57 protein-coding genes, 1 tRNA gene and 1 pseudogene (1 of these 59 cut by a window edge) are annotated in these 57,205 nt (G+C 49.1%); 28 read left to right on the plus strand and 31 right to left on the minus strand.

From position 1 onward, the window contains the following. Positions 1 to 149 precede the first annotated feature (149 nt). The 3 genes from rfaD to rfaC are packed head-to-tail and all read left to right on the plus strand — an operon-like array spanning position 150 to position 3,094. Entirely contained in the window at positions 150 to 1,082 is a 933-nt protein-coding gene (gene rfaD, locus WC7_RS02820; protein ID WP_003827312.1) for an ADP-glyceromanno-heptose 6-epimerase, read from the plus strand. A 2-nt stretch (positions 1,083 to 1,084) separates the two neighbouring features. Further along, positions 1,085 to 2,131, plus strand: a complete 1,047-nt coding sequence (gene rfaF / locus WC7_RS02815) for an ADP-heptose--LPS heptosyltransferase RfaF (protein ID WP_016154975.1) — start codon at positions 1,085 to 1,087, stop codon at positions 2,129 to 2,131. Between the two features lie 3 nt (positions 2,132 to 2,134). Further along, a complete protein-coding gene (rfaC, locus tag WC7_RS02810; protein ID WP_016154976.1) occupies positions 2,135 to 3,094 on the plus strand; it encodes a lipopolysaccharide heptosyltransferase RfaC in 960 nt (319 codons plus the stop codon). Positions 3,095 to 3,222: 128 nt separating this feature from the next. Here the strand turns inward: rfaC and WC7_RS02805 are convergent, their stop codons facing one another. From WC7_RS02805 to WC7_RS02785, 5 genes are all read right to left on the minus strand, one after another. Then, positions 3,223 to 3,993 carry a glycosyltransferase family 25 protein gene (locus WC7_RS02805; RefSeq protein ID WP_016154977.1) on the minus strand — a complete coding sequence of 257 codons (771 nt, stop codon included), beginning with the start codon at positions 3,991 to 3,993 and terminating at the stop codon, positions 3,223 to 3,225. Positions 3,994 to 4,120: 127 nt separating this feature from the next. Continuing rightward, a complete protein-coding gene (gene rfaP, locus WC7_RS02800; RefSeq protein WP_016154978.1) occupies positions 4,121 to 4,918 on the minus strand; it encodes a lipopolysaccharide core heptose(I) kinase RfaP in 798 nt (265 codons plus the stop codon). After that, positions 4,911 to 6,035 carry a glycosyltransferase family 4 protein gene (locus WC7_RS02795; RefSeq protein WP_016154979.1) on the minus strand — a complete coding sequence of 375 codons (1,125 nt, stop codon included), beginning with the start codon at positions 6,033 to 6,035 and terminating at the stop codon, positions 4,911 to 4,913. The genes rfaP and WC7_RS02795 overlap by 8 nt, the downstream gene beginning before the upstream one ends. Positions 6,036 to 6,056: 21 nt before the next feature. After that, positions 6,057 to 7,061, minus strand: coding sequence for a lipopolysaccharide core heptosyltransferase RfaQ (gene rfaQ, locus WC7_RS02790; RefSeq protein WP_032947252.1), 1,005 nt, complete (start codon positions 7,059 to 7,061; stop codon positions 6,057 to 6,059). A 281-nt stretch (positions 7,062 to 7,342) separates the two neighbouring features. After that, on the minus strand, positions 7,343 to 8,593 hold the full coding sequence (locus WC7_RS02785) for an O-antigen ligase family protein (RefSeq protein WP_016154981.1): 1,251 nt from the start codon (positions 8,591 to 8,593) through the stop codon (positions 7,343 to 7,345). 310 nt (positions 8,594 to 8,903) lie between these two features. On the opposite strand from WC7_RS02785, the gene WC7_RS02780 reads away from it, so the two are divergent. From WC7_RS02780 to coaD, 3 genes are all read left to right on the plus strand, one after another. Beyond that, positions 8,904 to 9,893 (plus strand): glycosyltransferase, encoded by a 990-nt coding sequence (locus WC7_RS02780; protein WP_032947254.1) that lies wholly within the window; start codon positions 8,904 to 8,906, stop codon positions 9,891 to 9,893. 246 nt (positions 9,894 to 10,139) lie between these two features. Continuing rightward, the gene (waaA, locus tag WC7_RS02775) at positions 10,140 to 11,417 is read left to right on the plus strand and encodes a lipid IV(A) 3-deoxy-D-manno-octulosonic acid transferase (RefSeq protein ID WP_016154983.1); all 1,278 of its coding nucleotides are present in this window, start codon (positions 10,140 to 10,142) and stop codon (positions 11,415 to 11,417) included. 8 nt (positions 11,418 to 11,425) lie between these two features. Next, the gene (gene coaD, locus WC7_RS02770) at positions 11,426 to 11,905 is read left to right on the plus strand and encodes a pantetheine-phosphate adenylyltransferase (RefSeq protein WP_016154984.1); all 480 of its coding nucleotides are present in this window, start codon (positions 11,426 to 11,428) and stop codon (positions 11,903 to 11,905) included. Between the two features lie 47 nt (positions 11,906 to 11,952). Here the strand turns inward: coaD and mutM are convergent, their stop codons facing one another. The 4 genes from mutM to radC all read right to left on the minus strand — a co-directional run bounded on the left by mutM (position 11,953) and on the right by radC (position 14,227). Next, complete coding sequence (mutM, locus tag WC7_RS02765) at positions 11,953 to 12,762, minus strand: bifunctional DNA-formamidopyrimidine glycosylase/DNA-(apurinic or apyrimidinic site) lyase (protein WP_016154985.1); 810 nt, start codon at positions 12,760 to 12,762, stop codon at positions 11,953 to 11,955. A 98-nt stretch (positions 12,763 to 12,860) separates the two neighbouring features. Continuing rightward, positions 12,861 to 13,028 carry a 50S ribosomal protein L33 gene (rpmG, locus tag WC7_RS02760; RefSeq protein WP_003024094.1) on the minus strand — a complete coding sequence of 56 codons (168 nt, stop codon included), beginning with the start codon at positions 13,026 to 13,028 and terminating at the stop codon, positions 12,861 to 12,863. Positions 13,029 to 13,048: 20 nt separating this feature from the next. Further along, a complete protein-coding gene (rpmB, locus tag WC7_RS02755; RefSeq protein ID WP_003024071.1) occupies positions 13,049 to 13,285 on the minus strand; it encodes a 50S ribosomal protein L28 in 237 nt (78 codons plus the stop codon). A 276-nt stretch (positions 13,286 to 13,561) separates the two neighbouring features. Beyond that, a complete protein-coding gene (radC, locus tag WC7_RS02750; protein WP_016154986.1) occupies positions 13,562 to 14,227 on the minus strand; it encodes a RadC family protein in 666 nt (221 codons plus the stop codon). 172 nt (positions 14,228 to 14,399) lie between these two features. Between radC and coaBC the strand changes: the two genes are divergently transcribed. From coaBC to slmA, 3 genes are all read left to right on the plus strand, one after another. Next, complete coding sequence (coaBC, locus tag WC7_RS02745) at positions 14,400 to 15,620, plus strand: bifunctional phosphopantothenoylcysteine decarboxylase/phosphopantothenate--cysteine ligase CoaBC (RefSeq protein ID WP_161623141.1); 1,221 nt, start codon at positions 14,400 to 14,402, stop codon at positions 15,618 to 15,620. Beyond that, complete coding sequence (gene dut, locus WC7_RS02740) at positions 15,598 to 16,056, plus strand: dUTP diphosphatase (RefSeq protein WP_016154988.1); 459 nt, start codon at positions 15,598 to 15,600, stop codon at positions 16,054 to 16,056. Before coaBC ends, dut begins: the two co-directional genes overlap by 23 nt. 116 nt (positions 16,057 to 16,172) lie before the next feature. Then, the gene (gene slmA / locus WC7_RS02735) at positions 16,173 to 16,769 is read left to right on the plus strand and encodes a nucleoid occlusion factor SlmA (protein ID WP_016154989.1); all 597 of its coding nucleotides are present in this window, start codon (positions 16,173 to 16,175) and stop codon (positions 16,767 to 16,769) included. Positions 16,770 to 16,856: 87 nt separating this feature from the next. On the opposite strand, the gene pyrE is transcribed toward slmA, so the two are convergent. After that, the gene (gene pyrE, locus WC7_RS02730) at positions 16,857 to 17,498 is read right to left on the minus strand and encodes an orotate phosphoribosyltransferase (RefSeq protein ID WP_016154990.1); all 642 of its coding nucleotides are present in this window, start codon (positions 17,496 to 17,498) and stop codon (positions 16,857 to 16,859) included. Between the two features lie 65 nt (positions 17,499 to 17,563). Next, a complete protein-coding gene (rph, locus tag WC7_RS02725) occupies positions 17,564 to 18,280 on the minus strand; it encodes a ribonuclease PH (RefSeq protein WP_016154991.1) in 717 nt (238 codons plus the stop codon). A 125-nt stretch (positions 18,281 to 18,405) separates the two neighbouring features. Here rph and WC7_RS02720 point away from each other — a divergent pair, with 125 nt between their 5' ends. The 4 genes from WC7_RS02720 (at position 18,406) to WC7_RS02705 (ending at position 22,517) form a co-directional block, all read left to right on the plus strand. Further along, positions 18,406 to 19,269, plus strand: a complete 864-nt coding sequence (locus tag WC7_RS02720; RefSeq protein WP_016154992.1) for a YicC/YloC family endoribonuclease — start codon at positions 18,406 to 18,408, stop codon at positions 19,267 to 19,269. Positions 19,270 to 19,462: 193 nt separating this feature from the next. Further along, positions 19,463 to 20,725, plus strand: a complete 1,263-nt coding sequence (locus WC7_RS02715; protein ID WP_016154993.1) for a tyrosine-type recombinase/integrase — start codon at positions 19,463 to 19,465, stop codon at positions 20,723 to 20,725. Positions 20,726 to 20,955: 230 nt separating this feature from the next. Next, positions 20,956 to 21,999, plus strand: coding sequence for a hypothetical protein (locus WC7_RS02710; protein WP_016154994.1), 1,044 nt, complete (start codon positions 20,956 to 20,958; stop codon positions 21,997 to 21,999). Then, on the plus strand, positions 21,996 to 22,517 hold the full coding sequence (locus WC7_RS02705; protein ID WP_016154995.1) for a hypothetical protein: 522 nt from the start codon (positions 21,996 to 21,998) through the stop codon (positions 22,515 to 22,517). The genes WC7_RS02710 and WC7_RS02705 overlap by 4 nt, the downstream gene beginning before the upstream one ends. Positions 22,518 to 22,557: 40 nt before the next feature. On the opposite strand, the gene WC7_RS02700 is transcribed toward WC7_RS02705, so the two are convergent. From WC7_RS02700 to WC7_RS02695, 3 genes are all read right to left on the minus strand, one after another. Then, a complete protein-coding gene (locus WC7_RS02700; protein WP_016154996.1) occupies positions 22,558 to 22,917 on the minus strand; it encodes a hypothetical protein in 360 nt (119 codons plus the stop codon). A 52-nt stretch (positions 22,918 to 22,969) separates the two neighbouring features. Then, positions 22,970 to 23,458, minus strand: a complete 489-nt coding sequence (locus WC7_RS26875; protein WP_016154997.1) for a hypothetical protein — start codon at positions 23,456 to 23,458, stop codon at positions 22,970 to 22,972. Between the two features lie 70 nt (positions 23,459 to 23,528). Beyond that, positions 23,529 to 24,092 carry a hypothetical protein gene (locus WC7_RS02695; RefSeq protein ID WP_016154998.1) on the minus strand — a complete coding sequence of 188 codons (564 nt, stop codon included), beginning with the start codon at positions 24,090 to 24,092 and terminating at the stop codon, positions 23,529 to 23,531. Positions 24,093 to 24,348: 256 nt separating this feature from the next. Here WC7_RS02695 and WC7_RS02690 point away from each other — a divergent pair, with 256 nt between their 5' ends. Next, positions 24,349 to 24,729, plus strand: coding sequence for a helix-turn-helix domain-containing protein (locus WC7_RS02690; RefSeq protein WP_016154999.1), 381 nt, complete (start codon positions 24,349 to 24,351; stop codon positions 24,727 to 24,729). Positions 24,730 to 24,774: 45 nt separating this feature from the next. Here the strand turns inward: WC7_RS02690 and WC7_RS02685 are convergent, their stop codons facing one another. Beyond that, positions 24,775 to 25,293, minus strand: coding sequence for a hypothetical protein (locus WC7_RS02685; protein ID WP_016155000.1), 519 nt, complete (start codon positions 25,291 to 25,293; stop codon positions 24,775 to 24,777). Positions 25,294 to 25,556: 263 nt separating this feature from the next. On the opposite strand from WC7_RS02685, the gene WC7_RS26140 reads away from it, so the two are divergent. Then, positions 25,557 to 25,787: a helix-turn-helix transcriptional regulator gene (locus WC7_RS26140; RefSeq protein WP_016155001.1), complete on the plus strand. Its 231-nt coding sequence runs from the start codon at positions 25,557 to 25,559 to the stop codon at positions 25,785 to 25,787. 150 nt (positions 25,788 to 25,937) lie between these two features. Continuing rightward, on the plus strand, positions 25,938 to 27,005 hold the full coding sequence (locus WC7_RS02680) for a hypothetical protein (RefSeq protein ID WP_016155002.1): 1,068 nt from the start codon (positions 25,938 to 25,940) through the stop codon (positions 27,003 to 27,005). A gap of 165 nt (positions 27,006 to 27,170) precedes the next feature. On the opposite strand, the gene WC7_RS02675 is transcribed toward WC7_RS02680, so the two are convergent. Further along, positions 27,171 to 27,611: a hypothetical protein gene (locus tag WC7_RS02675; protein ID WP_016155003.1), complete on the minus strand. Its 441-nt coding sequence runs from the start codon at positions 27,609 to 27,611 to the stop codon at positions 27,171 to 27,173. A 13-nt stretch (positions 27,612 to 27,624) separates the two neighbouring features. Continuing rightward, a complete protein-coding gene (locus WC7_RS02670) occupies positions 27,625 to 28,296 on the minus strand; it encodes a hypothetical protein (protein ID WP_016155004.1) in 672 nt (223 codons plus the stop codon). Positions 28,297 to 28,846: 550 nt separating this feature from the next. Here WC7_RS02670 and WC7_RS02665 point away from each other — a divergent pair. After that, positions 28,847 to 29,464 carry a trimeric intracellular cation channel family protein gene (locus tag WC7_RS02665; protein ID WP_003024049.1) on the plus strand — a complete coding sequence of 206 codons (618 nt, stop codon included), beginning with the start codon at positions 28,847 to 28,849 and terminating at the stop codon, positions 29,462 to 29,464. On the opposite strand, the gene ligB is transcribed toward WC7_RS02665, so the two are convergent. After that, on the minus strand, positions 29,461 to 31,140 hold the full coding sequence (ligB, locus tag WC7_RS02660; RefSeq protein WP_016155005.1) for an NAD-dependent DNA ligase LigB: 1,680 nt from the start codon (positions 31,138 to 31,140) through the stop codon (positions 29,461 to 29,463). The two genes, WC7_RS02665 and ligB, sit on opposite strands and share 4 nt — an antisense overlap. Before the next feature lie 261 nt (positions 31,141 to 31,401). Here ligB and gmk point away from each other — a divergent pair, with 261 nt between their 5' ends. From gmk to recG, 5 genes are read left to right on the plus strand one after another with little or no spacing between them, the layout of a single operon-like run. Next, positions 31,402 to 32,025: a guanylate kinase gene (gene gmk / locus WC7_RS02655; protein ID WP_016155006.1), complete on the plus strand. Its 624-nt coding sequence runs from the start codon at positions 31,402 to 31,404 to the stop codon at positions 32,023 to 32,025. A 54-nt stretch (positions 32,026 to 32,079) separates the two neighbouring features. Continuing rightward, on the plus strand, positions 32,080 to 32,355 hold the full coding sequence (rpoZ, locus tag WC7_RS02650; RefSeq protein WP_000135058.1) for a DNA-directed RNA polymerase subunit omega: 276 nt from the start codon (positions 32,080 to 32,082) through the stop codon (positions 32,353 to 32,355). 18 nt (positions 32,356 to 32,373) lie between these two features. Continuing rightward, a complete protein-coding gene (gene spoT, locus WC7_RS02645) occupies positions 32,374 to 34,488 on the plus strand; it encodes a bifunctional GTP diphosphokinase/guanosine-3',5'-bis pyrophosphate 3'-pyrophosphohydrolase (RefSeq protein ID WP_003024038.1) in 2,115 nt (704 codons plus the stop codon). Between the two features lie 10 nt (positions 34,489 to 34,498). Next, complete coding sequence (trmH, locus tag WC7_RS02640) at positions 34,499 to 35,188, plus strand: tRNA (guanosine(18)-2'-O)-methyltransferase TrmH (RefSeq protein ID WP_016155007.1); 690 nt, start codon at positions 34,499 to 34,501, stop codon at positions 35,186 to 35,188. A gap of 5 nt (positions 35,189 to 35,193) precedes the next feature. Next, complete coding sequence (recG, locus tag WC7_RS02635) at positions 35,194 to 37,275, plus strand: ATP-dependent DNA helicase RecG (RefSeq protein ID WP_016155008.1); 2,082 nt, start codon at positions 35,194 to 35,196, stop codon at positions 37,273 to 37,275. A 42-nt stretch (positions 37,276 to 37,317) separates the two neighbouring features. Here the strand turns inward: recG and gltS are convergent, their stop codons facing one another. Beyond that, on the minus strand, positions 37,318 to 38,523 hold the full coding sequence (gltS, locus tag WC7_RS02630; protein ID WP_016155009.1) for a sodium/glutamate symporter: 1,206 nt from the start codon (positions 38,521 to 38,523) through the stop codon (positions 37,318 to 37,320). Positions 38,524 to 38,748: 225 nt separating this feature from the next. Here gltS and xanP point away from each other — a divergent pair, with 225 nt between their 5' ends. Together xanP and WC7_RS02620 are read left to right on the plus strand one after the other, a co-directional pair. Further along, the gene (gene xanP, locus WC7_RS02625) at positions 38,749 to 40,140 is read left to right on the plus strand and encodes a xanthine/proton symporter XanP (RefSeq protein WP_003024026.1); all 1,392 of its coding nucleotides are present in this window, start codon (positions 38,749 to 38,751) and stop codon (positions 40,138 to 40,140) included. Between the two features lie 121 nt (positions 40,141 to 40,261). Next, a complete protein-coding gene (locus tag WC7_RS02620; RefSeq protein WP_016155010.1) occupies positions 40,262 to 41,971 on the plus strand; it encodes an AsmA family protein in 1,710 nt (569 codons plus the stop codon). Positions 41,972 to 42,012: 41 nt separating this feature from the next. On the opposite strand, the gene WC7_RS02615 is transcribed toward WC7_RS02620, so the two are convergent. The 9 genes from WC7_RS02615 to WC7_RS02575 all read right to left on the minus strand — a co-directional run bounded on the left by WC7_RS02615 (position 42,013) and on the right by WC7_RS02575 (position 52,216). Beyond that, on the minus strand, positions 42,013 to 42,696 hold the full coding sequence (locus WC7_RS02615) for a D-lyxose/D-mannose family sugar isomerase (RefSeq protein ID WP_016155011.1): 684 nt from the start codon (positions 42,694 to 42,696) through the stop codon (positions 42,013 to 42,015). 49 nt (positions 42,697 to 42,745) lie between these two features. Next, positions 42,746 to 43,606, minus strand: coding sequence for a ketose-bisphosphate aldolase (locus WC7_RS02610; RefSeq protein ID WP_016155012.1), 861 nt, complete (start codon positions 43,604 to 43,606; stop codon positions 42,746 to 42,748). A gap of 80 nt (positions 43,607 to 43,686) precedes the next feature. Then, positions 43,687 to 44,538, minus strand: coding sequence for a class II fructose-bisphosphate aldolase (locus tag WC7_RS02605; RefSeq protein WP_016155013.1), 852 nt, complete (start codon positions 44,536 to 44,538; stop codon positions 43,687 to 43,689). Between the two features lie 11 nt (positions 44,539 to 44,549). Further along, positions 44,550 to 45,641, minus strand: coding sequence for a PTS fructose transporter subunit IIC (locus tag WC7_RS02600; RefSeq protein WP_003837581.1), 1,092 nt, complete (start codon positions 45,639 to 45,641; stop codon positions 44,550 to 44,552). A 26-nt stretch (positions 45,642 to 45,667) separates the two neighbouring features. After that, positions 45,668 to 45,988 (minus strand): PTS fructose transporter subunit IIB, encoded by a 321-nt coding sequence (locus tag WC7_RS02595; RefSeq protein WP_016155014.1) that lies wholly within the window; start codon positions 45,986 to 45,988, stop codon positions 45,668 to 45,670. Positions 45,989 to 46,007: 19 nt separating this feature from the next. Next, positions 46,008 to 46,478, minus strand: a complete 471-nt coding sequence (locus WC7_RS02590; RefSeq protein ID WP_003842172.1) for a PTS sugar transporter subunit IIA — start codon at positions 46,476 to 46,478, stop codon at positions 46,008 to 46,010. A gap of 26 nt (positions 46,479 to 46,504) precedes the next feature. Further along, positions 46,505 to 48,058 carry a BglG family transcription antiterminator gene (locus WC7_RS02585; protein ID WP_016155015.1) on the minus strand — a complete coding sequence of 518 codons (1,554 nt, stop codon included), beginning with the start codon at positions 48,056 to 48,058 and terminating at the stop codon, positions 46,505 to 46,507. Positions 48,059 to 48,504: 446 nt separating this feature from the next. Continuing rightward, positions 48,505 to 50,823 (minus strand): alpha-xylosidase, encoded by a 2,319-nt coding sequence (yicI, locus tag WC7_RS02580; protein WP_016155016.1) that lies wholly within the window; start codon positions 50,821 to 50,823, stop codon positions 48,505 to 48,507. Positions 50,824 to 50,833: 10 nt separating this feature from the next. Further along, positions 50,834 to 52,216 (minus strand): glycoside-pentoside-hexuronide family transporter, encoded by a 1,383-nt coding sequence (locus tag WC7_RS02575; RefSeq protein WP_016155017.1) that lies wholly within the window; start codon positions 52,214 to 52,216, stop codon positions 50,834 to 50,836. A gap of 290 nt (positions 52,217 to 52,506) precedes the next feature. On the opposite strand from WC7_RS02575, the gene WC7_RS02570 reads away from it, so the two are divergent. Next, positions 52,507 to 52,601, plus strand: a tRNA-Sec gene (locus WC7_RS02570). A 186-nt stretch (positions 52,602 to 52,787) separates the two neighbouring features. After that, a pseudogene (locus WC7_RS02565) lies at positions 52,788 to 53,057 on the plus strand (DUF6680 family protein); the annotation flags it as partial. A 1-nt stretch (position 53,058) separates the two neighbouring features. Here the strand turns inward: WC7_RS02565 and WC7_RS02560 are convergent. Continuing rightward, on the minus strand, positions 53,059 to 53,250 hold the full coding sequence (locus WC7_RS02560) for a toxin-antitoxin system HicB family antitoxin (RefSeq protein WP_003844491.1): 192 nt from the start codon (positions 53,248 to 53,250) through the stop codon (positions 53,059 to 53,061). Positions 53,251 to 53,352: 102 nt separating this feature from the next. On the opposite strand from WC7_RS02560, the gene WC7_RS02555 reads away from it, so the two are divergent. Both WC7_RS02555 and WC7_RS02550 read left to right on the plus strand, forming a co-directional pair. Then, positions 53,353 to 53,643 (plus strand): SymE family type I addiction module toxin, encoded by a 291-nt coding sequence (locus tag WC7_RS02555; protein WP_016155019.1) that lies wholly within the window; start codon positions 53,353 to 53,355, stop codon positions 53,641 to 53,643. Positions 53,644 to 53,939: 296 nt separating this feature from the next. Continuing rightward, positions 53,940 to 54,272: a DUF1493 family protein gene (locus tag WC7_RS02550; protein WP_016155020.1), complete on the plus strand. Its 333-nt coding sequence runs from the start codon at positions 53,940 to 53,942 to the stop codon at positions 54,270 to 54,272. 98 nt (positions 54,273 to 54,370) lie between these two features. Here WC7_RS02550 and WC7_RS02545 read toward each other — a convergent pair whose 3' ends face one another. Beyond that, positions 54,371 to 57,127, minus strand: a complete 2,757-nt coding sequence (locus tag WC7_RS02545) for an autotransporter outer membrane beta-barrel domain-containing protein (RefSeq protein WP_016155021.1) — start codon at positions 57,125 to 57,127, stop codon at positions 54,371 to 54,373. Between the two features lie 75 nt (positions 57,128 to 57,202). Beyond that, positions 57,203 to 57,205, minus strand: partial view of a helix-turn-helix transcriptional regulator gene (locus WC7_RS02540; RefSeq protein ID WP_016155022.1) — the final stretch only. The gene runs 615 nt beyond the window's last position; 3 of the gene's 618 nt are visible here — the last part of the coding sequence; its start codon lies beyond the right edge, outside the window; it ends in the stop codon at positions 57,203 to 57,205.

Below are 57,205 nucleotides of genomic sequence, written 5' to 3' on the forward strand. Positions count from 1 at the left end.
TCAATTAAGAATGACTGAAGCAATAATCAATACACATGTCACACGCCACATCGCGCGACGTACTGCTGAAGCCGAAGCCATGTAGTGATATGATTACAGACATTAGTGTCTGAGATTGTCTCTGACTCCAAAATTCGAAGGTTACATTTATGATCATCGTTACCGGCGGCGCGGGCTTTATCGGCAGCAACATCGTCAAGTCATTGAATGATAAAGGCATCACCGACATCCTGGTGGTGGACAACCTTAAAGATGGCACCAAGTTTGTTAACCTGGTGGATCTGAATATTGCTGACTACATGGACAAGGAAGACTTCCTGATCCAGATTATGGCCGGAGAAGATTTCGGCGATATCGAAGCGATTTTCCACGAAGGCGCATGCTCCTCCACTACCGAGTGGGACGGCAAGTATATGATGGATAACAACTATCAATACTCCAAAGAGCTGCTGCACTATTGCCTGGAGCGTGAAATTCCGTTCCTGTATGCGTCCTCTGCCGCCACCTACGGCGGTCGCACTTCTGATTTCATCGAATCCCGTGAATATGAGAAACCGCTGAACGTTTACGGCTACTCAAAATTCCTGTTCGACGAGTACGTTCGTCAGATCCTGCCAGAAGCCAATTCTCAGATTGTTGGCTTCCGCTATTTCAACGTCTACGGACCGCGTGAAGGCCATAAAGGCAGCATGGCGAGCGTCGCTTTCCACCTCAACACCCAGCTCAACAATGGCGAAACACCAAAACTGTTCGAAGGCAGTGAAAACTTCAAGCGTGATTTCGTTTACGTAGGCGATGTGGCTGCGGTGAACCTGTGGTTCCTGGAAAACGGGGTTTCCGGCATCTTTAACCTTGGTACCGGTCGTGCGGAATCTTTCCAGGCCGTTGCCGATGCAACGCTTGCGTACCACAAAAAAGGCAGCATTGAGTACATCCCATTCCCGGAAAAACTGAAAGGTCGCTATCAGGCGTTTACCCAGGCCGATCTGACTAATCTGCGCGCTGCGGGCTATGACAAGCCGTTTAAAACCGTTGCTGAAGGTGTAACGGAATATATGGCCTGGCTGAACCGCGACGCGTAAGTATGAAAATTTTGGTGGTAGGCCCGTCCTGGGTGGGCGACATGATGATGTCGCAAAGTCTCTATCGCACGCTTAAGGCGCGCTATCCCCAGGCGATAATCGACGTGATGGCACCTGCATGGTGCCGTCCGTTATTGTCGCGCATGCCTGAAGTTAACGAAGCTATCGCCATGCCGCTGGGACACGGCGCGCTGGAGATCGGCGAGCGGCGTAAACTCGGTCATAGCCTGCGTGAAAAACGCTATGACCGCGCCTATGTGCTGCCTAACTCGTTTAAATCCGCGCTGGTACCGTTCTTTGCTGGCATTCCCCATCGTACCGGTTGGCGTGGTGAAATGCGCTACGGCCTGCTAAACGATGCGCGCGTGCTGGATAAAGATGCCTGGCCGCTGATGGTCGAACGCTATGTAGCCCTGGCCTATGATAAAGGCGTAATGCTGTCAGCTAAAGATTTGCCGCAGCCTCTGCTATGGCCGCAGTTGCAGGTAAGCGAAGGTGAAAAGTCCCTGACCTGTCGCCAGTTTTCCCTTTCTGCCGAACGCCCCATCATCGGCTTTTGCCCTGGTGCGGAATTTGGTCCAGCGAAACGCTGGCCACATTACCACTACGCAGACCTGGCGAAGCAACTGATCGATGAAGGCCATCAGATTGTGCTTTTTGGCTCTGCAAAAGACCATGACGCCGGAAATGAGATCCTGGCGACGCTGAGCGTTGATCAGCAGGCCTGGTGCCGTAATCTGGCGGGCGAAACACAGCTGGAGCAGGCCGTCATTCTGCTCGCCGCCTGCAAAGCGGTGGTCACCAACGACTCTGGATTAATGCACGTTGCCGCAGCGTTGAATCGACCTCTGGTAGCGTTATATGGCCCCAGCAGCCCGGATTTTACTCCGCCGCTTTCACACAAGGCGCGCGTGATTCGCTTGATTACGGGCTATCACAAAGTACGCAAGGGAGATGCAGCAGAAGGCTATCATCAGAGCCTGATTGACATCACACCCCAGCGCGTGCTGGAAGAACTTAACGACCTGTTGTTACAAGAGGAAGCCTGACGGATGCGGGTATTGATCGTTAAAACATCGTCTATGGGCGATGTACTGCATACGTTACCGGCATTAACCGATGCGCAGCAGGTCATGCCGGATATTCAATTTGATTGGGTAGTGGAAGAAGGCTTCGCGCAGATCCCATCCTGGCATGCAGCCGTTGACCGGGTTATTCCAGTGGCGATCCGCCGCTGGCGTAAAGACTGGTTTTCAGCGCCGATTAAAGCCGAGCGTAAAGCCTTTCGCGATGCGGTGCGTTTACAGCAGTATGACGCGATAATTGATGCGCAGGGTCTGGTAAAAAGCGCGGCGTTGGTTACGCGTCTGGCACGTGGCATCAAGCATGGTATGGACTGGAGCACGGCGCGCGAACCATTGGCGAGCCTGTTTTATAATCGCAAACATCACATTGCCAAACAGCAGCACGCGGTAGAACGTACGCGTGAATTGTTCGCCAAAAGTCTGGGATATTCCAGGCCCCAGTCGCAGGGTGATTACGCTATCGCTCAGCATTTTCTGAAAGAACGTAATGCTGATGCGGGCCAGTATGCCGTATTTCTGCATGCCACAACGCGTGATGATAAGCACTGGCCAGAAGCCAACTGGCGGGAGCTAATTGGCTTGTTAAATAACGCTGGCATACGTATTAAACTGCCATGGGGTGCTCCTCATGAAGAAGCACGAGCCAGACGACTGGCAGAAGGATTTGATTACATAGACGTTTTACCGCGTATGAGTCTTGGGGATGTAGCCCGGATATTAGCCGGCGCTAAGTTTGTGGTATCCGTTGATACCGGATTAAGCCACTTAACCGCTGCACTGGATCGGCCGAATGTTACACTATATGGCCCTACGGACCCGGGGTTGATTGGGGGATACGGGAAGAACCAGGTCACATGTCGTGCCCCGGAAGGAAAGCTTGCTATGCTTGAACCCACTCAGGTTTATTCTCATATAGCGCTGCTGTAATTATTCAGGTATCGCAGATATGTTAATTTCGTTCTTATACAATCGCTTTGCTATTTAACATATCTGCAGCTGGCTAAAACTATGCACCATATCGTATTTCATCCACGATTAAGCATTGTTGCATTCATCTACTTCCACCAACATAATCCAAGAATAATTCGTCGGGTATGCCAGTATGAGGATGAAATCTTACGTCTGAAAATTGATTTCTGCTTTTTCTTGTGACTCTTTATCTCTTTACGATCTTTCTCTAACCAGCTCTCGGCTAACTCTTCAGGGTGACGGACAAAGTTTGCCAAGTATATATCAGAAAAATAGCCCTGGCGCATCAGATATGCCCATTCATCGATGATGAAAAAGTTATTTTCAAAACGGGAAACAAGTTTTTGAGCTGTTACAGAATTCATTAAATAACCGCAAGCTCGCAAAACATATCCATGACCAAATATGACTTTGCCGAAGGTCTGTCCACCAATTTTCTTGAGTTTAACCAAATTTAAGACAACTTTATTCTTATACCTTAAACCATCCTGTCCACCAAGTAGGTATAAGGCGTCTTTATTGAGAACACTTTCATCGACAGTCGATATAAATTCCTTAAAATTCTGATCGATAATTGCGTCATCCTCAAGAATACAAACCCAATCTTGTCCACTCTGCCCAAACTGTTTAAATGCCTTCATATGACTTAGCGAGCAACCCAGTTCACCATCAGTAGGCGTATGGTTTTCCCTGTGCTGAAAGTCAGTTAAAGGTATATTGAGTTTTTCTTCGGCAGACAAATTTTTCCCATAGATAGCATCAACGAACGAATACTCGATATTTAATTTATTCATTATATCTGATACGCGTTTTCGTCGGGTATCGTCAAAAGGAAGCGAAATGACCAGCACATGCATGAGTTCAAACCCTCTAATACAATTAAGCCAACACTGTCATCGTGAAATAAAAATCAACAATTACTGGCCAGCTGAATAAACTTAATTAACTATTCTATGTAGCTATGCAAAGTCTATTGCTTCATATTTATAGTTTATTTTTTGATGTATGATTAATAATTTTATCAGTTTTTCTTGCATAGGTTGAAAAGAAATCTGACTCATCACGAATAATCTTATTAATATCTTTTTTAAAGTATATCTTCAAAAATCTGAAGTAGTCTCTTTGCGTTAGCCCGATGTTTAACGAGGAGAAGTACAAACCAATCAGATCTTTATTACGCCAACGAATAGGAACCGCATTTCTTATCTGAGCTCGGTGCAGATCAATAACCGACAGTTTGAATGTTTTATCCTCAAAATTGGCCGGTTGATGCAATAAGAAGTGACAGAGATAGCAATCACGGTGATTAACACCTCCCTGATGCATCCTTCTGACCATAATGGCAAGACGCTCAATTAATGCCATTTTAATTTTTCGCGAAGGTGGATTCACCAACCAATCTGCGCAATAGTCTTCCAGGCTAACCGCCGGACTCAGATCTTCAGTTATAATAAATGAGATACGGTTGAGCGGATTTATACCTTGTTGCCCGAAACCAACACCGTGCATTGTATCAACATCCAGTTCCTGCAAACGGTGTATAGCATTCCATTCTCTATCAGCTCCGAGTACCGGCAAACGTAAAGAGAATAAGTTTTTTATAACTTCCTTCAAGTTAGTTCCCTGGTGCCATTTCAGGAAATAGCTTTTACCTGCAATCTCAAACCTTATCGTTCTACGCGTTTCGAGCTGTCTAAATGTTTCTCCCTGCAGCTTCTGCACTTCAGAAAAAGCATCTTTCCCTTTCCACAAGGATAAAAATGGTTCTTTTAACTCAACCATGGGCACCACCTATAATAATATCAGCTGCTTTCTCAGGTAGACTATAAAGGTCTTGAGTATCAGCAAAGTGTTGTGCATTATCTTTCCATGCTTTTCTCTGCCCTGAGTCAGTTAAAGAAAAATAAACAGCTTCATTTAATAATTTTTGTTCAAACGGTTCATCAATAACAATGCCACACTCAGCATCTTTAACATAATGAGCATATCCGCAAACTGCAGTTGTTATGACAGGTAAACCTGCTGCAATTGCTTCAACCAGCACGATCCCTGCGGCTTCCTGGTATGCCGGATGAATCAATAGATCGGCCGTTGCCATTAACTCTGAGACATCATTACGGCCAGGGAAGAACTTGATATTGTCAGCAACACCATACTCTGTTGCCAGCTTTATATAGCGATCAGGCTTATCCTGACCCACAACAAACAGAATCGTTTGTTTGCGGACAGCTTCCGGTAAGGAAGCGATCGCCTTGATAGTTCTGTCAACCCCCTTACGGGTAAAATCAGAACCAATTTGTATAATTAAATACTGGGAATCACTGATATCATTTTCTTTCCTGAAGTAAGCTCTACAATTTGTTGGCTGAGAACTGTATTTTCTGTCAGGATAAATCCCCGGCGGAAGGATATGGAAACGCGCTGGCTCAGTATGATAGTGCTTCTGAAAATCCGCAATTTGCTTATCTGTTAGCATCAACAGCTGTGTTGATTTTCCCTCAGCAAATGTTGCTTTCTCAAAGGCGGCATAATGCCGGTATCGTGGTGTCAGACGATAGAGCAAACCTTTTTCTTGCGCGACTTTTTCTGCGTAGCAAACATCAGCAGCATAATAAACATCTAATCCAGGCATTTTATTGAACCCAACGATCCGGTCTGCTGGATTACTCTCAAGGTGTTTACTTACCCACCGATGATACTCAGCATTTTTCCCGTTATTGGAGCATGACCTAACAGGAACAATGATGATCTCCAGGCCGTCTGGAATATTTCCCTGCCATGATTGTGTGTAAACCCGAACATGATGTCCATGTGATGCGACCGTCGACGCTATACGCAAAAAATCACGCTGTAACCCACCAAAAGGGAAATATTTATACAAACAGAAAGCAATAACCATTTTATATATCCGGATGCTTTATTAATCGAGTTTAGATAACCGTAACGCTATGGCTGCTATCACGTCTTCCGCAGGTATAGCAGATAAATATTTCTTACTTCGATCAAGTTTTTCACGCATAGGCATTGGTTGGTAATCACCAGCCCAAAATTGAACCACATCATCAGACCATGGTCGCCAGGCGATATGATCGGTGGCACCGAAAAGACAAATGATGGGGGTTTTAACAGCTGCAGCAATATGAATAGGGGCAGAGTCGACACCAATAAAAAGTACAGCATGATCAATTAATGCAGCAAGCTCAGGGAATGTTGTCTTCCCGGCAATTTCAGTTAAAGGTTTAGTTTCACATGCCCTGGCAATCTCATCGACGCAGGCAATATCGCTGGCACCAGGTCCAGAAGTCAGTACAACCTGATACCCCAAATGATGTATCGCATCAATCACCAGGGAGAATCTATCATTCTCCCACGACTTGAATTCTTGTCTCGCCGTAGGCTGTATAACAACATATTTCTGGGAATCAACCTGAGGAAGTTTTTTCCGAACAGATTGCCAGACTTGCTCACCATAAACCATTTTCAGTACCGGGACTGATTCTTTTAGATTTAATGGCGTCAGCACAGACAAATTACGTTCAACCCAATGATCGCCACTTAGAGGAACGTGATGAGTAAAACTGCCGCGCCAGAATTTCTTATTTCTGTGCGAGAAATCATGTGTCAACTTTATTGGGCAATCCAAACAACGACACAGTAAAGCAACTATCCACTGATCGGTAAGATTAACCACTAAATCATAATGATTACCACGTAATACCTTGATCAGCGCTAAGAAATTTTTTGTTTTCTCAAAAGCAGAGCTCTTTTTATTTTTTATCCCATACAAAACATGGATATCGGGGTTTTCAGATAAAATAGGAATGGTATCTTCGTAGAGTAAAACATCAATATCAGCATCAGGATAATTTTTTTTAAGCGTGCTGATGACCGGTGTGGTTAGCAACATATCGCCGTGAAAGCGCATTTTTATTACCAGGATCTTTTTCACACTACACCCTTTCAGGTTATTGTTAATTTTCAAATCACGCTACCGCCCCAGGCTCAACAGCTACCTGTGTACTGCAGATCACACCATCTTATTTTATCGCTTATATTATACCACTATTCACTTGACAATTCGATATCTATGGAAATTTTCTATGTGAATTACAGAAAAAATGAATATTTACAATATATGAGACTATCTATCATATTATGAAAATTTAGCCTATATTCTCAACTACGTCACATAGGCTCATTTCAATGTTAATTCGTTATTCTTCCAGGCTCATTTTTGTCATACAACATCAGGATGGCTATGCTGTATAATAAAAAGATATTTATGAACATCTTTTCAAATAAACAATATACCAGAATATAGCCAACAAGAGAGCACAGTAATGAAATGCTAAAAATATCTTTTTGTCTTCTGGCTCGGATATATATATCTTTAAATGTAATGAAAAAAGCCGTAGTAAACAAGAAGAGACCAATTACCCCAACATTATAAAGAATTATCATAAAGAACGGTTCATCTATATTATAGCCGTTATTCCGCTCAGAATATACGCCGCCATTTTTCGGTGCATTATGGTCCTCTAAATACTGATTGTATGTAGAATTTCCATATCCAATACCAAAGACGGCATTGTTGATATTTTCCATTACTAAAGGGAAACGGTCTAAGATGATCTTATCACGACTGGATGTGACGTTATTCATTTGCAGAGTTTGATCGACTTTCATTTTTACCTGACCCACTGTGTTGTAGGCCCCGATAAGCAAAGCAACCATTATAAATAGCAAGCCACAGGTTGTAACCATAAATCTCTTGATGGTTTTACTCACCAGAAATGAAATCATGACAATCTCTACAATACCAGCTAAGATCCCTGCTCGACTCCCGGTGTATGATAAAAAGAAAAATGCAAGCGCAGAAATGATATATAATACTGTTTTCAGGAAGTGATTCTTGAATAAGATCGCCCCAGTTAATACAAAAGGAAATAGCAAAACAACATAGAATGCGAAACCATAGCGAAGCTGTAGATACAGTTCCTGCGGGTTATTTTTTATAATTCTTAAAATCGGCACCACTAAGATAATATAGGATAGAGTAAGTATCGCCCCAATGACAAAGACCTGTCTCAGTGAGGTTGTATGCTTACTGAATGCCCCAAAAAATAACATCATCACTAACGGGTAACGCCAGTCTTTTATCAATATGATAAAGGCATCAAGAGATTTATCTTCATAGGTGAAAAATACAATACAAAAAACACACCACAACGTGAAGAGTAACAATATTTTTCTCTTCTGCATGAGATCGAGCACAATGTTTTTAATGTCTATATTATTGGCTCTAATATAGTAAATAGATAAAACTACAGCGAGCAAAGAGGTCATATTTAGCACCCCTTGATTATCAATCGTAAATAACCCAAAAATCATCAAAACCAATACAACTTTGCTTAAAATCAAGATATTACCATTTTGACTGTATCTTACTTGATTCATAAAATTCAAATCTCACTAATTCAAATTGCCTTGTTAATCAACAACAAACACTCGCTCGTACGATTTATGAGGCATATCTTATTATATAACATCGTAAAAATCCCCCATTAATTTTAGTCTCTTTCTCTCACTGTGCACCTTCATTCTAATTACAAAAAAATTCTCACTTAACATAATGATTAATAAGAAAAATTTAGCCATAAAGTATCTCTTTCCTTCCTTTACAGTTTGTTCTATCCTATGCCGACAGGAGATCCATTTGTCTTACATATACGCGCGTGCACTCCTAAAGAATCAAAAGGAAAAAAATGTGAAAGAAAATATAATAAAATATATTAAGAATGCACATATTGAAAATGACGATAAAAAAAGTACATGTGTCAATATTACTTATGGTGCTGACAGACCCTTTCTTTACGGCACGGGCGTTTCAATTACATCGGTACTTTTAAACAATCGGAATCTGAACTTCCATTTCCATATTTTCACTAATTATCTTGATGAACATCAATTTTATCTTTTTTCTGTCCTGGCAAGCCAATACAATACCCGCATTACGTTTTATGTACTGGATGATAATGAATTAAAAAACCTTCCTACTGCGTCTAAGGCATGGAATTATTCAATCTATTTCAGACTTATTGCGATCGATTATTTTGCCGACAAACTCAGCCACATTATATATCTTGACTCTGATATTATATGTAAAGGAAATCTTGCCTCGTTACTCACGGAAGAATTTAATGGCAATGTATTAATGGCTGTCCATGATAGCTTTGTCGATACGTCTGCTGTTGCCGGTATAAATCCAAGCCTATACTTCAACTCAGGCTTTATGTATTTTAATCTTCCAGAATTAAAATATACTAATTTGACTCTGCAGGTTATTTCAAAGGTCAATGAAAACCGTTTCTCGCATCCCGATCAGGATGCGTTGAACGTCCTGTTCAATGATCGCATAAAAATTCTTGACCATAAATTCAATTCATTCTTTAACATCGATACGTTAGCCAAGAAAGGGGGGGATGCCTTTAAAATCACATCACAAACGGTATTCATTCACTATGTCGGTGTCACTAAACCCTGGCATGACTGGGCGCAATATTATGCTGAAGTCGAATACTTCAAAATAGCCAGAGAGAATTCGCCGTGGAAAGATATTCCTTTATTGGCACCCACTACGTATAAACAGCTATCACGAAAAAGCACACATTTAAAACACAATGGTCAACTACTCGGTGCTTTTATTTTCTATTTAAAGTATTTAGTTAACAAGTACCAAACGCAGAAAAAACGCTAATACATTGATATTATTGTCTTTTCATGAATGGTTATGTTTCAGACATATTCTATAAAGTGATCGGTTTTTATGACCATAACCATTCCGTTTTTAGCCTTCCACTTCGGAGATTACCAAGCGGGGCAACACAACTCAGGCCCCCTTTCTCATGATCCGTACAGTTTCCTCAAAAAATCAGCAAAAATGATGGTAAAGCCATAGTTAAATACATAGAATCCCCAGCACATTCATAAGTCAGCTACCATTATGCTCGAATTGCTTTACACCGCCCTTTTCTACCTTATTCAGCCTTTGATCTGGGTACGGCTTTGGGTGCGCGGACGTAAGGCTCCGGCCTACCGTAAACGCTGGGGTGAACGTTACGGCTTTTACCGCCGTCCGCTAAAACCAGGCGGTATCATGCTTCATTCGGTTTCCGTGGGCGAAACGCTGGCAGCTATCCCATTAGTCCGCGCTCTGCGACATCGTTACCCCGACTTGCCGATCACGGTTACCACCATGACACCAACCGGTTCCGAGCGCGTACAATCCGCTTTTGGCCCTGACGTTCAGCATATTTATCTGCCATACGATTTACCGGATGCCCTAAACCGTTTCCTGAATAAAGTTGACCCCAAGCTGGTGTTAATTATGGAAACCGAGCTGTGGCCGAATCTGATCGCGGCACTGCATAAGCGCCATATTCCGCTGGTCATTGCCAATGCACGTCTTTCCGCTCGCTCAGCTGCTGGCTACGCTAAATTAGGTAAATTTGTTGGCAGGCTACTGCGCCGAATTACGTTGATTGCCGCCCAGAACGAAGAAGATGGCGCTCGTTTTATCACGCTTGGTGCCAGAAGCAATCAGGTCACCGTTACCGGTAGCCTGAAGTTTGATATTTCCGTCACGCCGCAGCTGGCCGCAAAAGCGATTACATTGCGCCGTCAATGGGCACCTCACCGCCCGGTATGGATTGCAACCAGCACGCACGACGGCGAAGAAAGCATTATCATTGCCGCCCATCAGGCGTTATTAAACCAGTTCCCTAATCTTTTACTGATTCTGGTACCCAGACATCCTGAACGGTTCCCGGATGCCATTAACCTCGTACGCCAGGCTGGGCTAAGCTATACGACACGTTCTTCGGGCGAAGTTCCGTCATCAGGAACCCAGGTCGTAATCGGCGACACCATGGGCGAGTTGATGTTGCTGTACGGCATTGCTGACCTTGCTTTTGTTGGCGGTTCGCTGGTTGAACGCGGTGGACACAACCCACTGGAAGCCGCGGCGCACGCCATTCCGGTACTGATGGGGCCACATACTTTTAATTTTAAAGATATTTGCGCCCGCCTCGAACAGGCAAGCGGATTGATCACCGTCACCGACGCAACTACGCTGGTGAAAGAGGTCTCTTCTTTACTGACCGATGCAGATTATCGTAATTTTTATGGCCGTCACGCAGTTGAAGTTCTGTATCAAAATCAGGGCGCGCTTCAGCGTCTGCTGCAGCTGCTGGAACCTTATCTGCCACCCAAAACGCATTGAGGCAAGTCATGCAAAAACGGGCGATTTATCCAGGAACCTTTGATCCCATTACTAACGGCCACCTCGATATCGTGACACGAGCGACAAGCATGTTCGATCACGTAATCCTGGCAATTGCCGCAAGTCCCAGTAAAAAACCGATGTTTACTCTGGAAGAGCGCGTTGAGCTGGCACAACAGGCAACGGCGCATCTCGGTAATGTGGAGGTTCTGGGATTCAGCGATCTGATGGCAAACTTTGCCCGCGATAATCAGGCTAACATTCTGATCCGTGGCCTGCGTGCGGTAGCCGATTTTGAGTATGAAATGCAGCTGGCCCATATGAACCGTCATCTGATGCCACAACTGGAAAGCGTCTTTCTGATGCCGTCTAAAGAGTGGTCATTTATCTCATCTTCACTGGTGAAAGAAGTTGCCCGCCACCAGGGTGACGTAGCGCACTTTCTGCCGGAAAACGTTCATCAGGCATTATTGAGTAAACTGAAGTAATGCGTCTGGCCGGATGAGGCATACGCTACGTCCGGCCGATAATAGTATTATTTCTGACAGCGACGGCAATAAAACGTTGTGCGCTGAGCGTGTTTTGTCGCAATGATTGGCGCGCCGCATACGCGACAGGGTTCACCTTCTCTCCCATAGACCTGCAGCTCCTGGGCAAAATAACCCGGCTTACCGTCACTTTGCAGAAAGTCCTTCAGCGTGGTCCCGCCCTGCTCGATAGAACGCAGCAAAACCGCCTTGATAACGCGCACCAGCAGTTCGCACTCATCCTGCGACAAAGATGACGCCAGACGGTCAGGATGAATACCAGCCGCAAACAGCGACTCGCTGGCATAGATGTTTCCCACCCCCACGACCAGCTTGTTATCCATCAGCCAGGGTTTAATCGCAGTTTTCTTCTTCGCACATTTCTGCTGCAGATAACCAGCATTGAAATCGTCGCTCAGCGGCTCAGGGCCAAGATGGGCGAGGACATTATGCCCATCCAGCTCTTTAGTCCACAGCCAGGCGCCAAAACGACGCGGATCGGTATAGCGCAGGACTTTGCCGTTACTCATCACTAAGTCGACGTGGTCATGTTTTTCTGCCGGAAGCTCTTCAGGAAGGATACGCAAACTACCCGACATCCCCAGGTGAATGATTACCCAGCCATCTGATAGCTCCAGCAGCAGGTATTTCGCGCGCCGCTGTACGCTCAGGACAGGTTTATCACTCAGACGATAGATTTCCTCTGATACAGGCCAACGCAAACGACCGTTACGCACAGTCGCGTGCATAATCGTTGCCCCCACCAGATGCGGCTCAATACCGCGGCGGCTGGTTTCGACTTCAGGTAATTCAGGCATAGTATCTCCGGCGGTGTATCAGGTCTCATTAATATGGGGACGGCCAGAAAACAAAAAACCCCGCCGAGGCAGGGTTTTTCTTTACATCAAAGCGGAAATTATTTGATTTTCGCTTCTTTGTATAAAACGTGCTGACGAACAACTGGATCGAACTTTTTCAGCTCCAGTTTTTCCGGCTTAGTACGTTTGTTCTTCGTGGTGGTATAGAAGTGACCAGTACCAGCAGAAGAAACCAGCTTGATTTTCTCACGAATACCTTTAGCCATGATTTATTTCCTCTTAGTACTTAGTACTTTTCGCCACGGGCACGCAGTTCAGACAGAACTGTTTCGATGCCTTTCTTATCAATAACACGCATACCTTTAGCAGATACACGCAGGGTGACAAAACGCTTCTCGCTCTCAACCCAAAAACGGTGAGAGTGCAGGTTAGGCAGGAAACGGCGTTTAGTCGCGTTCAGTGCGTGGGAACGGTTGTTACCGGTCACCGGACGCTTGCCAGTAACTTGGCAGACTCGGGACATGTCTATTCTCCAAAAATCAAATTAGCTCGAGCTTCGTATGGGGTATTGGCGCCTCGTCAGGCTTCTCAGCCCGGTTATCGCAGTTCAATACACTAAATCTTTCATTGTTGCCTCGTCATTGGACGCAACAAGAATTATTTTGCGTATTTGCGAACTCTCGATTGCCAGGCCCAAATGCCAAACCCGAGATTCTCAAAGGTGGCGTAGTATACGCTGAGTCAGCGATGTGCTCAAGTCCCGAACAGACAAAGATCCCGATGGATCGCGTAAAGTGCGTTAAATCCAACCGCGTTCCGCAAAAGAAACGTACTCTCCGCGCCCAATGACCAGATGATCAAGCACCCGGATATCCATGAACTGACAGCATTTCACAACACGCTCGGTGATGAGTTTATCTGCTTTGCTCGGCTCTGCACACCCCGAAGGGTGATTATGTGCAAGGATCACCGCAGAAGCATTCATTTTTATCGCTTCGCGGACAATTTCTCGCGGATGCACTTCAACGTGGCTTAGCGTTCCGGAAAAAAGTTTACGGTGTTTAATCACGCGATGTTGAGAATCCATAAAGATCACATAGAAGATCTCGCGTTCCTCTTGCGAAAGCTGGCTTTGCAAAAATTCACGCGCCATTTCCGGGCTAAGTATCGCACGTTCCTCTATCACCTGTACGTTGTAGTAGCGCCTTGCCAGCTCCACTATTCCCTTCAACTGTGCGTACTTCGCGATACCGATGCCCTGAACATAGCTGAAATCCATGTAATCAGCAGACAACAGGCCATACAACGAATCAAAATGCTGAAGCATCTCTTTCGCCAGCGTAAGCACATCTTTACCCAGTATCCCAGTGCGTAGAAAAAGAGCCAGTAGCTCTACGTCGGTCAGCGAACTGGCCCCCTGCGCCAACAGCTTTTCCCGAGGCATTATACGTCCTGTATTTTCCATGCTTTTCCCCTCCTTTCGCGTCCGCATAGTGGCATAACGCCAGCGGCGAATCGACGCTCTGTTTTCACTTCTTCGTAGAGCCTCGCAAACTGGAGCTCGGGCAAAAGCACGACACATTGCGGATTGTGATAAAATATCCGCCTTCTGGTGAAACCCAACAGGAAAGATCATGATGAGCCTGGCCGGTAAAAAAATCGTACTTGGCGTCAGTGGCGGGATTGCTGCGTACAAAACCCCTGAGCTGGTGCGTCGTTTACGGGAACGCGGCGCAGACGTCCGCGTGGCGATGACCGAAGCAGCAAAAGCGTTTATTACTCCTCTGAGCTTACAGGCGGTTTCGGGCTATCCCGTATCCGACAGCCTGCTTGACCCCGCAGCCGAAGCCGCGATGGGCCACATTGAGCTGGGGAAATGGGCCGATTTGGTTATACTGGCCCCAGCGACGGCAGACCTGATTGCCCGCGTTGCCGCAGGTATGGCCAACGATCTGGTGTCTACGATCTGTCTGGCAACGCCAGCGCCTGTTGCCGTGCTGCCTGCTATGAACCAGCAGATGTACCGCGCTGCCGCAACCCAACACAATCTGGGCATTCTTGCCTCGCGCGGTTTGCTCATTTGGGGTCCTGACAGCGGTAGTCAGGCATGTGGTGATGTCGGTCCTGGACGTATGCTAGATCCGTTAACAATTGTGGATATGGCGGCAGAACATTTTTCACCTGTCAAAGATCTGCAACATCTCAACATCATGATTACAGCAGGCCCGACGCGTGAACCGCTTGATCCCGTGCGTTATATTTCCAACCACAGCTCCGGGAAAATGGGATTTGCTATCGCGGCCGCTGCCGCAAAACGCGGGGCAAATGTCACGCTGGTATCAGGTCCGGTTTCGTTACCCACACCGCCTTTTGTCCAGCGCATTGATGTGATGACCGCGCTGGATATGGAAGCCGCCGTGCAATCTGCGGTGCAACAACAGCATATTTTTATCGGCTGCGCCGCAGTCGCTGATTATCGCGCTGAAACTGTCGCCAGTGAAAAAATCAAAAAACAGGCAACGCAGGGTGATGAATTAACAGTAAAAATGGTCAAAAACCCGGACATCATCGCTGGTGTTGCCGCACTGGATGCTAACCGTCCTTTTGTCGTTGGGTTTGCCGCCGAAACAAATAATGTGGAAGAATATGCCCGGCAAAAACGCATCCGCAAAAACCTTGATGTGATCTGTGCGAACGACGTTTCGCTGTCCACTCAAGGATTTAACAGCGACAGCAACGCATTACACCTTTTTTGGCAGGATGGAGATAAAGTCTTACCGCTTGAGCGCAAAGAACTCCTGGGCCAATTATTACTCGACGAGATCGTGACCCGTTATGATGAAAAAAATCGACGTTAAGATTCTGGACCCGCGCGTAGGGCAACAATTTCCGCTCCCGACGTACGCCACTTCTGGTTCTGCCGGACTTGACCTGCGTGCCTGTCTTGATGACGCCGTAGAACTGGCGCCTGGCGCAACAACGCTGGTGCCAACCGGGTTAGCTATCCACATTGCCGATCCTTCTCTTGCGGCAGTGATGCTCCCGCGCTCCGGGCTGGGCCATAAGCACGGGATCGTACTGGGCAATCTGGTCGGTTTGATTGATTCCGACTACCAGGGCCAGCTGATGGTTTCAATCTGGAACCGTGGTCAGGACAACTTTACTATTGAACCGGGCGAACGTATCGCGCAGATGGTATTTGTACCGGTCGTCCAGGCTGAATTTAATTTGGTGGAAGAGTTTGAAGCCACCGATCGTGGCGAAGGTGGCTTCGGCCATTCCGGGCGCAAGTAACCCGCAGAAAAGTATCTCACAGCGTAATAACGCAATAACACACCGCAAACACCAGTTTGCGGTCGCTGTGTGGATGCCTGCCTGGCAAGAGCTTATTTTCAGGGGTATTTTGTAACATGGTAGAAAAGCAAACTGCGAAAAGGAATCGTCGCGAAGAAATACTTCAGTCTCTGGCACTGATGCTTGAGTCCAGCGATGGTAGCCAACGCATCACGACAGCTAAACTGGCGGCCTCTGTGGGCGTTTCCGAAGCGGCCTTGTATCGCCATTTTCCCAGCAAGACCCGCATGTTCGATAGCCTGATTGAGTTTATAGAAGATAGTCTGATTACCCGTATCAATCTGATTTTGAAAGATGAAAAGGACACTAACGCGCGATTGCGTCTGATCGTACTGCTGATTTTAGGGTTCGGTGAACGTAATCCTGGCCTGACGCGAATTCTGACCGGACACGCGTTGATGTTCGAGCAAGACCGTCTGCAAGGCCGTATTAACCAGCTTTTTGAGCGAATTGAGGCGCAGTTACGCCAGGTTCTGCGAGAAAAAAGAATGCGTGAAGGTGAAGGCTACACCGTGGATGAAACGCTGCTGGCCAGCCAGCTACTGGCTTTCTGCGAAGGTATGCTGTCCCGGTTTGTACGTAGCGAATTTAAATACCGCCCAACGGATGATTTCGACATCCGCTGGCCGTTGGTTGCCGCTCAATTGCAGTAACACCGTTGTTGGATGGCGACCTCGCCTATTTTGCCTACGAACCCTGCGGTGCGTAGGCTGGATAAGCGCAGCGCCATCCGGCAGTTCTTATACGCCGTACGCTTCGCGATACGCCCGTACTGCGGCCAGGTGTTCTGCCATTTCTGGTTTTTCTTCCAGATACGCAATCAGATCTTTCAGAGTAATGATAGAAATCACCTTGCAGCCATAATCGCGTTCTACTTCCTGAATCGCTGAAATCTCGCCGCGACCGCGTTCCTGACGATCGAGAGAAATCAGTACCCCCGCCAGCGTAGCGCCGTTAGCCTGAATAATTTCCATCGACTCACGAATAGCCGTACCTGCAGTGATAACATCATCCACCAGCATTACACGCCCCTCAAGTGCGCTACCTACCAGATTACCGCCTTCACCGTGGGTCTTCGCCTCTTTACGGTTAAAGCAGTACGGCAAATCTTTATCGTGGTGTTCCGCCAGCGCAACAGCCGTGGTGGTCGCAATCGGGATACCTTTGTAGGCCGGACCAAACAGCAAATCGAACTCAATACCGGAATCCATCAACGCTTCGGCATAAAAACGGCCTAACACTGCCAGGCAGCGCCCGGTATTAAACAGCCCGGCGTTGAAGAAATAGGGGCTTTTACGCCCGGATTTCAGCGTAAACTCGCCAAACTTTAGTACCTGCTTGCTAAGCGCAAACTCAATAAACTGGCGCTGATACGGTTTCATGGATTCGCTCCTCATCTCACTTTATTACAGACAAAAAAAAGGCGACTCATCAGTCGCCTTTAAAATCAATTTTCTAACGCCGCCTTCTGCGTCGTTACAATGGATTCGATTCCCCCTCGGGCTAACGCCAGTAGGGTGAGAAGTTCTTCATGGCTGAACGGCTCGCCTTCTGCCGTACCCTGCACCTCTATAATGCGTCCGTCTTCAGTCATCACCACGTTCATGTCGGTTTCTGCGGCAGAGTCCTCAACGTATTCTAGGTCACAGAGCGCTTCACCGTTCACAATGCCCACGGAAACCGCGGCGACCATCCCTTTCATCGGGTTAGTTTTCAGTTTACCGCTCGCAACCAGCTTGTTCAGCGCATCAGCCAACGCCACACATGCGCCGGTAATTGATGCAGTGCGCGTACCGCCATCTGCCTGAATAACATCGCAGTCCAGCGTAATAGTGAATTCACCGAGCGTCTTCAGATCAACGGCGGCGCGCAGCGCACGAGCGATCAGACGCTGGATTTCCATGGTACGACCGCCCTGCTTACCTTTCGCCGCTTCACGGGCGTTACGGGTGTGCGTGGCGCGTGGCAGCATGCCATATTCTGCGGTGATCCAGCCCTGGCCCTGACCTTTCAGAAAACGCGGTACGCCTTCATCAATAGAGGCGGTACACAGCACTTTGGTATCACCAAATTCGACCAGCACGGAGCCTTCAGCGTGTTTTGTATAATTACGGGTCAGGGTGACGGGACGCACCTGGTTGGCACTACGACCTGCTGGACGCATGATAAAATCTCCGGCTTGAAACGAATGTGGCTGCGCATTATACGGACTTCCGACTGTTATTCCTATCCTGACAAGACGTGGATGGCTATAATCCTCCCATCTCATCTTTAAAAACAGGAACGTCTATGATCCGCAGCATGACCGCCTACGCCCGGCGTGAAATCAAGGGTGAATGGGGTAGCGCTACCTGGGAAATGCGCTCGGTAAACCAGCGTTATCTGGAAACTTATTTTCGCCTGCCGGAACAGTTCCGTAGTCTTGAACCCGTTGTTCGCGAACGCATACGCACGCGTCTGACGCGCGGTAAAGTCGAGTGTACGCTGCGTTTTGAGCCTGATGCCAGCGCCCAGGGCGAGCTGATTCTAAATGAAAAGCTCGCTAAACAGCTCGTTAGCGCTGCTAACTGGGTCAAAATGCAGAGTGATGAAGGTGAAATTAACCCAGTTGATATCCTGCGCTGGCCAGGCGTAATGGCTGCCCAGGAGCAAGATCTGGACGCCATTGCCGCCGAGCTCCTCGCCGCGCTTGACGGTACGCTGGATGACTTCATCATCGCGCGAGAAACCGAAGGTCAGGCGCTGAAAGCGCTGATCGAGCAGCGTCTGGAAGGCGTCAGCACTGAAGTCGCTAAAGTGCGTGCACATATGCCGGAAATTCTGCAATGGCAGCGTGAGCGTCTGGTAGCCAAACTGGAAGACGCCCAGGTGCAACTGGAGAATAACCGCCTTGAGCAAGAACTGGTGCTGATGGCGCAGCGCATAGATGTAGCAGAAGAGTTAGATCGTCTGGAAGCCCACGTCAAAGAAACCTACAACATTCTGAAGAAAAAAGAGGCTGTTGGCCGCCGTCTGGACTTCATGATGCAGGAATTCAACCGTGAGTCGAACACTCTTGCATCCAAGTCTATCAATGCCGAGGTGACTAATTCCGCAATTGAACTGAAGGTATTGATCGAGCAAATGCGCGAGCAAATTCAGAACATCGAATAACGTTTCACGCGATCTCGCGTTGTCTCACTAAGTCTCGCTAGGACAAAAAGACCATTGTAAATCATGGTCTTTTTTGTTTTATATAGTCTCATATCGTATCACTACAGCGCGTGTTCTGCGTGTACTTAAAGGTGTACTTATTTAGCCTTAAGTACACTCGTTTAAGTACACCTCCTCTGATGATGAGAGACATATGGGAAAACTGACAGACATACAAATCCGTACATGGATTAGAAACAATGAGCACTTTGCGGGTCGCTCTGACGGGAATGGGTTATACATATGTTTTCCAGAGACTTATAGCGCCCCATTCTGGCGATTTCGCTACAAAATGGCGGGCAAAGCCAGAGTTATGCTGATTGGCTATTACTCCAGCATTTCGCTCGCGAAAGCGCGAGAAATCGCAAAAGAGCTTTCCGCTCGTGTTGCTCTGGGACATGACGTAGCGGGAGAGAAGCAAGAACGTAAAGCTGAAGCGCTGAAGAAGATGGAAGAAGAGAAACATGCGCTCCGTGTTTCAGAACTAGCTGCGGAATACTTTGAACGTCAGATTCTCAATCGGTGGAAGCATCCTGACATTCTGCGCCGTCGTATAGACAAAGACATCAATCCAACAATCGGGCATCACAGAATCGAAGATATCAAACCCTGGCATATCGACGATATGCTGCAAAAAATCGTCCAGCGTGGCGCTCCGACAGTCGCCAATGACGTGCTTCGATGGACTCGCCGTATTTTTGATTACGGCATCAAACGACATATGCTTGAAAGCAATCCTACTAGTGCTTTTGAAATCTCAGATGCTGGCGGACAGGAACAAAGCAGAGAGCGCTGGCTGAGCCGTGAAGAGTTGATGAAGCTCTTCCAGGCTATGCCCATGACAAAAGGCTTCTCACGTCAAAACGAGCTGACAATGAAGCTTCTGCTGGTGTTTTGCTGCCGTAAGATGGAGCTTTGCGGGGCACGCTGGGAGGAGTTTGATCTTGATGAAGCTATCTGGCACTTACCCGCAGAGCGGGTTAAGAATGGCGATGCGATCGATATCCCTATCCCTGCACCTGCGCTTAAATGGCTAAAAGAGCTGCATCAGATGTCCTGTAATAGCCAGTGGGTGCTTCCAGCCAGAAAGATGCAGCACCGTATGATCCCTCACATACAAGAAAGCACATTGCCTGTGGCCTTAAGCAAGGTAAAGGGTAATCTTCCTAATGTACCTAATTTTACTATTCATGACTTTCGGCGTACCGCGCGATCGCATCTGGCGGCATTAGGGGTTGATCCGGTAGTTGCAGAGCGTTGTCTGAATCACAGGATCAAAGGCGTTGAGGGGATATATAACCGTTATCAGTATTTTGATGAGAGGAAACAAGCACTTGATCTGTGGGCTGACTTGCTTATTTCTTTAGAAAGAGGCGAGGGTTATAACGTGATGCCATTGAGAAAGGACATGGCATAAAGCAAATGAAGACTCAGTTTGTCAGGCTATTGCAGCCTGTAGTCAGCTACCGTGGCCTAAGCATCAACGCGTCCTGTTTTCAGGATAGCATCCGCAACAAACTGAAAATCGAATTGCAGATCAGACGCGACACTGTATACTTATACAGTGTCGCGTCTAAACGATCAGTAGCATAGAACCGTAAAATGATATTACATTAGGATTTTCATAATCATTACAGGTCTATACACATGGCATTTGAGCAGGCGGTTTTTACTTTTTATAGAATAAATAAAGCGGGTTATTACGCGCATGGTAAACCGGTCCCAGAATTCGGAAATGTAACGGAAATGTTGGCAGATCTGCAACACTGGGCTAGTACGAAGACCTTGAAGCAGACTAAAACCTTCGAAGCCAATGAAGAGAGATATCCTTGTTATCTTGTGGATGCAAAAAGGAATGGGGATGACTGGACATTGCTTATGTGGAATGAGATTCCAACCAATGGACAACAAGTACCTTCCATAAGCGAAACCGCGAGATTCGGCGCCGATCCAGAGGTTATCTTAAACGCAGTACAAGGGGGAAGTATACCGGGGTATGCCACTTATTTCTGGTTCCTTCCTGAGAGAGGTTTGTTAGCTACGGTCAGGCTGCATAACAAGTTAACATCCCAGTCTTCACTCCAACAGTATCTTCACTGTTTCCTCAAGCAGTCTTCACAACATGTTATTGCCGAGCCCGTCACTAATGAAGATGGAAGCGTTGAAGTCCGGATTACTGGCTATAAAAATAACCCACTAGATCCAGATGAAGAGAAAAAGCATTACATCCCGAAATTCAGTTCGAGTTTGGTAAGAAATCGGGGAAAACATGAAGTTATTAAACAAAATGCCAATCGCATTAAGAAAATTGAACGTATTGTTGAACTGGACCTGACCAAACCTGAGGAGCTTGGATTGTGGCAGAGAATGCTTCAGGTTGTTCACCTTGGAGCACCGCAGGGGGCTGGGATTAGTACTAAGGTTAGGTACACTGTTTCACCTCAAGTAACTTTACAAGATGTGAACTCGATGATTGCTGATTGGGAAGCAGATCCAAGCGAAGTAAACGATTATGGTTTTTATTTTGAAGGAGAAGCAAATAAACCTTATTGGCTGAGTAAATCTTTGGCACGAATGGAGTTCCAGCTTGATCTGGAAAGAGAAAACATTGAATTTGTTCAACTCGATTCACTACTAAGTGAGCTAGTTGCAAAGAAAAATGCTATTTTGACTGGTGCGGGGCTATTATGAAATTGAAAGTGGTCAGTGGGATTGCATGCGTAGTAGTAGTATTGCTCGCAGGAATATTGGGCAGAAATGTTGCTTTTGCTCTCCAGTGGCCGCTTTTTGAAGCTTTACGAACTACTGCCTCCATCATTTTTGCAGTTGTGGGGGCGTGGTTTGCTATCATTTACCCCGAAAGATTAAAGAAATCTTTCAGGGGTGGTGGTACTACTGATAGCAACGGCCAAGGCATTCATCGCCTTTTCACTCCGATTGTTCACTCAACAGCAATCTTAGCGACAGTATTAATTATTGGGGTTGTTGCTCCATTGCTGAAGCAATTTGATTGGATTTTGTCACATAAAGATATTTTTAGAGGCATATCCTATGGATTACTTGTTTTTCTTACTCTATGGCAACTGGCTACAGTATTGTTCAGCTTAATTGGTCCAGACATGGTTAAACGATATGTATCAAGACAAGATAGAGCGGAAGAGGCCGCACAAGCCGTTATGCCTTCAAGGAAAGATAATTCCCCTCAATAAAGGCAAGTATCTCCATCGTTCTTGATACTTGCCTGACCAATTATTTCTTCTTGTATCTCCCGTCCATAGAACCGGCAGCTGATACACCACAATAGTTCTCGCAGCTACGGGTCATAACATTGACAGAACCATCTTTCAATTCACTAATCACTGCCACACACGCACTCGATGAGTCGCTGAAAGCCCAGCGATTTCGCTGCCCTGTGCCTGCACCAACAGATTCAGCAATGCCCTCCATATTACAAACACCAGAAGCATTACCGTGTGATGCATTAATACTAAATTCAGCAGTGCCATTCCCCGTCAACAAAGATAAAGCACCATTTCGCTTAACGTATTCACCTGCATGTGCCATAGTAAAACTACTGGCTAACAGTAAAGTTAGAACAATTTTTTTCATTATTACTCCTTTATATATTGTTAAAAATTAAAAACATATCCCCCAAAAAATATCACCGATATATTTTTATACTGGAATATCCTTGCTTTCGTGTTTCCATTCGTTGAGTATCGTAGGTATTGCCACATTTAATACACGAATAAACATTAGTAATATTATACCGCTCTTCTGTCCAAGTTGATTTTATAATTGCCTGCTTTCCATAATGAGGGCCTCTTGTATCCCCACCAACCACACCTAGGCTTTGAGTTTTACTCCTAGGTATAGCTGATAAAAATTCTCTTTTAGTATCTATTCGTTTAATACTATATGAAGCATTACAATCCTTACATCTAAGGCCACTCGAAATAAAATAAAAAACCACCTTCACAATAGGAAATAAAAGCAGTAAAAAAATTAATGCACTGACAATTAAACGAATCGGTATTTCCAGAGGTATGAAGATATAACCTATGCCTGAAATAACTCCCGTCACCCCCACTCCATATAGCCATGAATGAACGTTCGCATCACGCTTAATTTCATCTTGCTCTTTATTCATACTGCCCTCCTAAATTAACTCATATTGTTTATGTCGAGTAACATGACCTACCTCATTTCCTCTTCTTTAATCAACCAATCGTATATGTATGAGAAACATAGGGAGACTCTATAACCCTGAACGTCCCCGCACCAACAACATGGTTCATTACTTTTACATTCTGGATAGATGATTTTTCGCGTAATTGTGCACGATGGTAAAACGCAGAATATGCCACCAAGCCTTCCCCCCAGCTAATATCTCTTGTTGGGGCAATAATCGCATTGCAGAATGATTTGTGTAGGGTAAATAACTCTTCTGCACCATTACCAACAGAGCAACTTGAGAAACAAATGCATTTCCCTCTTAATATCGGCCAGGCAAGTCGATCTAAATCTCGCCATGTAATAATAGCATCATCTGTTAGAGCAAAGCCTCGATCATATCCATGAGCACTAATGTGGACATATTTTATATTTTCTCTTTGAGCAACTTTTAACGCTTTAATGAGCATTTTCTCATTGATAGCCTCAATGCTTTTGGCATTGACACCTTGTAATTGAAGTATACGCTTTAATGTTTCTCCTTCACCTCTGCCATCATAAATATCCTGATCACTACGTGATTCAATAATCAATACTTCCTGTTTTTTCATCAGCCACGCCAAACAAGATATTCGTTATGAGTTTGTTATAGACATACCAAAAAGATCCCTTCTTCAGTTCAAGGAATTGGTTACCGCAAAAGCGTTAGATTACGAGGTATCCACTGTCTTGCTCCCTTCTCCTCTCTTCACCAAAACGACTATAGATGCGCAAAATTCATTTATAATCCATAGATAATGTTCATACAAGAGAAAAAAGGCCACAAACTTCCATCTATAGACATTTTGCGGAAGTGAAGAGCAGTATATGGCCCAGTTACCCTCAGATAGTGCAGACAAACAGGTAGGCCAACGCATTCAAATGCGTCGTAAAGAGCTGGGAATGACAGCCCAGCACTTAGCGGAGCTTGTGGATATATCCCACCAACAGCTTTCACGCTATGAACGTGGAACAAACAAGATCAACGTAGCCCATCTCGTGAACATCGCGGTTAAGCTCAACACACCGATTAGCTGGTTTTTCATTGATTGCTTCTCGACGTTTGAAAATGATGTCCAGAAACAACAGGATTTCGCACCTGTAAAAGATGCAGACTTGAAAAGTCGACTTGATAATATATGGCCTCGCTTAACGCATGAGCAAAGGCGCATATTGATTATGTTTCTTGATAAATACACCAAACAATAATGATAAACAATGGCTAGTTTATCCAAAAACTTAAAGAAAGATGTTTTATTTATCTTCTTCATCTAATATAGATAGCCGTCTAAGAAGAAGCTTCTTATTCAACAATTTCTTAATATGTGTTTCTTTCCAGTTATATGTGTCCTCACCATTAAATACTGCACGTGGATGTCGAATTTTTCTTTCCTTCATGCTACTGATTATTTGAGAATCCGAAAGTCCTAGATCATTTTTAAAATGATCAACTGTCTTATATAAATCGTATAATTCTTTTGATGCTTTTGATTGAGGTTGATACAATTGCTGCATCTTTTCAATACGAAGCAAATAAACTAAAGCAGCAGAATAACTTTCTATAAGGTTGTGCATTCCCGGCACTGGTCTTTTATGCCCCAAACTTTCACATAAGTCCGCCAATTTTTCATAGGCATCATTATCAATCCTAATTGATATTTTTTTCTCGCCTAATTCTTTCAGTCGTTCCTGACGTCTATTTTGATAATCTTTGTCTCTCTGTTTTCGGGCTGCCACTTCATCATCTTCCAAACGCTTTTCCATTTTTGCCATAACGCCATACCTCGCCTCTAAATCTGACGATCAGATTACCCTGTGGTTAGTAGCTGTCAACATTACAGTCTGATGATCAGATCCATACTCAATCACAATCTGATCATCAGATCCTTATGGGTTTTGCTGAAAAGCCCTTTAAAACGACTTTTAGGTGAATCTGATCGTCAGATTCACCCGTTTAACGTCGAAATTTAGCGGTTTTGAAAATCTGTAAAGGCATGTCGCATCAATTGGATGCGTAAACCAAACAGGCTTTTACGATGCACACCTCACGCTTGATCAAACTGAAAACCGTCCTTGAATACTGTGCCTTCTCACGAGCAACCCTCTATCGCCAGATAAAAGCAGGCCACTTCCCTGAGCCTGTACGCCTGACAGGTGGAATAGCAAGTACAAACGAATCCTCGCGGGCTGTTGCATGGCGAGAAGTGGAAATACTGCAATGGATTGCCAATCGTCAAAAAGTGTCGTTAGCAGAAACCAAAATTTGATGACGTTTATGGATCAGAAAAACCCATCCCTCTAATAGCACGTTATATGCACATAGATATGAATAGTGAGAGTAATAACTGATATTGATTCATATGCTGATTATGGCCTCATATGGGCTGTGACTCTCACTATTCTGAGAAGGAATAGTTATGTTATTACACAGAAGCAATATAGATATATGCCAATCTTTAAATATCGGTAACGATAATGACGGGCATAACCTAAGAATAAGAATTGATAAGTTAACTTTAGTTAGTGATTTTCTTCCTGAAGAGGAAAAAAAGGAAGCGTATAGTAAACTGGAAAAAATGAATCAGCGTAGTGAAAGGAAATATCGAGTTGAATACATTAAAAACAAAAAGGAAAAACCTTATCGCAAATCACTAAATATATACAGTAGAAAGAAGAACTCCCCAGTTCTATTGCACATTGATTATGTTCCGAAGCATCCTAATACAGGAGGGCTACGTTTGGATTTTAATCCTCAACATATGACGAAAGTGAAAATAGATGAATTAGTATCATGGATAAATGGCAACTTAGGTGAGATATTTTATCGGCTACTTGTTCGAGCATGGGTTACAAGAATTGATGTAGCTCTTGATGTATATAACTGCGAGTTAGATGATTACCTATGGGGATTAAAAAACACAGGGAAGAGCACGTATTACGATACTGAAAATGGATTATCTGGAGTTAGAATAGGCAGCAATCGCTCTCTTCTACATATTCATTGTTATGAAAAAGTTAATGCACGCCGTGACAGAAAACTCATTCTGAAGGATCGTGCCAAACTTATTAATATCAATCTGGATGAGCATAAGCGCTTCTTGCGTATCGAAGCTCGATACAAGCCAGGCGCTAAACCAACCAGTAAGAAAAAGGATGCCTTGATGCTGTCCCAACTCCTGGAGATGAGAAACCCATTCAAACGGCTGCAAGTCTATTCTAACGGCTTAGGAAAGGAGTTGCTTACGAGAGGGTGTCTTACTACCCTCCCAAAAGAACCCAGCGTAATAGCGCTGAAAGCCAGTCTCAGACAACAGCTAGGGCGTTCACGCTTGACTGCCTTACTTGCTAGACATAAAACAGTGCTTTTCGATGAACGTGAGATCTGGAATCTGTGGCCACGTTGCGTTGAGCAATTAAGCAGCATATACAGCATAGCATCTGCTTACGGTGTACTTAAGGGTGTAGCTAATCGAAAAGACGATTAGAGAAAACACTTTTAAATCAAAGCATATATAGCACTACTCAATATTCAGATTCAATATCGAGTAATTTTGCGTACCATGCCTATGCTATCGTAACGTACTAGATAGCCTGCTCAATGCAGGCTATCCGTACCGCCAGTAAGTACTGACTTATATAAAATTGAATACTTATTTATCTGGCATATATTTGTCGTTATAAATACTCTTCAGAATATCAACCCGAACAGCATTACTGCTGTTCATATTCACGACTGTCAGTACTTCATCGGATCCCCTGAGACGCCAGCATTCTGCCTCAACATCGCATTTTACCTGTTTTTCATAGCCCGCCATTGAGAGATACTTACTAATCCTCCCCGTATCCCTGGTATCATGGAACGTCACACTCCATACATCAGCCTTAGGACCAGAAATGTTCGTATAATTAAAGTCATACACTTGGGATATCCTCGGCATTTTTTTTAAAACTTGGGGAGTGTAATAATCATATTTGGCTTTATCAAACTCTGTGTATTGTGAGTTACCTGCAAGTCTCATTTTAATATTAGGCCAGAAATAAGAGCTGCATATAGCTATTACCATCAGCACTATTATGACTGCCTGTTTCATATGTTTCCCTTTTTTACCAGTTAACGACCGTTCCATCTCTGGAAACTATTTTAACGTTACCAGAACTAAAATCGCTGTAAGGTATCACTGTTCTCATGAATGAGGGTAAAACACCTTTTACAGGAAGAGCTAAAGCTGATTTCATCGGATCGGGAAATAAAATCGGTTGGAATGAGGTGTTTTTAAAAGAGCCGATTGGACCATAATAATCCCAACGTCTGAGGGCTTCCTCTTTGCTGACGGGCTGCAATAGCGGGAATGGGTTACTATATGAGACTACGCGGTAGAACCCCAGCAAATCGGATACTAAATCCTCACCACTGAAACCGCTGTCGGTGTAAAGATAAAAGGGGAAATTTGACTGTAAACCTTCAAAACGATGAGCAGGCGCCATCATCATGGAAAGCGCTATACTATATCGTTCAAATAAGCTGCGCCCTTTTCTAATTCTCCATCTGATGAACTTCCCAATTGTGAGCCCTCCTCTTCCCATACTTTGAGTGTATTTTACATCGTAATAATCCTTTCCTGAATGCTCGCCTTGGTGCATATCCGAGAGTAACTTTCTGACATCATCTCCTCGGGCATGTCCCATATCTATCCAACCCAAAACTTCGGTGTATATTATCCCGCTTCTTAAATTTCCAGCCTCTCTGCCATCCTGAATTTCTTCTCTTACGCTCATACCTAGCACTCCAACGCACTAAATACTGAAGATTTTGCTGTAAATGCACCCATACATATAGAAGCGATAGCTGAGGAAGTCATTTTTCAGAATAGAAGCCGCTGAATATCAGACTTTACTCAGAATAACGTCCCCAATGACATCTGGATGTGTAGTCGTTGTAAGAAATACCATTTTTGCAGCGCACCAAAGTACATACCACACCTACTAATCTCTCGCTGCAACATTCAAGGTATGACTGAAATACGAACCGGAGTGTCAATTTGTCCAGTGGTCGAGGGTGATAGTTTGGGTGAAATATGATACGTAGTCCCCCCATAAACGACGGGGCTACGTGTTTTCCCCAACACTTCGGTTGTGACCCATCCAGTTCGAATTATATTTTCTCATCATTTATTGTCACCATTCATAAAGTAAAGCGCATGCCATAACGCATTTACAGCAAAATCACATTAGCTGTAGTTATTAAAATTGCTTCACCTTAGAAAATCTCAATCGTGACAATGCGCACAAATCGTTAACCTTAGCCCCAGCAAATCAGGGGGAATACATGCTGTTACACGTTTTATATTTAATTGGTATTACTGCCGAAGCCATGACCGGTGCGCTTGCGGCTGGGCGTCGTCGTATGGATACATTTGGCGTCATTATCATTGCCACCGCGACGGCCATTGGCGGCGGCTCGGTACGCGACATTCTTCTCGGCCACTATCCGCTCGGCTGGGTAAAGCACCCTGAATACGTCATTATCGTGGCGACCGCTGCGGTACTCACCACCATTATTGCCCCCGTCATGCCCTATCTGCGTAAAATATTCCTCGTCCTGGATGCGCTGGGCCTGGTGGTCTTTTCTATTATTGGCGCCCAGGTGGCACTGGATATGGGTCATGGACCGATTATTGCCGTGGTCGCTGCGGTCACTACCGGGGTCTTTGGTGGTGTATTACGTGACATGTTCTGCAAACGCATCCCGTTAGTATTCCAGAAAGAACTGTATGCCGGCGTTTCATTTGCCGCTGCTGTGCTGTATATCGTGCTGCAACATTATGTCTCCAGCCACGATGTGGTGGTGATCTCTACCCTGCTCTTTGGCTTTACCGCCCGATTACTGGCGCTGCGCCTGAAGTTGGGGCTGCCGGTATTTTACTATCGCCATGAAGGCCATTAAGGCATAAAACCCGTGATCCGCTGAGCAGCTAACCAGATGCTCAGCGCTGTGATCTCTTTATCCTCCAGCCACTGAAAAACCTGTCGTGCCCGTCGCTCCCCCATGAAAGGAAGTTGCCGCCAGCTTTGTTCACTGCGTTCCCGTAACTGCTGCCACGATCCATCCCGACTGGCATTCAACGTTGCCTGTGTTAACGGTATTCCCATGGCAATCACCCAGCGCGTAAATGGAAGACGGCGTGACAGATTGAACTGATGCCACAGCTTCCCCCCTTTGTTCACGCCAAATGTGGACTGTAGCTGCTCCTGCGTTAATCCAAGCCAGGAAAAGATATGTTCAAAGCGATACGTCTGATGTAGCTCCCGCCATCCCGCCTCGCCCATACCCTCCAGCCCTAACACATCTTTGGCCCCCAGCCAGACGAGCCTGGCAACAAACTGTTCCTGACACTCCGCTGTGGCATAAAAACAAGTTAGTGAATTGAAGCGCCCCTCAGGTGGTGCTGGCTTATTACGCTGGGTGCTGCGCCAGACCACCTCATCAATACGGGGAATCCCCTGTCCGGCCAGACTTATCAGAATCTGATCGCCAGGCGCAATATCCCATTCATTCCAGCGCCGGATTGAGCCAATATTGACGCGCTGCACCCGCTTATCATCCAGCATGACGGGGACCAGCAATGCAACCACCGCAATTTTCCCGCTTTTGCCAACGGAGAACTGAATACCCGTCACCTCAGATACCCTGGCCACGGGAGGATATTTCCACGCTGCCAGCCAGTCTCCCTGTCCGGGTAGCCAGTATTGCGCCCGCGGTTCTTTTCCCGTTCGCACCACCACACCATCCGTCACAAAAGGTAGCGCTGAAGTCCACCACCTGGCGCGCGCCTGCTCGACGTCATCCACACTCTTCACGGCCTGAGTATATCGTTGCGTGAAACTGAACCCGGCAGCAGTGAGTAGCTCAAGTCTTTCCGACATAGCAACTGGACCATCAGGCCAGGCCCAGATAAAAATAGCCAGCGAGCGTAACATTTCCGGGTTGCTCTGGCGCATCATCATTCCAGCAACCTTTGAGCGGGCGTTCATTCCCCCTCTCTGCTGCTGAATATGCCCTTGTTGCTGCAAAAATATCTCCCCCTGCAACGTACTGTTAGAGAGCGGCCCGGTGGTAGTACGTGGAACGGAAGGGATCTGAAGAACCTTTTGCGTCCAGTCTTCGCCTTTCAGACCGTTACCACGGCTAATCGCCCGTATCAGATTTCCATTGCGATAAACCAGCGTGACCGCCACGCCATCCACCTTCGGCTGCACCCAGAGATCGCTACGAGCATGCATCCATTGCTGTAGCGCTTGCTTATCGGCAAGTTTTCGAACTCCCGTATGGGGAACGGGGTGCGAGACTGTTCCACTTATTGGGGGCGCAGATAGATCTGATGGGGCTTCATCGCCAAAACAGCGCTGCCATTGGATGAGTTGCGCATTGAGCTGGTCATAAACAGCGTCGTCTACGACACTTTCCCCTTGTTTCCAGTAACTGTCATTCCACTGTGTTATCTGCTGCTGTAGTCGTGAAATTTCCTCTTGTGCCCTGGCAGGCGACCAGACGGGGCATACCGCCCATGAGGGTAGATACCACATTAGCAAAACCAGCCCTATGCATTTCCATAATCCCATGCTATCTCCGCTGAACAGTACGTTTCCCGGCAGATATAACGCGAATTGAAATGGAAACAGAGAGGCAAAAAATCATCCTGCGAGCAACGTTCCTGACATTTGCACGAATTGCTGCAAACCGCGGATAAAACAGGAAACTGGTACGCAAAACGCAATAAACATGCGCAAAAAGTGTGACAAGGGCTACGTCACATAGCGGCTACGTGTATAATAAGCCCGTATGTAGGCTCTCTTTCGACAATCACATACATTAAGATACTCATGGCTCAAGGCACGCTTTATATTGTTTCTGCCCCCAGTGGCGCGGGTAAATCCAGCCTGATTCAGGCTTTATTAAAGACCCAACCGTTGTATGACACCCAGGTTTCTGTTTCGCACACCACGCGCGCACCGCGCCCGGGGGAAGTGCACGGTGAACACTATTTTTTCGTGAACCATGACGAATTCAGAACCATGATTGGCAGAGACGCGTTCCTGGAACACGCTGAGGTTTTCGGGAATTACTACGGCACCTCGCGTGAGGCCATTGAGCAAGTGTTAGCATCCGGCGTAGACGTCTTTTTAGATATCGACTGGCAAGGTGCGCAGCAAATTCGTCAAAAAATGCCGCATGCGCGCAGTATTTTTATTTTGCCACCATCTAAGATTGAGCTGGATCGCCGTCTTCGTGGCCGCGGTCAGGATAGCGAAGACGTGATCGCAAAACGTATGGCGCAAGCTGTTGCAGAAATGAGCCATTACGCCGAATATGATTATCTTATTGTGAATGATGATTTCGATACCGCCCTGGGCGATTTGAAAACTATCATTCGCGCCGAACGTCTGCGCATGAGCCGCCAAAAGCAGCGTCATGACGCTTTAATCAGCAAACTGTTGGCAGACTGAACCCACATTCAGTATCATGCCCAGTCATTTCTTCACCTGTGGAGCATTTTAAGTATGGCACGCGTAACTGTTCAGGACGCTGTAGAGAAAATTGGTAACCGTTTTGACCTGGTACTGGTCGCCGCGCGTCGCGCTCGTCAGATGCAGGTAGGCGGAAAGGATCCGCTCGTACCGGAAGAAAACGATAAAACTACCGTTATCGCGCTGCGCGAAATCGAAGAAGGTCTGATCAACAACCAGATCCTCGACGTGCGTGAGCGCCAGGAACAGCAAGAGCAGGAAGCCGCTGAATTACAAGCCGTTACCGCTATTGCTGAAGGTCGTCGTTAATCACAAAGCGGGTCGCCCTTGTATCTGTTTGAAAGCCTGAATCAACTGATTCAAAACTACCTGCCGGAAGACCAGATTAAGCGTCTTCGGCAGGCGTATCTCGTTGCACGTGACGCTCACGAGGGCCAGACACGTTCAAGCGGTGAACCCTATATCACGCACCCGGTAGCGGTAGCCTGCATTCTGGCCGAGATGAAACTCGACTATGAAACGCTGATGGCTGCGCTGCTGCATGACGTGATTGAAGATACCCCAGCCACCTACCAGGATATGGAACAGCTTTTTGGTAAAAGCGTTGCTGAACTGGTAGAAGGGGTGTCGAAACTTGATAAGCTTAAGTTTCGCGATAAGAAAGAGGCGCAAGCCGAAAACTTTCGCAAGATGATTATGGCGATGGTGCAGGATATCCGCGTCATTCTCATCAAACTCGCTGACCGTACCCACAACATGCGCACGCTGGGCTCATTACGCCCGGACAAGCGTCGCCGCATCGCCCGTGAAACCCTCGAAATCTATAGTCCGCTGGCACACCGTTTAGGTATTCATCACATTAAAACCGAGCTGGAAGAGCTGGGTTTTGAAGCGCTGTACCCGAACCGCTATCGCGTGATTAAAGAAGTGGTTAAAGCCGCTCGTGGCAACCGCAAAGAGATGATCCAAAAAATCCTCTCGGAAATCGAAGGGCGTTTACAGGAGGCAGGCATTCCGTGTCGCGTAAGTGGTCGCGAGAAGCACCTGTACTCTATTTACTGCAAAATGGTGCTCAAAGAGCAGCGTTTTCACTCCATCATGGATATCTACGCTTTTCGCGTTATCGTTCATGATTCCGATACCTGTTATCGCGTACTCGGCCAGATGCACAGCCTGTACAAACCTCGTCCTGGTCGCGTGAAAGACTATATCGCCATTCCGAAAGCGAACGGATATCAGTCTTTGCACACCTCAATGATCGGCCCTCACGGCGTCCCGGTTGAAGTACAGATTCGTACCGAAGACATGGACCAGATGGCAGAGATGGGTGTAGCAGCGCACTGGGCTTACAAAGAGCACGGCGGCGAAAGCAGCACCACCGCACAAATCCGCGCTCAACGCTGGATGCAGAGCCTGCTGGAACTGCAGCAGAGCGCCGGTAGCTCGTTTGAATTTATTGAAAGCGTCAAATCTGATCTCTTCCCGGATGAGATTTATGTTTTCACACCGGAAGGGCGCATTGTCGAACTGCCTGCCGGTGCAACGCCTGTCGACTTCGCCTACGCCGTGCATACCGATATCGGTCACGCCTGCGTCGGCGCACGCGTCGACAGACAACCTTACCCGCTTTCGCAGCCGCTCTTTAGTGGCCAGACCGTTGAGATTATTACCGCTCCGGGCGCTCGTCCGAATGCAGCGTGGCTCAACTTCGTCGTCAGTTCGAAAGCGCGCGCCAAAATTCGCCAACTGCTGAAAAACCTCAAGCGCGATGATTCCGTCAGTCTGGGTCGTCGACTGCTCAACCATGCCTTAGGCGGTAGCCGTAAACTGGCTGAGATCCCGCCAGAGAGCATCCAGCGTGAGCTTGAGCGCATGAAGCTCGCCACGCTTGACGATCTGCTCGCGGAAATCGGTCTGGGTAACGCCATGAGCGTGGTGGTAGCGAAAAACCTCCAGCAGGGCGAAGCAACGGCAAACGTGCCAGCGCAATCTGGCCACGGTCATCTGCCGATCAAAGGCGCAGATGGCGTGCTGATCACCTTCGCGAAATGCTGTCGTCCGATTCCTGGCGATCCAATCATTGCCCACGTCAGTCCGGGTAAAGGTCTGGTGATTCACCATGAATCCTGCCGTAACATTCGTGGCTATCAAAAAGAGCCAGAGAAGTTTATGGCGGTGGAATGGGATAAAGAGACAGAGCAGGAGTTCATCACCGAGATTAAGGTGGATATGTTTAACCACCAGGGTGCTCTGGCGAACCTGACGGCGGCAATCAACACGACCACCTCCAACATTCAAAGTCTGAATACGGAAGAGAAAGATGGCCGCGTCTATAGCGCCTTTATTCGCCTGACCGCTCGCGATCGCGTGCACCTGGCGAATATCATGCGCAAAATCCGCGTCATGCCGGACGTGATAAAAGTCACCCGTAACCGTAACTAGAACACGTTTTATGAATACTCAACGTTATGCACGTATTTGCGAGATGCTCGCACGTCGTCAGCCCGATCTGACCGTCTGCATGGAGCAGGTCCACAAACCTCATAACGTTTCTGCAATCATTCGTACTGCAGACGCGGTCGGCGTGCATGAAGTCCACGCCGTCTGGCCTGGTAGCCGTATGCGTACCATGGCCTCTTCTGCCGCAGGCAGCAACAGTTGGGTTCAGGTGAAGACTCACCGCACGATTGGTGATGCGGTCACACATTTAAAAAGCCAAGGTATGCAGGTTCTGGCAACACATCTGTCAGATAAAGCCGTGGATTTTCGCGAGATTGATTACACGCGCCCCACCTGCATCCTGATGGGCCAGGAGAAAACCGGCATCACTCAGGAAGCGTTGGATCTGGCGGATCAGGACATCATCATTCCCATGACTGGCATGGTGCAATCGCTGAACGTTTCGGTCGCCTCCGCGCTGATTCTGTACGAAGCACAGCGCCAGCGGCAAAACGCCGGCATGTACCGACGAGAAAACAGCATGCTGGCGCAAGATGAGCAGCAGCGTTTGCTGTTTGAAGGCGGTTATCCGGTGCTGGCGAATGTCGCTAAGCGCAAAGGTCTTCCCTACCCCCACGTAAACACGCAGGGCGAAATTGAAGCCGATGCAACGTGGTGGGCCACTATGCAATCTGCGAGATAAACGCGATGAAAGGCCGTTTACTGGATGCCATCCCACTCAATTCTCTGACCGGCGTTGGCGCAGCGCAAAGCAGTAAACTGGCGAAAATTGGCCTGCACACCGTGCAGGACCTTCTGCTCCACCTCCCTCTGCGTTACGAAGACCGCACGCACCTGTACCCGATTGGCGAACTGCTGCCGGGCGTTTACGCCACCGTAGAAGGCGAAGTGCTGAACTGCAATATCACCTTCGGCGGACGCCGGATGATGACCTGTCAGATCAGTGATGGCTCCGGCATTCTCACCATGCGCTTTTTCAACTTCAGCGCCGCAATGAAAAATAGTCTCGCCACCGGTCGCCGGGTGCTGGCCTATGGCGAAGCCAAACGCGGAAAATACGGCGCAGAGATGATCCACCCGGAGTATCGCGTACAGGGCGATCTCAGCACGCCGGAATTGCAGGAAACGCTCACACCGGTGTATCCAACCACCGAAGGCGTGAAGCAGGCCACGCTGCGCAAACTGACCGATCAAGCGCTGGACTTGCTCGATACCTGTGCCATTGCCGAACTGCTGCCGCCAGAGTTGTTGCAAGGCATGATGAGCCTGCCGGAAGCTCTGCGCACATTGCACCGTCCACCGCCGTCACTGCAGTTGAGCGATCTGGAAACCGGTCAGCATCCAGCACAGCGACGTCTGATTCTGGAAGAATTGCTGGCGCATAACCTCAGCATGCTGGCACTACGCGCCGGGGCGCAACGTTTCCACGCCCAGCCGCTGATCGCAAACAACGCGCTGAAAGATAAGCTGCTGGCGGCTCTACCGTTTAAACCCACCGGCGCCCAGGCCCGCGTTACCGCTGAGATCGAACGCGATATGGCACTGGATGTCCCTATGATGCGTCTGGTGCAGGGCGATGTCGGCTCCGGCAAAACGCTGGTTGCGGCGCTGGCCGCCCTACGTGCCATCGCACATGGTAAGCAAGTTGCGCTGATGGCCCCCACCGAACTATTGGCTGAACAGCACGCCAATAACTTCCGCAACTGGTTCGCGCCACTGGGTATTGAAGTTGGCTGGCTGGCAGGTAAACAGAAAGGCAAAGCGCGCCTGGCACAGCAGGAAGCTATCGCCAGCGGTGAGGTGCAGATGATTGTCGGCACGCACGCAATTTTCCAGGAACAGGTGCAGTTCAACGGACTGGCGCTGGTTATCATCGACGAACAGCACCGTTTTGGCGTACATCAGCGCCTGGCGCTGTGGGAGAAAGGTCAGCAGCAGGGTTTCCACCCACACCAGCTAATCATGACCGCCACCCCAATCCCGCGAACGCTGGCGATGACCGCCTATGCCGATCTCGACACGTCGGTCATTGACGAACTCCCTCCGGGGCGTACGCCGGTCACCACGGTGGCGATTCCGGATACCCGCCGCAGCGATATTATTGACCGCGTGCGCAACGCTTGTACCCATGAAGGGCGCCAGGCGTACTGGGTCTGTACGCTGATTGAGGAGTCTGATTTGTTAGAAGCTCAGGCGGCTGAAGCCACGTGGGAAGAGCTTAAACTGGTGCTGCCAGAGCTGAATATTGGCCTGGTACACGGCCGTATGAAGCCCGCAGAGAAGCAGTCGGTAATGGCGGCGTTTAAGCAGGGCGAACTGCAGCTGCTGGTTGCCACCACGGTGATTGAAGTGGGCGTAGACGTACCTAACGCCAGCCTGATGATTATTGAAAACCCGGAGCGCTTGGGCCTGGCGCAGTTGCACCAGCTACGTGGTCGCGTAGGTCGTGGCGCGGTGGCCTCCCACTGCGTCCTGCTCTACAAATCGCCGCTGTCAAAAACCGCGCAAAAACGCCTGCAAGTTCTGCGCGACAGCAACGACGGATTCGTGATCGCGCAAAAAGATTTAGAGATCCGCGGGCCCGGCGAGCTGTTGGGTACGCGCCAGACCGGAACGGCAGAATTCAAAGTCGCAGATTTGCTGCGCGATCAGGCGATTATCCCGGAAGTTCAGCGCATTGCCCGTCATATTCACGAACGTTACCCGCAACAGGCTGTGGCGCTGATTGAACGCTGGATGCCGGAAACCGAGCGCTACTCCAACGCATAGTCGATTCATAGCGGCGGCGGATGTGACTCCGCCGCACAGAGATTATTGCGCAAAAATCGGCAGCAGCAGATACAGCTTAATCACCAGCGCATTGACGATATCGATAAAGAACGCCCCCACCATCGGCACCACCAGAAACGCCATATGGGATGGTCCAAAACGTTCAGTAATTGCCTGCATGTTGGCAATCGCCGTGGGTGTCGCACCGAGGCCAAAACCGCAGTGTCCGGCTGCCAGCACGGCGGCATCGTAGTTCTTACCCATCATGCGCCAGGTGACGAATATCGCGTACAGCGCCATGAAAATGGTCTGCACAACCAGGATTGCCAGCATCGGCAGGGCCAGAGAAGCCAGCTCCCACAGCTTCAGACTCATTAGCGCCATCGCCAGGAACAGCGACAGGCTAACGTTACCCAACACCGAAACCGCGCGCTCGAACACCCGATAAAAACCCATTAACGCCAGGCCGTTACTGAGGATCACCCCAACAAACAGCACGCAGACGAAAGTCGGCAGTTCCAGCACCGTTCCGACCAACATTTGTGCAACGATTTTACCCACCGTCAGACAGATAGCGATCAGCGCAATGGTTTCAATCAGCACCAGCGAAGTGATTATGCGTCCGACATCCGGCTTTTCAAATGCGGTAGGCACAGCCTGATCGTCCGGCATGCCGTCTGGCGTGGTAGAGTGTTTGACCAGATAGCGGGCCACCGGGCCGCCAATCAATCCGCCCAGCACCAGGCCAAACGTTGCGCAAGCCATCGCCACTTCCGTCGCATTAGCGAAACCATAGCGCTCAATAAACAGTTTGCTCCATGCGGCCCCGGTTCCATGCCCGCCAGAGAGGGTTATCGAACCGGCGATCAGACCCATCAGCGGATCCAGACCCAGCAGAGTCGCCATACCAATACCAATGGCGTTTTGCATCAGCAGCAGGCCAACAACCACAATCAGAAAGATACCCACCACGCGGCCACCCGCGCGCAGGCTGGCAATATTGGCGTTCAGGCCGATAGTGGCGAAGAATGCCAGCATCAGCGGATCGCGCAGGGTCATGTCGAAGTTCACTTCCCAACCCATGCTTTTTTTCAGCACCAGCAGCGCAATCGCCACCAGCAATCCGCCAGCTACGGGTTCGGGAATGGTGTATTTTTTCAGGAAGGAAACAGACTGGACGAGCTTACGTCCCAGCAGCAACACAAGGGTTGCCGCAACCAGCGTTGATAACGTATCGAGATAAAACATTTACAACTCCATTAGTGCGTTTAGCACAATCACGCACGATGCATTCCAGACCGATTTTTAGCTCTTATTGAGTTTTCGGTGTGGATTTTAAGCAGAAAATCATGAAAAGTTATATAAAAATGTTTGTTTATCCGTTTTAAATATTAAGAACACCTGGTAGCAAACGTTTGCATTTCCGCCATGGTCAGATAAAATCACCGCTTTTCCACCATGGGATTGCCTCTGATGTCCGTTAACGCCGTAGAGTCAACAAATGCGCAACCGGTTGCGCAGACTCACAACAGTGAACTGATTTACCGTCTTGAAGATCGCCCCCCACTAGCCCAGACCCTGTTTGCCGCCTGTCAGCACCTGCTGGCCATGTTCGTCGCGGTAATCACCCCAGCGCTGTTAATTTGCCAGGCGCTCGGTTTACCGGCTCAGGATACTCAACACATTATCAGTATGTCGCTGTTCGCTTCCGGCGTGGCTTCTATCATTCAGATCAAAGCCTGGGGGCCGGTCGGCTCAGGGCTATTATCCATTCAGGGCACCAGCTTTAACTTTGTTGCGCCACTGATTATGGGCGGTACAGCGCTAAAAACCGGTGGTGCAGATGTCCCAACCATGATGGCGGCGCTGTTCGGTACACTGATGCTGGCAAGCTGCACTGAGATGGTTATCTCACGCGTACTGCATCTGGCGCGTCGTATCATTACCCCGCTGGTCTCAGGCGTGGTGGTGATGATTATCGGCCTGTCACTGATTCAGGTAGGTCTGACGTCGATTGGCGGCGGCTATGCGGCAATGAGCGACAACACCTTTGGCGCACCAAAGAATTTACTGCTGGCAGGCGTCGTGCTGGCGCTGATTATCCTGCTTAACCGCCAGCGCAACCCGTACCTGCGCGTTGCGTCACTGGTGATTGCGATGGCGGCAGGTTACCTGTTGGCGTGGTTTATGGATATGCTGCCGCAAAATACCGCGCCGGTAAGTCAGGACCTGCTGATGGTGCCAACGCCGTTGTATTATGGCCTGGGTATCGACTGGAGCTTACTGCTGCCGCTGATGCTGGTGTTTATGATTACCTCGCTGGAAACCATCGGTGATATTACGGCCACCTCCGATGTCTCCGAGCAGCCCGTTTCTGGTCCGCTGTACATGAAACGCCTGAAAGGCGGCGTACTGGCGAACGGTTTGAACTCGTTTGTTTCAGCCGTATTTAACACCTTCCCGAACTCCTGTTTTGGACAAAACAACGGCGTTATTCAGTTAACGGGCGTTGCCAGCCGCTACGTTGGTTTTGTGGTTGCGCTGATGCTGATCGCGTTGGGCCTGTTCCCGGCGGTCAGCGGTTTTGTACAGCATATTCCTGAACCGGTACTCGGCGGCGCAACGCTGGTGATGTTCGGTACTATCGCGGCATCCGGCGTGCGTATCGTATCCCGCGAACCGCTGAACCGCCGCGCAATTCTGATTATCGCGCTGTCGCTGGCCGTCGGCCTCGGCGTTTCCCAGCAGCCGCTGATCCTGCAGTTCGCTCCTGACTGGGTGAAAAACCTGCTCTCTTCCGGCATTGCCGCAGGCGGTATTACCGCTATCGTTCTGAATCTGGTGTTCCCACCAGAGAAGCAATAAGCAAAATGCGGCGTTGATTCTGAATCAACGCCGCTGTAACGCTCTTTCACCATTCCCGCCTTGAGCATTGCGCCTAAATCGTGCATAACTTGACTATGTGCACTTCGCGGGATGGAAGACCATGAAATTTATTGGAAAGCTGCTTCTTTACGTGCTGATCGCCCTTGCAGTGGCGATCCTCGGCTTATATTTTCTACTGCAAACCCGCTGGGGCGCAGAGCACGTCAGCGCCTGGGTTTCGCAGAACAGCAGCTACCATCTGGCATTTGATGCCATCGATCACCGGTTTTCTTCTCCTTCCCATATTCTGCTGGAAAACGTCACCTTTGGCCGGGATGGTCAGCCCGCAACGCTGGTCGCCAAAACGGTCGATATTGGACTGAGCAGCCGCCAAATCACCGACCCGCTGCACGTAGACACCATTCTTTTGCAAAACGGCACGCTGAATCTTTCCCAGCAAACTGCGCCGCTGCCGTTCCAGGCCGATCGCCTGCAATTGCAAGATATGGCGCTTAACAGTCCCGGTAGCGAGTGGACCCTGAGCGCGCAGCGCGTTAACGGCGGAGTCATTCCCTGGAGTCCTGAGGCGGGTAAAATTCTCGGGAGTAAAGCGCAAATTCAGCTCAGCGCCAGTTCGTTGACGCTGAACGACGTCCCCACGACCAACGTATTGATTGAAGGCAGTATTGACCATGACCGTGTGACGCTGAGCAATATTGGCGCAGACGTGGCGCGAGGCGCATTAACCGGCGTGGCGCAACGCAATGCCGACGGTAGTTGGGTAGTAGAGAATCTGCGCCTGAACGATATTCGGCTGCAAAGCGACAAATCGCTGGCCGAGTTTTTTGCTCCGTTAAGCACTATTCCTTCCCTGCAAATTGGTCGTCTGGAAGTAACAGATGCCCGTCTGCAAGGCCCTGACTGGGCGGTGACGGATCTCGATCTGAGCTTGCGCAACATGACCTTCAGCAAGGACGACTGGCAAACTCAGGAAGGAAAACTGTCGATGAACGCCAGCGAGTTTATCTACGGCTCTCTGCACTTTTTCGATCCGATTATGAACGCCGAGTTTTCGCCGCAGGGCATAGCGCTGCGTCAGTTCACCACCCGCTGGGAAGGGGGAATGGTCAGAACATCCGGAAACTGGCAGCGCAACAACAAAGCGCTGGTCCTCGATGATGCCGCCATTGCCGGTCTGGAGTACACACTGCCGGAAAACTGGAAACAGTTGTGGATGAAACCCCTACCAGCCTGGCTAGCCAGCCTGACGCTGAAGAAATTCAGCGCCAGCCGTAATCTGGTGATTGATATCGACCCGAGCTTCCCATGGCAGCTCACCGCGCTGGACGGCTACGGTGCTAACCTCGGGCTGGTGCAGAACAATCAGTGGGGGATCTGGAGCGGGAGCGCTAACCTCAACGCCGCTGCCGGCACCTTTAACCGCACCGACGTGCGTCGTCCTTCGCTGGCGCTGACGGCGAACAGCAGCACCATCAATATCAGCGAACTAAGCGCCTATACGGAAAAAGGGTTGCTGGAGGCCACTGCCAGTATTTCACAGTTGCCTCAGCGTCAAACTCAGGTCAGCCTGAACGGGCGCGGCGTGCCAATGACGATTCTGCAGCAGTGGGGATGGCCCGCACTGCCGCTTTCCGGCGACGGTAACATCCAGCTTACCGCCAGCGGCAATATTCAAGCCGATGCGCCACTCAAGCCAACGGTCAGCGGCCAGTTGCATGCGGTGAACGTGGAGAAACAGCAGGTAACGCAAACCATGCAGGCGGGCGTGGTATCCGGTAGTGAAGTTACCGCCCCACCCGCTGCGCAGTAAAATCTGACGGCCCGACGGCGATTTGCCGACCGGGTCGCCGTTTATCGCTGTAAGCGCGCATATTCACTGCACAACAGCCACTTCACCGGCTCGTCCTCTTCTATCGCCGGGAAGCGACCGCCTGGCTCAAGGAAGTGATTGTCATGCAGGTCGTCATTGACCATCGAGATCTCCCAGCCCAGCACGAACGCTTTCTCCGCCCAAAAGCGATGATACAACCGCGGCGGCAGGCATACCCCCTGCCCCGGTTTCAATACCAGCGTCTCGCCAGCGTCAACGGAACGCCGCTGACCATCGACGCTAACCTCAACAATGCGCCGGGCATCATACCCGTCATCAGGCGTAGCCCACGCCAACTGCATACATAAATCACCGCCGCCGCGGTTAACGATATCTTCCATTTTATGGCGATGAAAATGCCATGGCGTCTGCTGATCCTGCTGAATCTGCAGCATCTTTTCGGCGTACGGTTTGGGGTAGCTGGCTGACCCTAACTGACCATTGCGCAACGTCAGTAACGTCAGCCCCGTTTGCGCAAAATCTCCGCGCCCAAAGTCGGTTATATCCCAGCCCAGTTGGAGATCGAGCACTTCACGCCACAGAGTGTGATCCTGTTGCCGCCAGGCATCAGCCGTAAAATACGCAAAGTCAGGCAGGCAAACCCGAAAAGTCTCGGCGATGGCATGCGCTTTATCGACGGCATAATTAATATGTGAACGCTTCATTCCACTTTTCCTTGTTGCGAAAAAGGCGGGTCACCCCGCCTGTATGCGGTTAGTAAAGTGACGCTTTGCCGGTTGAGCCGAACAGTTTCATTTTGTGACGGATCACATCCCGCGCGGCGCTAATGGCTTCCGGGTAAATAACGTTCGGGTCCCACCAGGTTTCTTTCGCCAGGATTTCGCGGACTTTCTGGAAGTAAGCGTATTTCATATCGCTGGAAATGTTGATTTTGCCAACGCCCAGCGTAACGGATTCGGCAATTTCCGCATCCGGGTTCGCGGAACCTCCGTGCAGCACCAGCGGAATGTCCACTCGCCCGGCAATCTCACGCAGGATGTGCATTTGCAGCTCTGGCTGCATCCCTTTCGGGTAGATGCCGTGTGCGGTTCCAATCGCCACCGCCAGCGTGTCCGCGCCGGTACGGGCGATAAAATCCTGTGCCTGATCAGGATCGGTATAAGTGACCTTCGATACGCCACCTTCCACAGACGTCCCGGTCTGACCAATCGTACCCAGTTCCCCTTCCACCGAAACGCCTACCGCATGCGCCAGCTTGACCACTTCGCGGGTCAGCGCCACGTTCTCTTCATACGGCAGCAGCGAGCCATCAATCATCACCGAGGTAAACCCACACTGAATCGCCCGCAGGACATGCTCAACCGAAGCGCCGTGGTCCAGATGCAGAGTAAAGGGAACCGGGCTACGCAGGGTGATATCGCGGACGTAGCTAAAAAACGCATCGCCGACAAAATCATGTTCGCTGGGGTGAATGGAGATAATTGCCGGGGTGTTGGTCGCTTCCGCTTCTTCCACTACTGCGCGTACAAAGCAGCTGTCCGCCACGTTGAATGCGCCGATGGCGAAACCGTGCTGACGGGTAGGTTGCAGTAATTCTTTCATCGAAACTAACATGTTAATTCTCCAGTTTCAGGGTGTAGAAAGCCCTGCCAGTGCGTCGTCGCAGAGGCATAGAAGGCGTTACAGAAAATGAATCAGGCTTTGTCGATAGCGCCGCTGGCCTGCAGGTACGGAATAATGGCTTCCTCGCAGGCCTGCTCCATCAGGGCCAGGGCATCAACGAGTTCACCGGATGTGTCGCGACACAGGGTATGCAGCAGAGCAGCCTTTCCGGCCTCGAAAACCGCCGCGCCAACGTTTATCTTGGCGACGCCAAACGTCGGGCAGCGCTGTAGCTGGTCAAACGGCGTCCCGCTGCCGCCATGCAGCGCCAGCGGCACCGTTGATAAACGGGCAATTTCCTCCAGTCGCTGGAAATCAATGACGGGTATGACACCGGGCGCGTACATGCCATGTGCCGTGCCAACCGAGACCGCCAGTAAATCGATACCGGTCTGTTGGATAAAGGGCTCCACATCGGCGGCCTGGGTCATCAAATCAGCGTTAGCTGCGTGATCATAGCGCAGGGCGTCAGCCAGATGCCCCAGCTCACCTTCCACGCACAGAGAAACGCTGGTCGCGAGCTCAACCACCGCCCGGGTCTGGCGAATGTTCTCCTCCAGCGCAAAGGCGGAGGCATCGATCATTAACCCGCTGAATCCGGCGCGAAAAGCCTGGCGAATGCGCACTGGGTCCTTTCCATGATCCAGCGCCAGCGCGACCGGTACCGACGCTTCCTCTGCCAGCGTTTTGACGACCGCCACCGCTATCGGTGCAGGAAAATGGCCCAGATGCCCCTGATACAGATTCAGAATGATAGGCGCACGGTGTTTCTCAGCCACCCGCACCGCCGCACGGGCGCTTTCCAGGTTCATACAGTTGATGGCCAGCAGCGCGTACTGCTCGCGCCAGGCTTTCGTCACCATGCTTTTCATATCGGCAAACATACGGCCTCCGGTTATTCCAGGGTGAAGGTGATCTCTTCGTCTTTCAGCTTTTGATCGCTAAGTTCATCAAACTCTTCGTCACGTTCGGTCACCGGTTTCTTCCACAACGACAGCATGACACCGCAAATCACCGTGCCGATCCCCAGCGCCAGGCAAAACAGCAGCGGATGCGTAAAGAGCGGGACCACGAACATGCCGCCGTGCGGTACCGGGCTTTCGACGCCCCACACCATAATCAGACCGCCCGCTATCGCCGAGGCCACCACGCAGGACCCCACCACGCGCAGCAGGTCGCGCGCCGCAATGGGAATGACCCCTTCGGTAATCATGCAGATCCCCATCGGGAATGCCGCTTTCAGCGCCTCGCGCTCCGCACGGGTGTACTTGTGACGTGTCAGCAAAAAGGAGAGCGTAATGCCGAACGGAGGGATCATCGAACCGACAAACTTCACCGCTTCCGGACCGTACACGCCGCTGACCAACATGCCGTCAGCAAAGAGCGACATGGTTTTATTCACCGGTCCGCCAAAGTCGAATGTCGCCATTGCGCCAAGGATGGCCCCCATTAAAAAGCGTGACCCGCCCTGCATGGACTCCAGCAGATGAATCAACGCGTCCTGCAGCCAGGCTATCGGTTTGCCAATGAGCGTCATCATCAACAGGCCGCCAATGACGGTACTCAGTACCGGCAACACCATGATGGGCATCAACCCCTGCATCGACTGCGGCAAACGGATATAGCGCTTGAGCAGCAGGACGGTATAACCGACCAGAAAACCGCCCAGCATCCCGCCGATAAAACCGGTATGAATTTCACCGCAGACAAAGCCGACAATCAGACCCGGCGCGAATCCGGGGCGGTCAGCAATGGAGTACGCAATCGCCGCACTAATCAGCGGTACGATTAACCCCATCCCCCAACCGCCAATCTGGTTGAGCATCCAGGGGATGGTTCCTGTTTTTTCACCCACGTTAGTGCCGCCAAGTATTTGCCCGAGAGCAATACAGATCCCGGCGGCAACAATTAACGGGATCATCCACGAAATCCCCGTTAATAAATGTCTTTTTATTTCCTGAGATAGCGGAATTTTATTTTCACTCATGTGAAATCCCTCCAGAATGGGGATCGCTACTGGTTATTATTAACTAATGATTTTTCGACCTTTTCAAGAAACTGAATGGGCGATTTTATGACGATTTCAGTTTTTACTCGCACAATACGTTTATTTAAAAATCGTTCCTCCCCTTTTATTTTTACATCCACAGCGAGAATCACGACATCAGCAGCAGAAATGTCCTCTGTCAGCAGTTCGTTTTCCGTGCCGATAGTCCCCTGGGTTTCTACTCTTATATTATGACCAAGCGCTTTAGCACCTTTAATTAACTTCTCACGGGCAATATAGGTGTGCGCAATACCCGCCGTACAGGCGGCAACACAAACAATATTCATAACATGCTCCACGTTTTATTTAGCAGACATTGGATTCAGCATATTGGCTAAAAAGCTCAATAATTTTCTGTGGACTGCTTTCGACTAACAGTTGTTCAATAATGTCGTCATCCGCCAACGCGCCGGCAACCTGCGAAAGCAGACGAATATGGGTAGTGTTTTGATCTTCAAGGCGTACGGCAAACAGAATGATGCAGCGCACGTTGCTGCCGTCCAGGGTTTCCCAGGGAATATCCTGGCGGGTACGCCCAATCGCCAGTGTGGTATTGACCACCGCCGAGGATTTCCCGTGCGGAATCGCAATATGATTTTCGAAGCCGGTCGAGCCTTCTGATTCACGCTGCCAGACATCCTGAATAAACGTTTCCCGGCAGCTAATTGCCCCATCTTTTTGCAGAATATCTGTCAGTTCCTCAATAACCTCCGTTTTGTTTGTGGCCTTCATGTCCAAAATAACGCGATTTGTATTGAGTATTTTCGTGATGTCCATAAATCATACCTCATGGAGTTCAGACATTAATTTTCAACGACCAGCGACGTCGCCCGATGTAATTTTTCCGTAATAACCGTTTCTGTTACCCGCTTAATATCCGCATCATTGAAGAAGGCGGTGACATACACGACCGGCATGGCAACGGCAGGTAAATTGATCGTCGATACCACCAGTTCAATATCGTCCGTCAGGACGGAGGGCAAGCTGCCTGCCGACACCACGCCGACGATGGTCCAGTCCGGAAAGGCGCGCAGAATGCGGCTTTTGAGTAAGTGAGAGGTGCCGATACCGGTTGAGCAGACCAGCAGCACACGTTTACGCGCTATCTGACGCTCCATCGCGGCCTGAAAATGCACGGTTAAATATCCCACCTCATCATCCGACACGGCCCGTTCGCCCCAGCCGCTAAACACCCGATTCACCGCGCACTGAGTCAGACGCCAGACGTCCTGCAACTCGCCTTTAATGTCCTCCAGCAGCGGATTACGAATGCGGATCTGGTAGTTCAGGCGGTTAATCAGCGGCTTAATATGAATCAGCAATCCGTCATACAGCGCAGTGTCCTGGCTAAGATCGCAGTCAACCATTTCGGCGAAGGTGGCAATCAGCCGATGGGTAATCAAGCGTGCTTCGTCGCTGGAGTGCATATGGCCAATTACGCTCACATCGTTATGCTCTTCAATCACCATACCGGAGGAGATAATATATTGATAAATAAACCAGACTTCGTCTTCCGGCAGCGGGTGGGCAATGCGTTTTTCGATATGCTGAATCATGCGACTGGCAATGGAAAAGATGTTCTCATCACATGACGTGATGCTTTCTTCTTTTCTCGGTAGCGCATTGCCCCGCGTAATGCGGTACATCATGATCAGAATATGGGTAAAGATATTGACGTAATAAGGCTCTCCCAGCGACCAGCACAGATCGTTCTCCATTTCCTGCAACAGCGTCTGGACAAATAAAACGTCTTCTTCGCCGAAGTAATGCACTAACGCTTTATAACTGCCCGGATCAAGTCGTGAATAAATCACGCTTCCCGGTTCATTATGGTTAATCACACCGTTAATCAGCGACGCCATCGCCTGGCGCACCCCGCTCTCGCTGCCTTCAATGTGTGTGCCGCTCTGGCTGCGAATCAGCGACAGGCCCAGCGGGGTAATCCACGATTCAATTACTTTCAGATCGTTAACAATCGATGCACTACTAATAAAATAACGTTCGGATAATTTATTGATCGATGTTTCATGCGGCGTTTCACTTAATAATTGCGAGGCTATCTTAACCCGCCGTGAATTATTCATCATGCCGTCAGCATCATCACCCTCCGACCCTAATAACTGATCCAGATATAAAAGGTCAGTAATGTTATCGGCACTTAATATCACGCCCGCACCGGCACGTTTATCGATGGATATTTTCCATTCCGATAACCATTGTTCCAGTAACCGCAGATCGCGCTGGACGGTCTTCTCTGAAACAGATAAATATTCGGCAATTTTTAGCAGCGTAACATATTCCTTCCGGGACAGAAGAAACTTTAATAATCTGTTTTGTCGCGAGGTAATCATTTGCATTATTTACCCTTATTACATACCAGATTAAATATCTATACCCGTCATACTTCAAGCTGCATGTGCGTTGGCTTTCCTCGCTCACCCCTGTCATGTACTTATGTACGCTCAGGGGATTCGCTGCGTCGCCGCCTTCCTGCAACTCGAATTATTTAGGTAATAAAGAAGCATTTATGCTCCACGTGTAATCCGTGATGATAAATATAAGAGGACTACGATGCGCCAACAATACTAAATCGTGTCCTGTATTCCGGACAGAAATAAGACAAAAAGAGGAAATAGTGAGATATTTACGGCGCAGATCACATTTTTCGCGGGAATTAGAGTGATAGCGCTCGCAAATATGGTGAGGTAAAAATTTAAGTCGGGATGTTTTTGATTTTCAGATCTGGAACGCTGCTCGCGGCGTGGGCCGGATAAGACGCATCCGGCACCACGTCGACACATGCTTACAAGGTAATCGTCAGCTCACTGCCCTGTGGAGTAATAACTACACCCAGCTCGCTGCCCATATGCGAACCGCATTTAATGCCGCCAATTTTCTGAATATTTCGCAGGCACAGAGTCCAGTTACGCGCATCTCCACTACCTTGCACGGTGATGGTATTACCCGTGCGCACCGCCTTCAGCGTGAAGATAACCGAGCCGTCAGCAGCCGGAACTTCACAGAGTGCTTCCCGCCCCTCCTGCAGATGGAACAGCTGGAACGCTGTCCCTTCGTGCCAGGCGTAGTCCGGCTTCTGGTTATTGCTGCCCAGCGCCAGCAGGGTGTTCTCACGCACATAAACCGGCAGACTCAGGAAGTCATGCTGCTGCTTATGCCAGCGGCTACCAGACACCTCATCATTACGCCACAGATGCGTCCAGCGTCCTTCCGGCAGGTAGAACTGCACATCGCCCGCCTCGCTAAACACCGGCGCGACCATCACGCTATCGCCCAGCATGTACTGGCGGTCGAGATAATCACACGCCGGATCGTCCGGGAACTCCAGCATCATCGCGCGCATCATCGGGGTGCCCTGCGCATTAGCGCGCGCTGCTTCACGATACAGGTACGGCATCATGCGGCATTTCTGTTCGGTGAAGTAGCGCACCACATCGCAGGATTCGTCATCGTACGCCCATGGCACACGGTAGGATTTACTGCCATGCAGGCGGCTGTGGCTGGAGAGCAGCCCAAACGCACACCAGCGCTTGTAGACGTGCGCCGGAGCGGTATTCTCAAAGCCGCCGATATCGTGGCTCCAAAAGCCAAAGCCGGACAGGCCAATAGACAAGCCACCGCGCAGGCTTTCCGCCATCGATTCATAGTTGGCGTAGCAGTCGCCGCCCCAGTGCACCGGAAACTTCTGCGCGCCCACCGAAGCTGAACGAGCAAACAGGACAGCTTCTTCTTCACCAACGGTTTCTTTCAGCACGTTCCACACCAGTTCGTTGTAGATGTACGCATAATGGTTGTGCATCTTCTGCGGATCGGCACCGTCAAACCACTGCACATCCGTGGGGATGCGTTCGCCAAAGTCAGTTTTGAAGCAGTCAACGCCGATATCCACCAGACCTTTCAGCTTGTTGGCATACCACTCGCAGGCTTGTGGATTAGTGAAGTCATAAATCGCCAGGCCCGGCTGCCATTTATCCCATTGCCACAGGGAACCGTCCGGCCGCTTGAGCAGATACCCTTTCGCTTTCAGTTCATTGAACAGCGGGGATTTCTGACCGATGTAGGGGTTTATCCATACGCACACCTTCAGCCCTTTCTCTTTCAGGCGGCGGATCATGCCTTCCGGGTCCGGGAAGGTCACCGGGTCCCACTCAAAGTCGCACCACTGGAAGGCCTTCATCCAGAAACAGTCGAAGTGAAAGACGTGCAGCGGCAGATTGCGCTCGGCCATGCCGTCGATAAAGCTGTTCACCGTCGCTTCGTCGTAATTGGTGGTGAACGATGTGGTTAGCCACAGACCGAACGACCAGGCTGGCGGCAACGCCGGACGGCCGGTAAAGCGGGTATAGCGATCCAGCACCGCCTTCGGCGTTGGGCCGTCGATGACGAAATATTCCAGATACTCGCTTTCAACGCTGAACTGCACTTTCGACACTTTCTCAGAGCCGATTTCAAACGACACGCACTGCGGATGGTTCACCAGCACGCCGTAGCCGCGGTTGGTGAGATAAAACGGGATGTTCTTGTAAGACTGCTCGGTACTGGTACCGCCATCGCGGTTCCAGGTTTCCACCGTCTGACCGTTACGTACCAACGCGGTAAAACGCTCGCCCAGCCCGTACACCGTTTCCCCCACGCCCAAATCCAGACGCTCAAACATATAATTACGCCCGCTGTGGGTATCCTGCACGTAACCGCTATTCTTTAGCTGACTGCCGGTAATACGTTCACCATTACGCAGGAAATCCAGCGACCAGAACTCACCTTTGGTCACCCGAACGCTCAGATTGCCGCTCTTCAGTTCGGCAAATTCAGCGGTGTTTCGCATCTCAACATTGACGTCCTGCAACACATTCAACGGGTAATGTGGGCCGGTATCCAGCGCGCCCTGGAAGTGTTCCATACGCACGCCCACCACCCCGTCCTGCGGCGAGAAAAAGCGTAAGGTGAAGAGTGGGGTATCCAGTTGCCAGGTACGTTCACGCACGTCGCGCGGCGCAACGTAGACAATCATCTCATTACCCTGCTGTTCAACGTCGAACACCTGAATTGGGTGTATTAAATTCAGGCCAGGTTGGGTCAGCCAGTTACCATCGCTAATTTTCATCGTCAGTTCCTTAGTTCTGTAATTCTTTCGTCGTGAAATCCTGCTGGTTGCGGCGCGCGCCCTGAGCCAACTGACTCATAATTTCCGTCAGATACGGCGTTTTCAGGGTATAGAAGCGTTTGGCAATCACGGCACTCAGCAGGTAACAAATCGCCGGGACAATGGTGAACAGGGCGATGATGATACTAATGGTGGCGCTGTTCTGGGTTTTCGCTGCGGCGTCGTAGCCACCGCCCGCCAGCATCCAGCCGATCAGCGCCCCACCGAGCGCCAGACCCAGCTTGAGCACGAACAACGTGCCCGCAAAGCTGATCCCCGTCAGGCGTTTACCGTTGCACCATTCGCCGTAATCAACGGTATCGGACATCATTACCCACTGGATTGGCGTAACGAGCTGGTGCAGTACACCAATGACAAAAATAAAGATAAACATGGTGATGCTGGCGTGCATCGGCACAAAGAACATCGCCAGGCTCGCTACCGCCAGCGCAGCGTTGGTCCACCAGAAGACGCTGACTTTGCATTTCCAGTCGGTCAGCGGTTTTGCCAGCGCAGAGCCGATCAGGTTGCCGACGCAATAGGCGGTGAGAAAGGCGACAAACACCTCCGGCTTACCCAAAATCCAGGTGACGTAATACATCATCGCCCCGCCACGAACGCAGACGGCCAGAATATTGAGGATGGTCAGCAGGCCGACGATGCGCCATTGGTCGTTTTGCCAGATGTCGCGCAGGTCTTCACGCATAGAGGTGGTGCTCGGCGGCGCTTCCACGCGTTCTTTGGTAGTGAAGAAGCAGAACGCCAGCATCAGGAACGCCACCACGGAGAGCACTGCAATCCCGCCTTGAAAGCCGAACGCTTTATCCTCGCCACCAATCAGATTTACCAGCGGCATCATCAGCACGGTGGAGAGCATGCCGCCCGCCGTCGCCAGCACAAAGCGCCATGATTGCAGGGAGATACGCTGCGTTGGGTCATTAGTGATCACGCCGCCCAGCGCGCAGTAGGGAATATTGACCACGGTATAAAGCAGGGTCAGCAGCGTGTAGGTGATTGCGGCATAAATCATTTTGCCGTTCAGGCTGAGATCCGGCGTGCTGTAGGCCAGCACGCAAACCAGACCAAACGGCAGTGCGCCGAACAGCACCCACGGACGGAATTTCCCCCAGCGCGAACGGGTACGGTCGGCCAGCAGCCCCATGCAAGGGTCTGAGATGGCATCCAGCGCGCGGGCCAGTAAGAACATGGTGCCGACAAATCCGGCTGGGATACCAAAAATATCGGTATAGAAGAACATCATATATAACATGACGTTATCGAAGATAATGTGGCTAGCCGCATCGCCCATTCCGTAGCCAATCTTCTCTTTAACAGACAGAATTTCACTTTTCATTACGCATCCTTGTTAGCACTTTCACACGCCCTGATACCGGTTACAGTTCTTGTAAACCATCCCTGTGAGCGCGGGTATTCCGATATCTCGTTATCAAATTACGATTCTTGTTTTCTGTGATCAGCGTAGCGTCTAAAAATGTGTCTAAGTGTAAGTAATGGATTTTGCGGGGATTTATTTGAAACGGGTCATGGTATAGAGAAACGGAAGTTAAAAAAGTGAGTGAGGGGGTGTGGAAACGTTTGGAAGTAGCTATAATGCGCCCCGCCTCCATGTAGCAATCGAGGCGCGGAAGATCGTCATCTCCGGTGAGGTGGCTGGACTTCAAATCCAGTTGGGGACGCCAGCGTTCCCGGGCAGGTTCGACTCCTGTGATCTTCCGCCAAAATGCTCATATCATCCTCAAAGATTTTATTTCGTCTCAATTGTCATAACCTTCAGAATTAAGGAAAAGACAATAAATTTAGCACTAACTGCCGCTACTGTTTTGCTACGCTTTTAAGTCCTTTACTCGCAGTCCGAGTACAAAAACTTATCGAGAAACACTCCTTTATGCACACACTTTCCAGAAAGTGAGAGTGGTAACACGATGTGGAATCAAACTAGCGATAGACTATTTGTGAATTTACTTTCTGTTATGGCTGAAGATATAGGCTACGATTTTGATCGAGTTCATTTGCAGAACGCTATTTATATACCTGTAGCTCACGGACAAATGAATTTAGATAATCAAAAAATTCGTAAAGGCCTAGCTTCAATTTTCTCTGGTGAAACAGCATTAAAAATGGATGTAGTTTCTTTTCCCGAATCTTCTGACGCTCAAAATTCTCAATTGAACTAGCCTACATTTCTGGCTCAATACCTAATTTACGTAATTCATTTCTCCCCAAGGTTTTGAGCCAATTCCCCAAACTCATCCCTTCTGCTTTTGCAGCAGCCTCGAACTGCGCCTTTAACTCAGGCGTGATACGAATCTGAAAAGTTGGAGCCTTTCCGGATTTGGACTGATTTGGGTCGCGTTTAGCCGTTGACATGTACGTACCTTTCTTATCTGACGACCTGACTTATAAACGCCCTCGCCCGGTATTCGCAGTACCCGACGAGAGCTAACCTCACCAACTATCAAGGAGTTGATTATGGCTGATTCGCATTCTACCCCAGATAGCGACCAATCCGGAACCGAACGTTCGTTAATTGTGGGATACCGACCGAATGTTTTCGACAAATCCACACCCAAAATTATCCTTTCAGGCAAGTGGCTCCGCGCGGCGGGGTTTGATACCGGGCAACAGATTACCGTAAAAGTGATGAATGGCTGTATCGTCCTGATGGTCTATGGCGAGCAGGAGCAACGGTTGCAGGACGAGTTGAAAGAGGCGCATCAGAAGTTGAATAGAATTGGGAGCACGCTGGCGACTCTTCAGTAACGTATAACTGAACCTGTAAGCGTTACTTATAGGTTTACCAGGTGCCGGATGGCGCTAACGCTTATCCGGCCTACTTTCAAAATGAATCACTCTTCCATAACCAATCATCCTAATTATATATGGCTATTTTAAATTTAACCGTGGAATGATTTATTTATTTTTCTCTATTATTAATATTTTCACTATTGCAAACCAATCGTAAAAACCCTCATATATTATTTTTCAACAAAATGAGTTATTAAAATGGCAATTACTGTTTATCTCTGGCTCAAAGACGTCAGAGGTAAAGATAAACTATGGTAAGTGATGATGATGTCATCGCCTGGTACGATGAAACATTTAATAAACCCAGCTTATTCTTTAAAAAGCGTTGGCCAGTCACTCTCGATACCAGCCTTTCAACGGGAGATTATGTGTGGGCCAGTGAAACGGGCGCAGACATCATGGATGCTTACTTTGCAACTTTCAATGTTGATTGCGCCAATTTCGATTTCTATAAATATTGGCCTATTGAGACATTCATACTTTATGCAATGTTTACCTGTAGCAGAGATGACGATGAGCCACAGCCATTAACACTCCGCATGCTGGCTGAGTCTGCAAAAGCAGGTAAATGGCTTTATGACTGAGCCTTATTGGCAGATGCCGTTTATCCACCCTACCGCTTCGCGAAAAAATAAAGTCGCCGATCGGTTAATCAGCGGCTTTTCCATTACCTGCAACTACGTCAAAAGTTATATTTCACGCCCAGCATACCGCGAGTATCGCTGTAGCCTTTGTCGCCGACCTGTTGGGCCACGTTGCTCCACACGTTGAGGCGCGGAGTGATTTGACCTTCAACACCGACTTTCAGCTCGCCAATGTTCTTGGTGCCACGCATGTCGTTGCTCACATCGTCCATCTTCACGCGAGTCGTCTGCGTGTTGTGGATCCAGTTGGCTTCAACAAACGGCTGGAACTCACGAGATTTACCGTCGTCGATGGCGTTGTGACCGTTAATAAAGGCTTTTACCCCCAGACGGGTCATCAGGTTGCCATCGGTGGTGTCCTTCACGCGGGTACCGTTCGCTTCACGGTGGCTGTCGGCCTGCACGTCCATCCACACCACCTGAGCTTTCGGTTGCAGCCAATAGCTGTTGCGCTCGTTTTCACCCAGTTTGAAGCTGTAACCGGCTTCAACAGAAGCGGTGATCCCGCTGGATTTATATTTCTCCGTCGCCTGCTCCTGGCCCATCACCTTGTTATCAAACCAGTTGTACAGCATCCAGGTGTCTACATAAGTGCCGGTCTTGTCAGCGTCATTGGCATACCAGGTGCCGTACAGCCCCACGCTGTAACCGGTGACCTGACCACGTGAATGGTAGCCGGTCAGACTGGACTGCGTGCGGTTCTGGCTGTTGGCATAACCAGCCATCGCGCCGAGGTGCCAGCGGTCGAGACCGTCGCTACTCCACTGCGCCAGGTCACCGCCTAACTGCAGGACATAGCTGTTGCTTTGGGTTTTCAACTGCCCGCTACTGTCTTTGAAGCGGGTATGTGCCCCGACGTTACGCATCCACAGACTGGTGACTTTTTTCTCGCCCGTCAGCATATCGACGTACTGCGTTTCCCCCAGACGATCGTGGAGTCGGGTCATGAACAGCGTGTTAGCAGCGTAGTTGTTCGCCAGATAACTGCCTGCTTCCGGGCGGTACTGCTGCTCAGTGACAGGGGGCGCAACAGGTTCTTCCGGCTCAGGGATAATCGGGTCGACAGGATCGATCGGGTCTGGATCGACGGGGTCCGGCTCTTCCGGATCCGGCGGAGCAGGAATAAAGCTGGTCAGATACCAGTTGCTGCCCTTTTGCACCACGTTATAGTCGTACGCACCGGCAACAATACGGCCCGCTTTCTCAAAAGTACCGTCAGAATTACCGGCCACTTCGATGATCTCAATTCCTTCAACGGTCTGCGCCCCAGTTCCGCCAATATTGTTCACAGCCACAAACGCGTTACCCGCGGTGTTGCCGAGCACTTTCAGCTTGTCGGTTTCGGAGGTATCGTCATTCAAGACGGTATTGAAAACGAGTTTTCCGCCGTTGCCGGTAAAATCTTCATTGATAGTAAGCGTCTGCCACGGTTCGCCGTCAGCATGCCCAAAGTTCACCACTGACCCGCCGTTCAGCGTCAGGTCGGTGAGCGTTGAGCTGTTGGTCATGTTCCAGGTCGCATCGCTCATTTGCAGCGAGATAACCCCCGTCCCGGCAGTGGCGCTGGTGACGTATGACGCCCCACTCCACAACGAGTTGTCGGTCATATTGAGTTTGATGGTACTGTTTTGCTGCGGCTGGGTGTTGTTTGCGGCAGTAGCACCGGCTGCGTGAAGATCGCCGTCGATAAGGAAACGCCCGCCAGCAGAACCGTCGACGATGCCGCCCGTTTCTGTACTGATGGCATAGCTTTCATTGCTGTGATTGCCCGCCATAGCAATAGTAGCGCCGCCACCGAGATTTACCGTGCCGCGTGAAATCGCATACAGGCCGCGTGGGGCCTTGCTGAATGAGTAAACTTTATCGATGCTGTTAACACGAATCGTCGCATTATCACCCAGATTCACCGTCGCATTATAGGAATAGACCGCATGGGCGCTGGCTCCGCTCACCGAAATAGTGGCGTTATTGCCCAGTTCCGTTTTGGAAGATGAGGCGGCGTAGACCCCTATTGAGGAAGTGCCCGATGTCTCGATGGTGGCGTCATTGCCAAGGCGGATTGAGGACCCGCTCTGTCCGGAGCGGATTCCCTCTGAGCTGTTACCGGTAGTCACAATGTGGGCACGATCGCCGACAATAATCGTATTTTTGGCAAGCGTTGCGTCTCTAAACGCGTTGGCGGTGATGCCACGTCCCTGGTTACCGGTGGTTTGAATATACAGATCGTCGCCGACGTAGATGTTTGCTGAGCCTATCCCACCCTGACCGATGGCGTTGTATCCGGCGTTAATACCATCACCATCCTGGCCGTCCACATAAATACTGGTGCGATCCCCGGTGATAATAAAGACTGGATTATCCGGCGTATTAGCCCCGTGCGTGCGGATACCGTCAACATCTTTACCATTATTAGCGGCATTCTTTGACTGTGTGCGAATCGTAAGGTCGTCACCGAAAATAACGCCCGGGCTACCCGTCACGCTGTTCTGAATAACGGTAATGGTGTGTTCGAAGGCTTCTCCTCCTGGCCCATTCAGCGTTAATCCATGACCATAAACGGGAATGGTACCGGCACTCCACTGATAAACATAATTCGGCGTTTCGCTGTTTTTTTTGAAACTGTCATTCGTCTGTGCAGGAAATAAAGCCTGCAACTCCGGCGAAAGACTGCTCACCAATCCACTGGCAGGAAGACTATCAATATCAATCCAGGCCGCGTGGGTTGAAAATACCATTGACGTTAACGCGGTTGATACCGCTATCGCAATGCGTGAGTAATGCTTAGGTTTTTTCATAATAGCCTCCTGCTTTCGGGCGTAGGGCGTCCACCACATCGCAAAGATGTGAAAATAGTAAGAATCAAAAATGCGTTA

It is taken from the genome of Citrobacter sp. KTE151 (assembly GCF_000398845.1).
GTDB lineage: Bacteria > Pseudomonadota > Gammaproteobacteria > Enterobacterales > Enterobacteriaceae > Citrobacter > Citrobacter braakii.

Bases quoted from the DNA above. Each gene is read 5' to 3' on its own strand.
- WC7_RS02590 (WP_003842172.1), bottom strand. From the start codon at position 46,478: ATGGACATCACGAAAATACTCAATACAAATCGCGTTATTTTGGACATG.
- xanP (WP_003024026.1), top strand. From the start codon at position 38,749: ATGTCCGTTAACGCCGTAGAGTCAACAAATGCGCAACCGGTTGCGCAG.
- ligB (WP_016155005.1), bottom strand. From the start codon at position 31,140: ATGGGATTATGGAAATGCATAGGGCTGGTTTTGCTAATGTGGTATCTA.
- WC7_RS02545 (WP_016155021.1), bottom strand. From the start codon at position 57,127: ATGAAAAAACCTAAGCATTACTCACGCATTGCGATAGCGGTATCAACC.
- WC7_RS02695 (WP_016154998.1), bottom strand. From the start codon at position 24,092: ATGAAAAAACAGGAAGTATTGATTATTGAATCACGTAGTGATCAGGAT.
- WC7_RS02665 (WP_003024049.1), top strand. From the start codon at position 28,847: ATGCTGTTACACGTTTTATATTTAATTGGTATTACTGCCGAAGCCATG.
- rfaQ (WP_032947252.1), bottom strand. From the start codon at position 7,061: ATGCGCTTTCACGGCGATATGTTGCTAACCACACCGGTCATCAGCACG.
- WC7_RS02615 (WP_016155011.1), bottom strand. From the start codon at position 42,696: ATGAAGCGTTCACATATTAATTATGCCGTCGATAAAGCGCATGCCATC.
- rfaF (WP_016154975.1), top strand. From the start codon at position 1,085: ATGAAAATTTTGGTGGTAGGCCCGTCCTGGGTGGGCGACATGATGATG.
- WC7_RS02610 (WP_016155012.1), bottom strand. From the start codon at position 43,606: ATGTTAGTTTCGATGAAAGAATTACTGCAACCTACCCGTCAGCACGGT.
- WC7_RS02585 (WP_016155015.1), bottom strand. From the start codon at position 48,058: ATGCAAATGATTACCTCGCGACAAAACAGATTATTAAAGTTTCTTCTG.
- WC7_RS02670 (WP_016155004.1), bottom strand. From the start codon at position 28,296: ATGAGCGTAAGAGAAGAAATTCAGGATGGCAGAGAGGCTGGAAATTTA.
- WC7_RS02560 (WP_003844491.1), bottom strand. From the start codon at position 53,250: ATGTCAACGGCTAAACGCGACCCAAATCAGTCCAAATCCGGAAAGGCT.
- rpoZ (WP_000135058.1), top strand. From the start codon at position 32,080: ATGGCACGCGTAACTGTTCAGGACGCTGTAGAGAAAATTGGTAACCGT.
- WC7_RS26140 (WP_016155001.1), top strand. From the start codon at position 25,557: ATGCACACCTCACGCTTGATCAAACTGAAAACCGTCCTTGAATACTGT.
- dut (WP_016154988.1), top strand. From the start codon at position 15,598: ATGATGAAAAAAATCGACGTTAAGATTCTGGACCCGCGCGTAGGGCAA.
- coaBC (WP_161623141.1), top strand. From the start codon at position 14,400: ATGAGCCTGGCCGGTAAAAAAATCGTACTTGGCGTCAGTGGCGGGATT.
- WC7_RS02720 (WP_016154992.1), top strand. From the start codon at position 18,406: ATGATCCGCAGCATGACCGCCTACGCCCGGCGTGAAATCAAGGGTGAA.
- mutM (WP_016154985.1), bottom strand. From the start codon at position 12,762: ATGCCTGAATTACCTGAAGTCGAAACCAGCCGCCGCGGTATTGAGCCG.
- trmH (WP_016155007.1), top strand. From the start codon at position 34,499: ATGAATACTCAACGTTATGCACGTATTTGCGAGATGCTCGCACGTCGT.
- rfaP (WP_016154978.1), bottom strand. From the start codon at position 4,918: ATGGTTGAGTTAAAAGAACCATTTTTATCCTTGTGGAAAGGGAAAGAT.
- coaD (WP_016154984.1), top strand. From the start codon at position 11,426: ATGCAAAAACGGGCGATTTATCCAGGAACCTTTGATCCCATTACTAAC.
- rfaD (WP_003827312.1), top strand. From the start codon at position 150: ATGATCATCGTTACCGGCGGCGCGGGCTTTATCGGCAGCAACATCGTC.
- rpmG (WP_003024094.1), bottom strand. From the start codon at position 13,028: ATGGCTAAAGGTATTCGTGAGAAAATCAAGCTGGTTTCTTCTGCTGGT.
- rpmB (WP_003024071.1), bottom strand. From the start codon at position 13,285: ATGTCCCGAGTCTGCCAAGTTACTGGCAAGCGTCCGGTGACCGGTAAC.
- WC7_RS02715 (WP_016154993.1), top strand. From the start codon at position 19,463: ATGGGAAAACTGACAGACATACAAATCCGTACATGGATTAGAAACAAT.
- WC7_RS02675 (WP_016155003.1), bottom strand. From the start codon at position 27,611: ATGAAACAGGCAGTCATAATAGTGCTGATGGTAATAGCTATATGCAGC.
- waaA (WP_016154983.1), top strand. From the start codon at position 10,140: ATGCTCGAATTGCTTTACACCGCCCTTTTCTACCTTATTCAGCCTTTG.
- slmA (WP_016154989.1), top strand. From the start codon at position 16,173: ATGGTAGAAAAGCAAACTGCGAAAAGGAATCGTCGCGAAGAAATACTT.
- WC7_RS02705 (WP_016154995.1), top strand. From the start codon at position 21,996: ATGAAATTGAAAGTGGTCAGTGGGATTGCATGCGTAGTAGTAGTATTG.
- recG (WP_016155008.1), top strand. From the start codon at position 35,194: ATGAAAGGCCGTTTACTGGATGCCATCCCACTCAATTCTCTGACCGGC.
- radC (WP_016154986.1), bottom strand. From the start codon at position 14,227: ATGGAAAATACAGGACGTATAATGCCTCGGGAAAAGCTGTTGGCGCAG.
- WC7_RS02575 (WP_016155017.1), bottom strand. From the start codon at position 52,216: ATGAAAAGTGAAATTCTGTCTGTTAAAGAGAAGATTGGCTACGGAATG.
- rfaC (WP_016154976.1), top strand. From the start codon at position 2,135: ATGCGGGTATTGATCGTTAAAACATCGTCTATGGGCGATGTACTGCAT.
- WC7_RS02620 (WP_016155010.1), top strand. From the start codon at position 40,262: ATGAAATTTATTGGAAAGCTGCTTCTTTACGTGCTGATCGCCCTTGCA.
- WC7_RS02685 (WP_016155000.1), bottom strand. From the start codon at position 25,293: ATGGCAAAAATGGAAAAGCGTTTGGAAGATGATGAAGTGGCAGCCCGA.
- gmk (WP_016155006.1), top strand. From the start codon at position 31,402: ATGGCTCAAGGCACGCTTTATATTGTTTCTGCCCCCAGTGGCGCGGGT.
- WC7_RS02600 (WP_003837581.1), bottom strand. From the start codon at position 45,641: ATGAGTGAAAATAAAATTCCGCTATCTCAGGAAATAAAAAGACATTTA.
- WC7_RS02595 (WP_016155014.1), bottom strand. From the start codon at position 45,988: ATGAATATTGTTTGTGTTGCCGCCTGTACGGCGGGTATTGCGCACACC.
- WC7_RS02795 (WP_016154979.1), bottom strand. From the start codon at position 6,035: ATGGTTATTGCTTTCTGTTTGTATAAATATTTCCCTTTTGGTGGGTTA.
- rph (WP_016154991.1), bottom strand. From the start codon at position 18,280: ATGCGTCCAGCAGGTCGTAGTGCCAACCAGGTGCGTCCCGTCACCCTG.
- yicI (WP_016155016.1), bottom strand. From the start codon at position 50,823: ATGAAAATTAGCGATGGTAACTGGCTGACCCAACCTGGCCTGAATTTA.
- WC7_RS02550 (WP_016155020.1), top strand. From the start codon at position 53,940: ATGGTAAGTGATGATGATGTCATCGCCTGGTACGATGAAACATTTAAT.
- WC7_RS02555 (WP_016155019.1), top strand. From the start codon at position 53,353: ATGGCTGATTCGCATTCTACCCCAGATAGCGACCAATCCGGAACCGAA.
- WC7_RS02680 (WP_016155002.1), top strand. From the start codon at position 25,938: ATGTTATTACACAGAAGCAATATAGATATATGCCAATCTTTAAATATC.
- WC7_RS02710 (WP_016154994.1), top strand. From the start codon at position 20,956: ATGGCATTTGAGCAGGCGGTTTTTACTTTTTATAGAATAAATAAAGCG.
- WC7_RS26875 (WP_016154997.1), bottom strand. From the start codon at position 23,458: ATGAATAAAGAGCAAGATGAAATTAAGCGTGATGCGAACGTTCATTCA.
- WC7_RS02700 (WP_016154996.1), bottom strand. From the start codon at position 22,917: ATGAAAAAAATTGTTCTAACTTTACTGTTAGCCAGTAGTTTTACTATG.
- WC7_RS02805 (WP_016154977.1), bottom strand. From the start codon at position 3,993: ATGCATGTGCTGGTCATTTCGCTTCCTTTTGACGATACCCGACGAAAA.
- WC7_RS02605 (WP_016155013.1), bottom strand. From the start codon at position 44,538: ATGTTTGCCGATATGAAAAGCATGGTGACGAAAGCCTGGCGCGAGCAG.
- WC7_RS02785 (WP_016154981.1), bottom strand. From the start codon at position 8,593: ATGAATCAAGTAAGATACAGTCAAAATGGTAATATCTTGATTTTAAGC.
- WC7_RS02690 (WP_016154999.1), top strand. From the start codon at position 24,349: ATGGCCCAGTTACCCTCAGATAGTGCAGACAAACAGGTAGGCCAACGC.
- gltS (WP_016155009.1), bottom strand. From the start codon at position 38,523: ATGTTTTATCTCGATACGTTATCAACGCTGGTTGCGGCAACCCTTGTG.
- pyrE (WP_016154990.1), bottom strand. From the start codon at position 17,498: ATGAAACCGTATCAGCGCCAGTTTATTGAGTTTGCGCTTAGCAAGCAG.